We start from the raw sequence: 57,671 nt of genomic DNA, 5'->3' as shown, positions 1-57,671 counted from the left end.
TTTAGGGTATTTGCTTACCGAATACCTAAGAATGAAGGATTTCGATATTATATGGGAAAAAGAGCCAACGAAGGTTGTGGATATTATTCAATCCAATAGGTTCGATTTGGCTATTTTGGATGTGATGATGGTTCAGATGGATGGTTTTACGCTTGCCGCGGATATAGCAAAAAGGTTTCCTGACCTTCCCTTTATCTTCCTGACCGCAAGATCACTGAAAGTCGATGTTTTAAAAGGGTTTTCACTCGGAGCCTTGGACTATCTTAAAAAGCCCATTGATGAGGAGGAATTGGTAGTGCGTATTTTGGCGCTTTTGGATAGATTGAAAAGAACACCGGACCATGCCGGTGAAAATTCAATATTCAATATTGGAATGTATAGGTTGAACAGTTCAACCCAGGAATTGTTTTTCGAATCGGAGGTTATCCATCTGACCTCCCGTGAAAGTGAGCTGCTCAAATATTTGGCCTCCCATCCGAATGAACTTTGTGGGCATAAAGGGATACTGGAGACCCTTTGGGGCAACAATGACTATTTCAATAGAAAGAGTTTGAATGTATTCGTTACCCATTTACGGAAGTATTTGGCACACGATCCAACGCTGAGGATTGAAAATGTGCATGGTCGGGGTTTTATACTAAAGACCAATGTTGTTAAAAATAAGTGAATTCCATATTTATTGGTATCTTTCTTAGATTAAATCAATAGAATGGAAACCTACGCCAAGGCCCTTTTGTACGCTATTCCTTTTTTTATGGTTCTTTTGGCCATAGAAATGGTCTATGGCTATGTGGTAAAAGACCAGAAGCATAAGGTACTCGATTCTGTTTCCAGTATCAGTTCAGGACTTACGAATATTATAAAGGATTCTTTGGGCATCGGTATTATCATCGTATCCTATCCTTTTTTGTTGGAGCATTTGGCTGTGTTTTCCCTGAAATCAACTTGGGTGGTGTGGTTGGTCGCATTTTTGGCGATGGATTTTGCAGGATATTGGAATCATCGATTGAGTCATAAAATCAATTTCTTCTGGAATCAGCATGTGATACACCATAGTAGCGAGGAGTTTAATTTGGCCTGTGCCTTACGGCAATCCATTTCCAATTTGTTGGGGTATTTTCCTCTTCTGTTGATTCCTGCGGCCATAATGGGCGTTCCGAATATCGTTATTGCCATTTTGGCCCCTGTTCACTTGTTCGCCCAATTTTGGTACCACACACAGCATATCGGAAAAATGGGATGGTTGGAATACATTATCGTAACACCCTCCCAACATCGGGTGCACCATGCCATCAATCCGGAATATATTGATAAGAACCTAGGCCAGATCCTCTGCGTGTGGGATCGCTGGTTCGGTACCTTTCAAGAGGAATTGGAAGAAGTCCCACCACAATATGGGGTCTTAAAACCGGCCTCGACATGGAATCCGATCATCATTAATTTTCAACATTTATGGCGTTTGATGAAAGACGCTTGGCGAACTCGAAATGTTTTTGACAAACTTCGTATATGGTTTATGCCTACAGGTTGGCGCCCTGCGGATGTTAAGGAAAAATATCCCATCCCGATTATTGAGGATGTATATCATTTTGAAAAGTATGACACCCAGGCATCTTCCGCTTTAAAGGGATACGCTGTATTCCAAGTTCTTTGTACTACCTTTTTAATGCTGTTCATGTTCTATAATTATGAAGCCATAGGGTTTGATGGATTGTTGTCTTTCGGGGCCTTTGTTTTTATTGGTATCTATGGGTATACCGCTCTGATGGACAGGGTTCGTTATGCGGTGTGGATTGAGGTAATCCGTGGTCTTTCTGGTGTTGCCGTCATTTGGTATACTGGGGATTGGTTTGGTATAAATACGTATTCCGATTTTGGTGCCGCATGGGTAGCACTCTATTTTTTGATTACCCTAACAGCAGGCATTTATTTTACATATCTGGAAAAAGACCCTTCAAACACAAAGATTGCAATTTAATATTTTAAAGCTATGAGACCATACATTTTGGCAGAGACGAACTGGAAAGCCCTTAAGGATGACCGTTTTGATGTGGCTGTTTTGCCTTGGGGCGCAACAGAGGCCCATAATTACCATTTACCCTATGGAACGGATGTCTATGAGAGTGATCTCTTGGCTGCGGGATCGGCAAAGGTGGCTTGGGAGAAAGGGGGTAGGGCGATTGTATTGCCATCAATCCCTTTTGGCGTTAATACGGGACAATCGGATATCTATTTGGATATTAACCTGAATCCAAGTACGCAATTGTCCATTTTATGTGATGTGGTCGAAGTGCTTAACAGACAAGGAGTCAAAAAATTACTCATTTTCAATAGCCATGGGGGCAATAATTTCAAGCCATTGGTCAGGGAGTTGGGCCTGAAATATCCTGATATGTTCATTTGTTTCGCCAATTGGTTCCAATCGTTGGATAAGACCACATACTTTGAGCATGAAGGGGATCATGCCGATGAAATGGAAACCAGTCTGATGCTCTATTTAAAGCCGGATTTGGTACTGCCGAAAGAACATTGGGGTACAGGGGCGTCCAAAGGGTATAAAATAAAATCGTTTACCGAAGGTTGGGTTTGGGCAGAACGCAAATGGTCTCAAATCAGTGAGGATACCGGTGTTGGGAATCCCACGAGCTCGACCAAGGAAAAGGGTGAACGTTTTTTTAAGGATGTAACCCAGAAAGTGGGGGACTTTATTTTTGAACTATGTAAGGCCGATTTGAACGATCTTTATGAATAGCAGCTTACACGTACAAAATCATTTTTTGATTTCTTTTTCCACCAAGGCAATATAGCCCTTCATTGCATCTTCACGACCAATATTCTGCGCCTGGAATAACGCATTGGCCTTAAAGGCATTGATAAGGGGTGTCTTGCTGCCTGGATTATCATAATTCTTATTGGCTATTTTGTAGTAAGCGTAAAGCTTAAGCAAGAGGTCGGCAGGTAAAGGCTCTGTGTAAGAATTTACAAAGGCCACAGCGTCTTCAAATTTATTACGTAAAGTCTCTTTCTTCATGCTTGTCTACATAGGTGGCAATACATGTTTTTGCACCTATTACCTTTTGGTTTAATTTTACGGCTATGCCACAATCCAAAGGTAGTAATAAGTCTACCCTAGAACCAAATTTAATAAAACCGGAATCTTCGCCCTGATGTACACTTTCACCCTCCTCGGCATAATTTACAATACGCCTGGCCATGGCGCCGGCAATCTGACGATATAATATTTTACCGAACTTAGGGGTGTTTATGACCACAGTGGTTCTTTCATTGTCCGTGCTCGATTTGGGATGCCATGCCACCAAATATTTCCCGGGATGGTATTTTGAATATTTTATGGTGCCACTAATGGGGTAACGGGTGACATGCACATTGAATGGGGACATGAAAATGGATACCTGAAGTCTTTTGTCATTAAAGTATTCCGTTTCAAGGACTTCCTCGATAACGACCACCTTACCATCAACGGGGGCCAATATTTCATCAAAAAGATTATTGGCGCTTCTTTTAGGGTTTCTGAAGAATTGGAGAATCAAAATCAATATGGCAACTGCCACAATCTGTAACCCCCATCGTAACCATTCATTCGTAACGTAGAATCCGGAAAGTAAGACAACGGCTACCACGATAAAAAAGGTTGTTAGTATAATGGTTTGACCCTCTTTATGAAACATAGGTAAATATTTTTAATGTTAAATAGGCAAAAGGTGCCGCGAATACCATACTGTCCAAACGGTCTAGCATCCCCCCATGACCCGGTATAATGGCCCCACTGTCCTTGACTCCTGCAATTCTTTTGAATTTTGATTCTATCAAATCACCCAAAGTCCCAAATAATACAATTACAGATGCCAAAATTAACCATTGTATCGGATTTATCATAGTTTCATACCTACCAAGTAGGTAGGCGGCGATCAAGGTAAATACCAAGCCGCCCAAAGTGCCCTCTATGGTTTTTTTTGGGGAAACCGCAGGGAACAATTTCGTTCGCCCCAAAGTGCTTCCCACAAGATATGCGAAAGAATCATTTACCCAGATGAGAATAAAGATCCCCATTATGAGCAATTTGGCAAAATCATTGTCTTTGTACGGAATCATGGTCAGGAAAATGCAACCACCACCGATATATAGTAAACCGATAAGGAATTTATGATGAAATTGGAAAAGTCGGTCTTTTTTCGAGAAAAGAAAAAAGAGCAGGACAATATTCGTCGATATGGTCAGGAACATTAGAATGTAGATCAACCATCTATCATGTACCAAATAGATGAAGGTCCACCATAAAGCCAAATACGCAATAAAGATGTGGTATCCCTTAAGATGTACCAGCCTTTTATATTCGTATAAACAGGCCAGGCCAAAGGTCATAAACAAAAAATCGAAGGCATCCGAACTCAGGAATACGGCCGATAATAATAGAATTATATAAACTGCCCCGGAAAGTGCCCTTCTTAAAACTTCTTTCATACTATAGATCTTCCAAAAGTAAAAGATACAGATTTTTGGAACTACTACCGTATGTTAAAAAGTCATTTGAATTTTCATTGGTGGCCCGAAAGTGTTTGAGGGTAGTGATATTGGCCGGTATACTATGGCCATATTTTTTCTTGATTTTTTTTAAACCCTCCCCAATAGACTCGACTAATTGACTTGTGGTGGCAAAGACAATGATATTATCTGGAAGTTCATTGAGCTTTTTCTCCATTAATTGATTGGAGCAGACAAGTATCGACCCATTTTGGGCAATAAGATGTTCGCAGGTTGTAAAAAACACTTCGCTTTCCTTGGCCTTATTGGTGAAAGTTACTTTTTCTTTGGAAAACCTTTCTTCCAACATGGGGTTCAACACAAAGAAAGGATGGTTTTTCCAATCATTTTCCTTAACGATATTCTGAAGCGCTTCTGAGATTTCTTGAAAAGAATCACAATAGATGAATTTGCCTCCATTCGTTTTAAAATGAATGGTGAACTTTTCATCAACAGGAATATTCAAATCAGGCATATGCACCCCACGGGTTTCCGCAGTTTCTTTGGGTACCTTTTTTTTGCCACCGCCGAATAATTTGTCAAATAGCCCCATTAATTTTATTAAAGCGCGTTACTATGTCCTCATTATTAGTAAGAACAACGTAAATCTTGTTTATTTATTTTCCTTGTTGTCGTCTTCAGTATCTTTTACTTCCGCTTTTTTTGCTGCTTCTTTCTTTGCTGCCGCTTCTTCAATTATTTCTTTTGCTTCCGCTTCGGCTTCCTCTCTGGTCACTTCCTGGCCCTTGCCGTCAAAATGTTTGTCGAAAGGTCTTTTTCCAAAAATCTTTTCCAAATCCTCCTTAAAGATTACTTCCTTTTCCAAAAGGCGTTCAGCCAAGGCTATGAGTTTATCTTTGTTCTCTTCCAAAACATCGATTGCCCTTTTGTACTGCTCTTCGATAATCGCTGAGATTTCAGTATCGATTTTCTGGGCGGTTTCCTCACTATAGGGTTTGGTAAAGCCGTATTCATTCTGTCCTGAGGAATCATAATAGGTAAGATTACCTATTTTATCATTAAGGCCATATACGGTAACCATGGCGCGTGCTTGTTTGGTTACTTTTTCCAAATCGCTCAAGGCTCCTGTCGAGATCTGGTTGAATATAACCTTCTCGGCAGCCCTACCCCCTAGGGTGGCACACATTTCATCATTCATTTGTTCAGGTCGCACAATCAACCTTTCTTCAGGCAAGTACCAAGCTGCACCCAAGGATTGTCCTCTAGGTACGATGGTTACCTTGACCAACGGGGCCGCATGTTCCAACATCCAACTAACGGTGGCATGACCGGCTTCGTGGTATGCAATGGTCTTTTTCTCACCAACTGTGATGATTTTATTCTTTTTCTCTAGGCCACCGATAATACGATCTACGGCATCAAGAAAATCCTGTTTGCCAACTGCCTTTTTCTCTTTACGTGCAGCAATCAAGGCTGCCTCATTACACACATTGGCAATGTCCGCTCCCGAGAAACCGGGTGTTTGTCGGGCCAAGAAATCCAAATCAAGGGTTTCGGCGGTTTTAATCGGTCTAAGGTGTACTTCGAAAATTTCCTTACGCTCACGTATGTCCGGTAAATCCACATAGATCTGTCTGTCAAAACGACCAGCACGCATTAAAGCCTTGTCGAGTACGTCGGCACGGTTTGTGGCGGCAAGAACGATAACATTGGTGTTGGTCCCAAAACCATCCATTTCGGTCAATAACTGGTTCAATGTATTTTCACGCTCATCGTTAGATCCCGTGAAATTGTTTTTACCCCTGGCCCTACCAATGGCATCAATTTCATCTATGAAAATAATTGCGGGTGATTTATCTTTCGCCTGTTTAAATAGGTCACGTACCCTGGAGGCACCTACCCCTACGAACATCTCGACAAAATCTGAGCCTGAGAGTGAGAAAAAGGGAACCTTGGCCTCACCGGCAACGGCTTTCGCCAATAATGTCTTACCGGTACCTGGAGGGCCCACCAAAAGGGCACCTTTTGGAATCTTACCCCCTAAAGAGGTGTATTTATCCGGATTCCTTAAAAATTCAACGATTTCCTCAACTTCCTCTTTGGCGCCTTCCAAACCGGCAACGTCCTTGAAAGAGGTACGGGTGTCTGTTTTTTCGTCGAACAATTTGGCTTTTGACTTACCGATATTGAATATCTGTCCGCCGGCGCCACCGCCACCGCCACCCGACATACGTCGCATGAGATAGATCCAGATACCTATGATCAATACAAAAGGGAGGATTCCCAACAATAAATCACCGAGGTAGTTCGATTCCTTATCGAATTCCACAATGGTATCGAGGTTTTCTTCCTTTTTGATCTCTGTGATTTCATTTTGGAAAATCTGGAGATCGCCATAATCCAATATATATTGGGGAATAGCGCCTGTTGTAGGCAACAAGGGTTTCTCTGAGACGTCTTTGTGCACTTCTTTCTGCAAGGCTTCGTCGGTCAGGAAAACTTTGGCCTGATTCGTATTCGTGATGATCAGAATCTTACTGATGTCCCCATTTCTAAGGTACTCCTGTAGTTCTGAAGTTGTTGTTTTTTTGGTATTGTTGAGGTTCCCCCCACCTATAAACTGAAACCCAATAAGAAATACTGCAATGAGTCCATAGATCCACCATGAACTGAATTTCGGTTTTTTGGGAGTTGTATTGTTATCTTTAGCCATTCTTTTTTTTTACTGATTTATACTACTTTCGATGGTCGTGAACTTGGCGTCACCCCAAAGTCCTTCTATATCGTAGTATTCTCTAATTTGTTTTTGGAAGACGTGTACCACAACGTTGACATAATCCATTAAAACCCATTCGGCATTGTCTTCGCCTTCAACGTGCCAAGGTTTGTCTTTTATAGCCTTGCTTACTGTTTTTTGGATTGATCCTACTATGGCATTCACATGTGTGTTGGAAGTACCATTACATATAATAAAGTAGTCGCATACGGTGTTTTCAATTTCCCTTAGGTCGAGTAAATTTATGTTTTGCCCTTTTACTTCTTCTATTCCCTGTAAAATTAATGCAATTAACTCATCTGTACTGGCTTTCCTTTTCTGCATTCAAAAATTTTAATTTTTACAAAGTTATTATTTTTTTGTTCTTTTATCCTTAAAAATTTTAACAATAGCTGTTACTTTCTTTTATTGGATGATAGATGAGGATAATCAAACTTAATGCCACGGACTCTACAAATTTGTACTTAAAGGATTTAATGAATGAAAGTTCGTTGGAGGATTTTACGTTTGTGGTCGCCGATACCCAGACCCTTGGAAGGGGGCAAATGGGTACGGTTTGGGAATCGGAACACGGTAAGAATCTAACATTCAGCGTTTTGAAGAAAATAGAATCGGAGCAGTTCAATAATCCTTTTCTACTGAATATCTGTATATCCTTGGCGGTTTATAATGCGTTACATACATTGGGTATACCCAATTTAAAAGTCAAATGGCCTAACGACATTCTGTCAGGACACTCGAAAATATGCGGAATATTAATTGAAAATATTTTATCGGGTAGCCGAATGATTTCTTCGGTAATAGGAATTGGGTTGAATGTGAACCAGGAAAAGTTCATAGGGTTGCCAAATGTTTCGTCCTTAAAATTAATAATGGGGAAGACATTTGACTTGGAAATGTTACTCTTTTTATTTTATGGGGAACTGAAGAAGTCTTTTTTGGAAATTGAAAATAAGGGGGCGGGATATATGAAGGATACCTATGAAAGTGTCTTGTTTAGAAAAGATAAGCCTTCAACCTTCAAAGGAACCGATGGTAACCTGTTCATGGGCTTCATTCGAGGGGTTTCGGATCAAGGCAAACTGATGGTTACCCTTGAGGACGATATCCAAAAGGAATTCAATATGAAGGAAATAAGCCTGCTTTATTGAAAAGCCTAAAGGTTACCCAGGTTTTTGGAAAGGGTGCCCATAAAATTTGTTATGGGTGATTTGATCATCATGGCCATCATAGCGTTGAATTCGCCATTGAAATTCAGCACTACTTCACAAGAGTCATCATCGAGGGCTTCTATGTCCGCCGTTAAAGTAAAAGGGAGTTTGTCACTGGCTGCCCCTAATACGATTTTATCGTTCGGGGTTTGTTCCTGACGCTGCAATACGATTTGCGGCATTCCTTTTAAGGCAAAAAGAAACCTATCTTCATTGATGACTTCGAATTTATCAATGTTTTCAGGCATTAGTTTTTCGAAATTCTGAAGATCGATAAGAAATTCAAAAACTTCCTTTGCACTTTTGTTGATTTTGTTTTTAGGGGTTTCTATATGCATTGCGGGTCATTATTGTTTCCATTGGGAAGGGTTCATACGCCATTCCAATAAAGTGTTTAGTTGTTCTTCCTTGATGTATCCCGTATCCGATGCTTGTTCAATCAGGTGGGCATAATCCGATAAGGTATAAAGTTCAATTTCCTTATTTTTGAAATTCGTGGAGGCCACATCAAAGCCATAGGTGAATATGGCCAGCATTCCTTTGATGTTCGCACCTGCGGTTAGGAGGGCATCAACAGCATTAAGGCTACTTTTTCCCGTGCTGATCAAATCTTCGATGACCACAACACTTTGACCGTGTTCGATATAACCTTCAATTTGATTTTTGCGACCATGTGATTTAGGTTCAGGACGCACATAAATGAAGGGTAGTCCCAAATAATCAGCTACCAAGGCTCCAAGGCCAATAGCCCCTGTGGCCACTCCTGCGATCACATCCGGCCTTCCATAGAGGGCTTCAACCTGTTTTGCCATTTCCTCCCGAACAAAATTTCTAATGGTCGGATAAGACAGTATTATCCTGTTATCACAATAAATTGGAGATTTCCAACCAGAAGCCCATGTAAAAGGATTTTCGGGTTTCAACTTTATTGCATTAATTTGCAGTAGAAGCTCTGCAGTCTTTTTTGCCGTGTTTTTATCTAAAACCATTTCGCAAATGTATAAAGTTTTTGTTAAAGAATTACCTCTGATTTTAACAAATGAATTATCGGATATCGCAAATAGCAAATATTTCTTGTTGAATAGCGAAGCTGTGCACGAAGCGATAAATGCCTTGGCAAAGGGAAAGTTGACCCAAGCTTACATTTATCACCCGAATCATGAGGAATTACTTAAAAAATTCTGCAAGACCATTCCCAAGGTAGTGGCAGCAGGAGGGGTAGTTACCAATGAGAAGGGAAAAGTGCTGTTCATTTATAGGGATGATAAGTGGGATTTGCCCAAAGGTAAATTGGACAAGGGGGAGACCATTGAGGAATGCGCCATTAGGGAGGTCATGGAAGAAACGGGTGTAAAGAAGCTAAAAATCGAAAACTTCCTTAAAACGACCTATCATATCTTTAAACGCAATGGTAAATACAAACTAAAGGAAGTGCATTGGTTCGCCATGAAAACCTCCTATGAGGGTGAATTGACCGGCCAAGAGAATGAAGGAATCGTAAAGGTAAAATGGAAGGGTCCTAAGAAGATCAAAAAAGCACTGACCAATTCGTATATCAATATCAGGTCATTGTTTGGGGAGTAGGGGAAAGGAAACCGTATAGGTGGTTTATCCAATAGGTTGTGTGATCTCGATTATTTTCGCCCTTGTTATGGGTTTGTTGTTGAATCGGATCACGTGATGGCTTTTATTCTTGTATTTTTCACAGTTTTCATAATCAATAGGGTCGATTGAAGAGGTCACAATATTTATGATGATCTTCTCTTTAATGGGAAGGTCGGTAAAATCCTCTAAAAACTGCCATCCGTCCATAATGGGCATGTTGATATCCAAAAAAATAACTTCAGGAACAGGTTGCCCCTTGTTCAGTTTTATTTTTATGTCATCGATGGCCAATTTGCCATTGACATGGGTGCTTAATGTATTGTACTTTACAGCGGAATCCAGCATTTTCCGAATACCGAAAACGGTAATCGGATCATCGTCCACGATAAAGATCGAATTAATTATTTTCATTAAAATAGAGATTAAAAGTTGTTCCGACCCCAACCTTGCTGGAAACGGTAATCTTCCCATTCATGGCTTCAATCTGGTTTTTTGACATATACAATCCAAATCCTTTTGCATCAGGATGATCGTGGAAGGTTTTGTATAGTCCGAATAGTTTGTCCCCGTATTTTTTCAAATCAATACCCAACCCGTTATCCGTGATACTCAAAACGGTATATTTTCCTTTCTTCGCAGTACTCAGTACTATTTTAGGGTCTCGTTCAGGAGACTTGTATTTTACCGCATTGGTGATAAAATTCATTAGGATACTTTCTGCATAAGCCGGTACGGCTTTGACGAAGACATCGTCTGGTATGGTATTGATGATCTCGACATTATTGTTCTTTAGGGTAACAGAAAGATTCTGTTGGATCTTGGTGATATTCCTATTGAGGTTAATCGGTTCTTTAGAGGTATTGGGATTCGCCCCTATGGCCAAAACTTCATTTAGATTCTCCAGGGTCTCAAGCATATTATCTGAAGCACCAACCAGCATATTGGTCAATTTTAGCTTTTCGGTTTCATTTTTTTCATTGACCAAAAATTCCAAAAGCATCGAGAAATTGGCAGAATGGCTCCTGAGGTTATGGGAAACGATATGGGCAAAGTTAAGTAACTTTTTATTTTGTAGGGAAGTTATGTTGATAAGGTTTCTAAGTTCTTCCTCTTTTTGCTTCAATTCAGAAATATCCAGACTTATCCCCACGAGACCATAGGCGTTGCCGTCTTCCCCTTTTAAAGGGATCTTAGAGGTTAGGAATGTGGTGACCTTCCCATTTTTTAATTTGCTTGTTGTCTCTACCCCTAGGATCGGTTTTAATGAATTCATTACGTTCAAGTCCTCATCACGGGATACTTGGGCAACCTTTTTATCGTACAGGTCAAAGTCACTTTTCCCTAATAGTTCGGTAGCACTTTTGACATTTAGATAATCACATTCGGCCTTGTTGACCAAGATCTTTCTTGATTGCCCATCTTTAATGTACACATTCAAAGGAAGGTTGTCGATTACCGTTTTAAGTAATCTACGTTCTTCCCTGATTTGTCGTTCCTTTTTCTCGGTTTCGGACACATCCTGTATGATTGTCCAAACAAGTTTTTCGCCTTTTTTGTTGACAATGAGTGATTTGTTTACGATTACGGAGAGCTCCTGGCCATCTTTCGTAATTAAATTTTTGCCAAACGGACCAAAAGTTCCTTTGGACAATAGCTTATCCTGTACTTCGTCTTTATGCTCTAAATTAAGGAATTTCCAAAAATCAAGTTTTTCAATATCCCGTTGTTTGTATCCAAAAGTATTTTTGAAGGAGGGGTTTATATCAAGTATTTCCCCAGTTTCAAAATCAAACAGGATAAAACTGACAGGAGAGAGTTCGTAAAGTGTCCTGAATTTCAACTCGCTTTCTTTGATTTTATCCCTTGCAATGACCATATCAGTGATTATCCGGCCTTCAGCCAGTAAGGAAACCACTTGGTTGTTGTCGTTATAAATAGGTTTTATGGAAAAATCTATTGGTATTCTATTTTGTAATTGGTTTAGTACGGTAACTTCTTTTCTGATTGTAGTGCCTTTCAAAGCAATTTTAAGGTCTTTTTTCAGGCCCTTTTTAACATTGTCCTCATTTGGCCACCATGGGGTTTCCCAGAATTTTTTTCCGATAACCTTGTCAGCGGTACTTTTTATAATATCAAGGGCACTATCATTGATTTCCATAAGTGTGCCATCAACATCAAGTATAGCTGCCGTTTGGTACGATGAATTGAATATACTTTTGAAATTCCGTTCTTTTTCTTTAAGTTCCCTTTGTGTTTTACGTGTTTCGGTTATGTCCAAAGACATGCCTACAATACCTTCAATTTCATTCTTGGCATTCAGTAGGGGTAATTTATAGATTAAAATCGTCGCCATTGACCCATCTTTGGCCTTGCACGTTGTCTCTTTGCTTAGAATAGGGGTTAAGGTTTGTATGACCTCTAAATCTTCATCCCTAAAACCTTGGGCGGTTTTTTTATCATAAATCTGGAAATCGTTCTTTCCTAAAAGTTTTTTGGGATCATCTACCCCGGCAAAATCACATTCAGCTTTGTTTACCAAAACTTTACGTGATTCGATGTCCTTGATATAAACACTCATCGGAAGGTTGTCGATCAACGTTTTTAATAAATGTTCGCTTTCCTTTATTTTTATCTGTGATAATACACTGTCATTAATATCTTGTAAGGTCCCCAGGAGGCCAATCAACTTGTCGTTGTTGAAAATCGGTTTTCCTGATGCGATTACCCATTTTTCCTTTCCAGTGGCGGTGATTATTTGAAGTTTTTCATTCCATGGGGTTTTGTTTTTCAAAGCATTGTTCAGTGCCATGGAAATAGTGTTCCGACTAAAACCATTTTTGTAAAAATCAATGCCAGTGTCAACATTTGGGACAAAATCATCGGGAACTTCATGAATCTTTCTGGTGATATCGCACCAGTGTAGACTGTTTTTTTCTACATCATATTCCCAGGTGCCTATTTTTGCTATTTCCGATTTACCTGTTAAGAGCGATTCCAATTTCTCTAGTTTCAATTCGTTCAGAACCTTTTTTGTAACATCCTCGGTTTGGGCAATGACCCCTATAATATTTTCATTTTCGTCATACCAAGGTACATTGGTCCATTCAAATCTTTTCTCCTGATTGTCCTTGGTGATAAAATGTGCACAACGTGTATGGCTTTTATTACCCATAAGATTGGCCTTAAAGTCCTTAAGGCAATCTTCATTCATGGTATTTAATAACACATCAATCCGTTTACCGATAATCGTATCGTTTATCAATCCGAAATCATCTACGAATTTATCAGAAACATGTGTGACCTCTAGGTTGTTATTCAAGAAAACGGTTGCCGTGGGCAGCTGTTTTATTAAATAATTATTGATGTAAGTCTGTGTTTCCTTGACCATATTGTTGTAATTTCTTACGAAAGTAGGTGTATTATTCCAAATTGCTTAAGCTTTGTTGTGAATAAGGCAATACTCGTTGTAATACACGATTTAAACGATATAAAGTCAATTAAATGTATGTCTGAACATATTGAAACTGTCTGTTTTTACAATAGTTCAGCGCTTAGGGATTTCGATTATGGCGAATATTGAAGGTGAAAATCGAATTATTGGAACCTTACTGTATCTGGGACCAATATCGAATAATTACCTCCATTTCGAATAACATCCCTTACAATTGAGGAGCTGATGAACGATTTGCCCGAGGAAGTCAGTAAGAAAACAGTCTCTATATCGGAAAGCTTACGGTTTGTGTGGGCAATGGCCTTTTCAAACTCGAAGTCAGCGGGGTTTCTTAGGCCACGCAAAATAAAACCCGCATTTACCTTTTCGCAAAAATCCACGGTAAGGCCTTCATAGGTGAGTACTTTTATTTTGGGTTCATTTTTAAATTCCTGGGTAATGAATTCGAGCCTTTGCTCAAGGGTGAACATATATTTTTTGTCGGCATTGACCCCTACAGCGATGATAAGTTCATCAAAAAGCGTAATGCCCCTCATTATAATATCGTGGTGTCCCAATGTCAAAGGATCAAAGGAACCTGGAAAAATAGCGCGTCTCATAGGTTAAAGTTAGGGGTTTTTGGGTAATACTTCCATAATGGCATTACCAAACAACTCGGTAAGTGATATTCCTGCTATTTTGGCCTGTTGTGGTAATATGCTCTCCGTGGTCAGACCGGGGGTAGTGTTCATTTCCAACATATAGGGTTCATCATTGACAAAAATGAACTCGCTTCTCGAAAACCCATTCATTTTAAGAACCTCATAGGCATGTTTTGCAATTTCACTGACTTTTTTCGCCTGTTCCGAACTGATTCGGGCCGGAGTAATTTCTTGGGACTTTCCTTCGTATTTGGCTTCGTAATCAAAAAAATCATTATCAGTGACTATCTCGGTAATGGGTAAAACCTTGGTTTCCCCCTTGTATTTGATTACGCCTACAGAAACTTCAGTGCCTTCCAGGAAAGCTTCGATGATTATTTCGTTGTCCTCTTGGTATGCCAGGTCTATGGCAGTTTGCAAGGCCTCTTTTTCATAAACCTTGGAGATGCCAAAACTGCTGCCGGCCTTGTTGGCCTTTACAAAACAGGGTAACCCTACTTTGGCAACTATGGCATTGACGTCGATTTCATCACCCATATTCAAATAATAAGATGGGGCGGATTTTATTCCGTAGGGTTTTAAGACACTCAAGAGGTCCCGTTTGCTAAACGTCAAGGCAGCTTGATAATAGTTGCACGACGTTTGCGGAATTTTAAGCAATTCAAAATAGGCTTGCAGCAAACCATCTTCCCCGGGGGTGCCATGAATGGCGTTGAAAACACAGTCAAAGGTGATTTTCTGTCCTTTAGGGGAAATGGAGAAATCGTGTTTGTTCACTTCAAATTCCGTTTCATCCTCGTCAACATAAACCCATTTATCCTTAAAAATATGGATACGGTAACTATCAAATTGGGATTTGTCAAGATAAGAATGTACGACATTACCGCTCTTGAGTGAAATTTTATATTCACTGGAATAACCACCCATGATAATGGCGACTTTTTTCTTCATGGCCTACTTTTTTTGCATTTAAGTGTAAAGCAACTTTCAGGAATCAAAGTAAAGAAAAAGCCATGGGTTTCTTTTGAACCTAGTGGTTTTTTTTTGGAGTTTGATCAAAGTTTTCGAAATTGCCCAGTGCTTTAACCAATATTTGGGAAGGTGGTCGTTCAAAGTTATACCTCATTTCCTATATTTGTGCGATTAATATCACATGATGAGACAATTTTTAAATTTTTTACGGAGTCGTACATTTCTAGTACAATTGGTTTTGGCCGTAGTGGTTTCGGTCGTATTGGTCATTGTAACTTTACGCTGGTTGAACAGCACCACCCATCATGGTGAATTTGTAGAGGTACCCGATTTTTCAAAAATGTCGGTGATGGATATGCGTTCGACCGTAGAAAAGGTCGGTTTGCGTTATGAGGTTTTGGATTCAGCCAATTACAACCCCAATTATCCGAGGTTTTCGATTATAGAACAAGATCCAAAGGCAGGGACCAAGGTTAAGGAAGACCGTAAAATCTATTTTACGGTAAATCCATCAGGGTATAAAAAAGTAACCGTGCCCAATATCATCCAGGTTACCCAGCGCAATGCCTCGTCAATGCTAAAGGCTGTAGGTCTTGATGTGCAGCGGGTAAGTTATATTGATGAACTTGGAAAGGACATGGTTTATCAGATCAAGTACAAGGGTAAATATATTAAACCAGGGGATAAACTTCCCAAGACTTCAAAAATAGAATTGGTATGCGGTAACGGAAGTATTACTGAGCGTGCACAAATAAAGGCAGATTCAGAATAATATATGGGACCACATATTCAAGAACCCAGCGAGGAAGAACTATATGAACACCATAAGTTTGTCGCTTCAAAAGGGCAGGATCCGCTTCGTGTGGATAAATTTTTGATGAATTTCATCGAAAATGCTACCCGTAATAAAATTCAACAAGCTGCAAAGGACGGTCATATCTGGGTCAATGAAAAGATCGTAAAGCAGAATTACAAGGTTAAGGCAGGGGATGAGGTAAGGGTTCTGTTTGAACACCCTCCGCACGAGTTATTGTTGATACCGGAAGATATTCCTTTGGATATAGTCTATGAGGACGATGCCCTGTTGGTGGTCAATAAACCGGCTGGCATGGTCGTGCATCCCGGGCATGGTAATTACTCAGGTACTTTGATCAATGCCTTATTGTTCCATACAAAGGATTTGCCAACGAACGAAAACGAACGTCCCGGATTGGTACACCGTATTGATAAGGATACCTCAGGACTTTTGGTGGTGGCCAAGACCGAGGCGGCAATGACGCATCTGTCCAAACAATTTTTCGACAAAACATCTGAACGGGAGTATATTGCATTGGTTTGGGGCAATGTTGAAGATGACCATGGTACCGTTGAGGGCCATATTGCCAGAAATCCTAAAAATCGGTTGCAGATGCATGTTTTTCCTATGGGCGATGAAGGTAAGGAGGCTGTTACGCATTATAAGGTGTTGGAGCGCTTGGGGTATGTTACCCTGTTGTCCTGTAAATTGGAAACAGGCCGTACGCACCAAATACGTGTGCATATGAAATATATAGGGCACACCCTTTTTAACGATGAACGCTATGGAGGGGACAGGATATTGAAAGGCACCACATTCACAAAATACAAACAGTTTGTCGAAAATGCATTTAAGATCCTGCCACGACAGGCCTTGCATGCCAAGACCCTGGGTTTTGTACATCCTGTAACGGGTGAGTTCATGCGTTTTAATTCCGAACTTCCAGAGGACATGGCGAATTGTATTGCCAAATGGCAAGATTACGCCAAGCATAGCAAGTAAGTATAAATTCCATTTATATCGGTATTGATAACTACTTTTGGGTTAAGGTGGTTTTCTGCCCAAATCCTTTATATTTTTACCTGTAAAACAGATTTATATGAAAATTGTTGTTTCTCCGGCAAAATCACTGGATTTTGAACGCGAATTACCCACTGAAAGGTTTTCGCAGCCTCGTTTTTTAGGGCAGGCAGAAAAGTTGAACAAGGTGCTTGCGAAGAAGAAACCCAGTGCATTGGCAGAATTAATGGGTATTTCGAATAACCTTGCGGAACTTAACTGGGAGCGTAACCAGAATTTTTCCGTACCGTTTGATCCATCGAACGCAAGACCTGCCATCTATGCTTTTAATGGGGATGTTTACCAGGGGATCGATGCCTATTCGATTGGGGTGGAGCGATTTGATAAACTTCAGGATACGCTACGTATATTATCCGGTTTGTATGGCATTTTAAAACCGTTCGATTTGATTCAACCCTATCGTCTTGAAATGGGTACATCATTAAAGGTCGGTCGTAAAAAAAACCTTTACGAATTTTGGAAAAAGGAATTGACCGACCATTTGAATAGTGAATTGGATGACGATGGGTTGTTCATAAATTTGGCCAGCAAGGAATATTTTAGCGCACTGGATACCAAAAAACTTAAAGTACCTGTAATAACCCCCATTTTTAAGGATTGGAAGAACGATAAACTTAAGATCATAAGTTTCTTTGCAAAAAAAGCAAGGGGTTCTATGGTGCGTTATATTTTGGATAAGGATGTAAAAACCTTGGACGAACTTCGCGCTTTCAATGGTGATGATTACATGTTCAGTAAGGAACACACCTTAAAAGAGTACGAACCAGTTTTTGTTCGATAGAATATTTTTGCACTTACGCCGTTTTACTCATACAGAAACAATTCAAAGCGTAGTATGAAACGGTTCCTTATTTTAACTTTTAGTGTGTTTGTATTCGTTGTCGGTTGTACGGATCGTGATGATGAATTGAACGGTGTGCAGATACGTGTAAAAAACGTAAGTGCCTTACAATACGATTCCATACAAGTTGGTGGGGTGGAAATGGTACATACCAATGTAGGCCCGGATTCCTATAGCGATTATCTGGAATATGAAACAGCCTACACGTATGATTATATCAGTATTTCCGCCGAAGGGGGAACTTATGTGTTACAACCTATCGACTTTGTTGGTGAGACCCCATTGCCTTTCGGGTATTATACCTATGAAATAGGATTGGACGCAGAAGGGAATGTCACCTTGGATTTTGTGGTGGATTAGGGTTTATTTCTTTTTTTTGATATCTATTTTTTCTTCCACGGTAGGTCTTTTCTTTATTTTTCTAGGTCTTCTTGCGCCATATGAATTGTTGGCGATTTTTCCTTTTCTCGTCTTTTTGTCCCCTCTTCCCATAGTTATGATTTTTTGTTACCTTTAAAAGTACTGATTTTATAAGAGATTGTCAATAAAGTTTACAATCATTAAAAACGGTATGGCTGATTGGCGAAATCAAACTTTTTTCCGCTAAGACCTAGATAAACGATATGTTTCTTCATTCCCATCCTTATGAACCCTTTCTGTTTAAGGAAGCAACGAAATTGATTGTCGGTACCTTGCCGCCTCCGAGATTTACAACGGGGCTGTTGAAGGAGGGCGATGTCGATTTCTGCTATGGCAGTAGGGATGGACAATTGTGGACCATCCTTGATAGGATTTTTCAATTGGATTTGAAATTTGAAACAAGTGAGGAGGCCATTGCACAACGAAAAAGGTTTTTGGTACAACACAAAATCGGAATATGTGATATCGTTCAAAGTGCTGAACGTGCCAAAATAGATGCGTCGGATCTGGGAATGCAGAATATACAACTTAGAAACCTTATTGGGTATCTTAAAAAGTACGATAAGGTCGATACCCTGCTTTTCACTGGTGGAAACAGTAAAAACGGCCCGGAATATTTTTTTCGACGGCATTTGAAAGAGCATCAAATTAATTTGGAACTGGTAGATTCCCAAGTGCCAAGAATACACCGGTTTTGCCTGTCCCCGAAAGAAGGGGGGCGAAGAGTGATACAAACCGTTTCCTTGACAGCACCTTCTGGGGCTGCCAATAGGGCAGTCGGGAGCCTGTTGCACTATAAGATGTTAAAGGCGGAAAACCCGAAGTTCAACACCTTGGATTATAGGGAGTTGCAATACAGGCCCTTTTTTAAAGGGATTAAAGGGAAACCATCAGATATTTAATTGCGTTTAGTGTTGGTTTTATGGTAACAGAACCTTATTTTGTTATTTGATAAAATAAGCAAATAATGTTATGCGTAATATGCCGATATTTGTCAAGTCAAACGAGGTAAGTAAATCCGTATCCGTGTGAAATAAGGGTACATTTATTAAAGTCTATGCATCAAACAGAAAGATTAGAGGAGTTTAAAAAATCGGTACAGAATAAGTTCAATGTCTACAACAGTCTGTTTCTGAATCTTCCGTATAGGAATATTGAGAATGTGGGTATGGTCGTGCCACTTTTACACCATCAATCCAAACAAGGGCTTAAAGAAGGACTTAATCCCCAGGATATTCTTGAATCATTCTTCAAGAATTATGTGGATATCAAGGAAGAAAAGGACCAGATAGATTTTATGTTCCGAATCATTCAATATGTGGAAAGACAGGTTGTATTATACGATAGTGTTGAGGATGCTGCCTTTCCGAAGCTTCAGGAGCATAGCGATTCACTTTCGATCAAGGATTACTTCCAACTGGTCAATAGAACCAAAAGCTGGGACAAGGTTGCCGAAAAATTATCAACGTTTAGTGCGCGGATCGTTTTGACGGCGCACCCAACCCAATTCTATACGCCGGCCGTTCTTGATATCATGAATGATCTTCGATCCCTCATAGTGGATAATAAAATAGACGATATTGATGTGACCTTACAGCAATTGGGGCTTACTTCATTGATCAACAGCCAAAAACCCACCCCTTTCGACGAGGCTAAGAATATCATTTACATCCTAAGGAATGTGTATTATGACGCCATGGGCGATTTGTATGCCTATATAAAAGAGAATATCGATAATGATGATTTTGAGAATCATAATATCATGAAGCTTGGGTTCTGGCCAGGGGGCGATAGGGATGGTAATCCTTTTGTGACCGCGGAAATTACCAAGAACGTAGCCGATGATCTTCGGTTGAATCTTATGAAATGTTATTATAATGACCTGAAGTCCCTACAGAAAAAATTAACCTTTAAAAAGGTACAAGGTCCCTTAAAGGAATTGCGCAATAAATTGTACTCCGCAATGTTCAATCCTGCAAAGAGTATTTCCTTTCAGGAGATCGTAGATCCCCTAATGACCATGCGGGAGCTATTACGCAACGATTACCACGGACTCTATTTGGGAATGCTCGATCATTTTATAGATAAGGTAAAGATCTTTAAGACACATTTTGCCACTTTGGATATCCGTCAGGACCATAGCAAACATATTTTGGTCGTTGAAACTATTTTAAAGAATACCGGGTATATCAAGGAAAGTTTGGATGAACTCTCAGAGTCGGAATTGGTGAATTTGTTGGTAAAGGAAAACATCAAGGCCGATCCGGATACGTACGAGGACATAGTGCGTGATACTTTATTGAACATACAACAACTAAAAGAAATACAAGCCAAAAATGGGGAGGATGGCTGTAATCGATATATCATCAGTAATTCAGAGGATATTTTCTCTGTATTGTTTGTTTATGGCTTGTTTAGATGGAGTGGATGGCAAGATGATAGTATCACCTTTGATATAATCCCACTATTCGAAACCATGAAGGGCATGTCGGAAGCCGAGGGTGTCATGCAATATTTATTTGATCTGCCCGAATATCGCAGTCACTTGAATCAAAGAAATGACAGTCAGACCATGATGCTCGGTTTTTCCGATGGTACAAAGGATGGAGGTTATGTAAAGGCCAACTGGTCCATTCTAAAAACCAAAGAACAGCTTTCCAAGGTTTGTAAAAAGAACCATGTCAAAGCCTTGTTTTTTGACGGACGTGGAGGGCCACCAGCCCGTGGTGGTGGTAAAACACATCGTTTTTATGCCTCACAGACCAAGGATATCGCCAACCATGAAATACAACTTACCATACAAGGGCAGACCATAACGAGTACGTATGGTACCAAGGAACAGTTTAAGCACAATAGTGAGCAATTGTTGACCGCAGGATTGTCGAATAATCTATTTGGTAAGGAAAACGTGATTTCCAAGGAACACCGTAAACTCCTTGAGGAATTGTCCGAATTGAGTTTTGCCAAATACGATGCATTGAAGCAGCACGAAATGTTCATTTCGTATCTGGAAAATAGAAGTACCCTTAAGTATTACCAAAAAGCCAATATTGGTAGTAGACCCGGAAAACGGGGTAATAAGGCAAAATTGACCTTGAGTGACCTTAGGGCCATCTCCTTCGTGGGGTCTTGGAGCCAATTAAAACAGAATGTCCCAGGGTATTTTGGAATAGGCACCGCGATTAAGACAATCCGGGAAACGGGTAGACTTAGGGAATTGAAGAAAATGTACAAAGAGGTTCCTTTTTTCAAGGCATTGATGCATAATAGTATGATGTCGCTTACCAAATGTTATTTTGAACTCACCAGTTATATGAAAGAGGATGAAAAATATGGTGAATTTTGGAATATCCTGCATAAGGAGTATGAACTGTCCAAAGAGATGTTGTTGCTGATTTCCGGTTACGATGTTTTAATGGAAAATGAAGCTATTTCTAGGGAGTCTATCCAAATTAGGGAGAACATCGTTCTTCCGCTATTGGTGATCCAACAATATGCATTACAGAGAATAGGTCAAAACACGACCTATAAGGAGTTGTATGAGAAAATTGTTACAAGATCTCTTTACGGGAATATTAATGCTAGTAGAAATTCGGCTTAAGACCAATACCCGGATTGAAATAGAGGGAAGGAATTTAGGCCTAAAATCAGGATATAAGGTATAACACTATGTATTATTATTTCATTATCGCATTACAAGGGTATTGTCTTTATCATTGTTTTGTGAATAAGAATCAGTTTTATTGGTATTTCGTAATCTTGTTTTTGCCCCTTTTGGGTTCGTTGTTGTATCTGTTTTTGTATGTTTTTCAGAAGCAGGATATCGGGAAGGTTCAAGAAGGCTTAACCGCAGTGATCAATCCAACGAAGAAAATCGCGGATTTGGAGAAAAAGCTCGATTTTTCCGATACCTTCGAGAATAGGGTCGCTTTGGCGGATGCCTATCTTGGGTCCGAACAGTATGAAAAGGCCATTGAACTTTATAAGTCTTCCCTAAAGGGAACTTTTAAAAAGGATTATTATGCCATCTCGAATCTTATTGAGGCCCTTTATTACTCCGAACAATATGCAGAGGTAATTGCAAAAATCAAGGTCATTGAGGATTCTCCCAGATTTAAGAAGTCAAAGGCCATGTTCTTATATGGGTTGGCTTTGGAAAAAACGGGGGACATCGCCAAGGCGGAAACACTCCTTGAGCAATTCAATGCTCCCTATAGTAGGTATCAAGAACGTTTGGGACTGGCTAAATTTTATATCCGAAACGGACAAACTGAAAAGGCAAGAACCATCCTAAATGACATTTCCACCGAATCAGTGGGTATGTCAAAACCAAGCTATAAGTTGCATCAAGAGTATATAAAAAAGGCCAAGGAGATGTTGGCTACGGGATTATAGCCCCTATAAAATGGCTGTTTCCCAAAATGGTAAGGTTTCCTTGGTTACAACATAACCTTCACAACTGTTGTGATTGTATGAATCAATTCATTCCCGTACTTAAAATCCCATAAAAGGCTTTGATGCCATAGGCAATTTGACCGATTTTTAGATTTTCATTGGGACTGTGCTGATTGTTGTCGGCGTTTACCATGGGGACAATAAAAGCTGGAATCTTCAATTCATTGATAAAAGGTCCAATGGGGACCGTTCCTCCCATAATCCGAATCTGAACCACATCCTCCCCAAAGGATTCTTTGAGAACATCGACCAAGAAATTCCCATAGGCATTATTCAGGTCGGTTCTGAAGGCATTGGTTACAGAGCCCTCAGTGATAGTGATGATTTTGTCATGTGCCATACGATCCTCCTTGGTGGGAAGCTTATCCATGATGTAAAATCCTTGGTTTTCGATATGTTTCTTGACAAGGCCCTTCAATTTCGTTCCATCGGTTTCAGGTACCAAGCGCATATCAATTTCGGCTGTGGCACTTTCTGGAATGATGGTCCGTGCTTTTTCACCTACCCATCCAGAACTTAATCCACGAATATTCAAAGAAGGGTACTGCAATGACTCCTGATAAAAACTACCTACTTGTTCCGGTGTTTTTATCGATAGGTTATTATTGATGGTCGTGGCATCATCGGGGACATTTTTTAGAATTTCCATGGTTGTTGGATCCAACGTAATACCGTCATAATAGCCGTTGATCAATACTTTTCCATTTGCATCCTTCATACTGGCCAACAGTTGTGCCAATTGAAAACCAGGATTGGGGGCGTAATTGCCATAATGCCCACTATGTTGTGGTTTTAAGGGACCATAGGTGGTCAAAGAAAGTGTGGTGATGCCTCTACAACCGTATACAATGGTAGGTTTTCCGGATACATGTACTGGTCCATCATTAATGACCAGGAAATCAGCTTTAAACAAATCGCGGTATTCCTTTACCGCTTCGGGAAGTGGTTTACTGCTTTTTTCCTCCTCACTATCCAAGATCACCTTGACATTGAAAGGCAGGGAAACATTATTTTTTTTCAAAAGATCAATGGTGTTCAACAACATAACAATAGGACCTTTGTCATCCGACGTTGAACGACCAAAAAGCCGCCAGTCATAATTAAGGTTGTTCGTTAGGCTGTCAAAAGGTTGTGTCTTCCATTGATCACCATCTTTTGATTTCAACACGACGTGATATGGGTTGGGTTGGTCCCATTTGGCAGGGTCAACCGATTGCCCATCAAGATGCATATAAAAAAGAATGGTGGGTTTATTGTCTTCCATGGGTAAGGCCGCAAAGAACAATGATTCCCCGGTAGTGGGTAAAATACTCGAGTTAAATCCCCTTTCATTGAACTTCTTGGTCAGCCAGGTCAGGTTTCTGTTGATATCCGCATGATCCAAAGCATCATTGGGTATGGCTACGAATTCCTGTAATTCATTGATAGTATGGCTGATATATGTTTTTAAATCATCATCATTTTGGGCGATAGCATACCCTGAGGTCAAAACTAGAAATAAGGCGACAATTTTCTTCATTTTCTTTATTGGGATAAGAATTTAAAAGTAGGCATTTCTAGTTTTTCAACAAGCCGATTACCTTTAAAATAATCAGTCGGATCAAAAGGATAAATGGAAAACCATGCAAAAGCACATCAAACCAGTCCATAAAGGCCATACCGTTTGCGCCACCCGTAATCCAACGGATTTTACCCCAAATATGGGGTTCGGGAAAAAAAGGGGCCAAGCCTAAGGTTAGGCAAAGCAAAATGACAAGTTTCCAATTGTTGATGAATTCCATAGTTTAGCGAATGGTTTTAATAAAATCGGAGATTGTGTCAATCCCAAATTGGGTTATATGTTTGATAAAGGCTGAGCCGATAATGGCCCCTGCGGTGGTTTGGGTCGCTTGGTCAAATGTTTCGGCATTATTGATTCCAAACCCGACAATTTGGGGGGTGTTGAGGTTTAGTGCCGCAATACGCCCAAAATAGGTTTTTTGTTCTTCCCCAAAACCGGTTGTGGCTCCTGTTGTGCTCGCCGAGCTTACCATATAGATGAATCCGTTGGAAGCATTATCAATCTGCTTAATGCGTTTGTCACTGGTTTGGGGCGTTATAAGAAATACATTGACCAGTCCGTATTTTACAAAAATGGCTTCATAATCCTTTAGGTATACATCTAGGGGTAAATCGGGGAGAATGAGTCCGTCTATCCCAATTTCCTGACAACGTTTACAAAAGGCTTCGACCCCATACTGGAATATGGGATTAAAATAGCCCATAATGATCAAGGGTATGGATACCGTTTTACGAATATCCTTTAACTGTTCAAAAAGTAATTCGGTATGCATCCCGTTTTTTAAAGCCGCCGTTGAACTTTTTTGAATGGTAGGTCCGTCTGCCAGTGGGTCTGAAAAAGGCAATCCGATTTCGATCAGGTCAACACCATTTTTTTCCAGATCTTGAATGATTTTCACCGTGTCGTTCAGTTTTGGATATCCAGCGGTAAAATAAATGGAAAGGATTTTTTTGTCCTCTTCGAGTTTTTGGTTTATTCTGTTCATCTTGTGTAAGTTTTTCATTCCCACTTGGGTGGGAACGTCAAAAAAAAGGACTAAAGCTTAAAGTAGTTGATATACGTATCGAGGTCCTTATCTCCACGACCTGATAGGTTTATAACCACGATATCGTCCGGTTTAAATGTTTTATGTTCTAATAGGGCCAGGGCATGTGAGCTTTCGATGGCTGGGATAATACCTTCCAACTTCGATAACAATAATCCAGCCTTCATGGCATCGTCATCGGTAATTGAAACAAACTCACCGCGGCCAGACCGGTATAAATGGGCATGCATGGGACCTACACCGGGGTAATCGAGTCCGGCTGATATGGAATAGGGTTCTGTTATTTGTCCGTCTGGGGTTTGCATCAATAAGGTTTTACTACCATGAATGATACCGACCTTCCCTAAGACCGAAGTAGCGGCACTTTCGCCGGAGTCGATGCCTTTACCTGCGGCTTCTACCGCTATGATTCCAACATTGGGATTATCCAAATAATGATAAAAGGCACCAGCGGCATTACTGCCACCACCAACGCAAGCCACTACATAATCGGGGTTTTCAGTCCCTTCTTTTTCTTTTAACTGTGATTTTATCTCTTTGGAAATCACGGATTGAAATCGGGCCACCATATCAGGGTAGGGGTGTGGTCCAACCACAGAGCCAATGATGTAATGCGTATCTACCGGATTATTGATCCAATCGCGGATAGCCTCATTGGTAGCATCCTTTAATGTTCTACTTCCTGATAATGCTGGGCGCACTTCGGCACCTAACATTTTCATTCGGGCGACATTCGGCGCTTGTCGTGCAATATCGATCTCACCCATATACACTACACATTGTATTCCCATTAAAGCACAAACCGTGGCAGTGGCAACACCATGTTGGCCGGCACCAGTTTCGGCGATGATCCTGGTTTTGCCCAACTTTTTGGCCATGAGTATCTGCCCAATGGTATTGTTTACCTTATGGGCGCCTGTATGGCACAGATCTTCCCTTTTAAGATATATTTTTGTGTTGTATTTTTCAGAAAGTCTTTTTGCGTGATATAATGGGGTAGGTCGCCCAACATAATCCTTTAATAACTGGTCGAATTCCTTTTTGAACGAAGGTTCTTCCATGATCTGGATGTAATTCTGGCGTAATTCCTCAGTATTGGGATATAGCATTTCGGGTATAAAAGCCCCTCCAAACTCGCCATAGTAGCCTTTTTCGTCTGCGTTATAATTCATTTTAATTTCTTTATAAATTCTTTTAATGTACCGATGTCCTTAAGGCCCGGTTTAATTTCAAATTTGCTGTTCACATCAATGGCGTGGCAAAGGTTTGATTCGGGTTGCTTTATAAATTCCTTGATCGATTCCAAATCCCCCAAACCAATCCCGCCACTTAGGAAATATGGTTTTTTAGATGGGTAATTCCTTAAAATACGCCAATTGAACTTATAGCCGTTCCCACCGGGTAATTTACCTTTAGTGTCGAAAAGGAAGTAATCACATACCGATTCGAAAGGCTCAAGTGCTTTAAAATCAAATGTTTCTTTAACAGAAAACACTTTGATGATATCGATCCCTTTCAATTCACTTTTTAGCATACGACAGAATTCGGGGGTCTCCTTACCATGTAATTGAACTGCCAAAAGTTGATGGGTATTGACCATTTCGATGATCTCTTCGATATAGGCATCGACAAAAACACCGACCTTTTTAATACTATGGGGAAGTACCGCTGGTTTGCCAGTGAAATTCCTTTTTGAGGGTTCCCAGAAAATAAAGCCCAAATAATCTGGTTGTAAAGCCCCAACTTCAGCAGTGTTAAGATTCATACCACAGACTTTTATCCTAAGGGGTTCCCTTTTGGAAGTGTCTGTGTTTTTGTGGTATTGGCTCATTGTTTGTAATTAATTAAGGGCATTGATGAATTCAGTTGCACCTGTGCCGGGATTCCCGGTTTTCATAAAATTCTCACCAATGAGGAAACCTTGATACCCATAGGGTCTTAGTTCCTTGATGGCTTCAATACTGCTAATGCCACTTTCCGATACTTTTACAAAATCATCAGGGATGATTTCAGATAATTCCTTACTGGTTTCCAAACTGACCTCGAACGTTTTTAGGTTGCGATTGTTTACTCCCAACATGTCCAAACTGGGCATGATGGATTTGTGTAGTTCCTCCTCATTGTGTACTTCCAACAAGACATCCAAGCCCAAACTTTTGGCCAATTCGGAAAACCTTTTTATTTCGGCTTTGGATAATATGGCCGCAATCAATAATATGACATCGGCACCATAGGCCTTTGCTTCGATTATTTGATAGGTGTCAATAATGAATTCTTTCCGTAACAACGGCATTTTTACAGCTGCCCGGGCCAGCAGCAAATCATCCAAGGAACCTCCGAAATATTTGCCGTCTGTCAACACGGACATGCCGCAAACACCTGCTTGTTCATAGCCTTTTGCAACATCCTGGACATTCAAATCCTGATTTATGACCGATTTGGAAGGAGAACGCCGCTTGTGTTCCGCAATTATCCCTGTTCTACTATTCCGTAGCGCATGGGCCAAAGAAACGGAATCGCGATCAAAAAGGACAGAGGCCTCCAGTTGGGATAAGGGAATCAACCCTTTTCGCAGATTTACCTCAATCCGTTTGTCTTTAACTATTTTATCGAGAATATTCATTTTCGTATCTATTAAACGCTTAAGGCTTGCAGTTTTTTCAAGGCTTTCAATCCTTTGCCCGACAATAATGATTCCATTGCCTTCCCAAAACCTTCCTTTGGACTAATGCCATTCACTGTGGCAATGGCGATTCCGGCATTTGCACAGACAACATTGTTCTGGGCTACCGTTCCTTTTCCTTCCAGGATGTCGATAAATATTTTTGCCGATTGTTCAATGGTTTCCCCTCCTACAATCTGTTCTTGTTTTACGGCTTTGACCCCAAAATCAGAGGGTTGTAACATGCCTTCTGAATTGTTGGAAATAGTCTTTGTGGCTCCGGTCAACGAAATTTCATCATAACCATCCAAAGCATGCAATACGGTAAAGTTTTTATCGGTATTCTGGTATAGGTAACCATACATACGGGCCAACTCCAAATTAAAGACCCCGACCATCTGGTTTTTGGGGAAAGCGGGGTTGACCATGGGCCCTAGCATATTGAAAAAGGTTTTCACAGCCAATTCCCTACGGATTGGGGCCACGTTTTTCATGGCAGGGTGAAACAATGGGGCATGCAATACACAGATTCCTGCCTCATCGATGGATTTTTTTAGAAAATCGGCATCATTACTGAATTTTATACCGAGGAATTCCATGACATTACTACTGCCACATTTTGAAGAGACCCCATAATTACCATGTTTGGTAACGTGTACACCGGCTCCAGCGGTAACGAAGGAAGCCAATGTTGAGATGTTGAAGGTGTCCTTGCCGTCCCCACCCGTACCACATAAATCAATTGGGTTGTATTCGGACAGGTCAATGGCCAAGCATAAATCTAAAAGTGCATTTCGAAAACCTTCCAGTTCCTCGATGGTTATACTTCGCATCATATACACCGTTAAAAAAGCGGCGATCTGACTTGTATTATATTCTCCTTTGGCAATATTGACCAAAACTGTTTTGGCATCCTCCTTGGCGAGGATGTCGTGATTGATCAGTCTGTTTAAAATATCTTTCATATACGCTGAATTTGTTCCAGTAGCTATTTTATGCTTTTTCTGTTAACCAGTTTTGTAAAATGGTTTTTCCTTTTGGTGTCAATACGGATTCTGGGTGGAATTGTACGGCGGATACGTCGAAATGCCTATGTCGTATTGACATTATTTGTCCGTTTTCATCAATAGAGGTTACTTCCAAAACCTCAGGGATATCCGGGGATACCACCCAGGAATGATAGCGGCCTACTTCAATTTCCCTCGGTAGTCCCTTAAACAAAAGATCATCCTTTACCACCTTTATATTTGTGGCGATACCGTGGTATACCTCGTCGAGGTTTATCAAGGAGCCACCGAATACTTCGGCTATGGCCTGTTGGCCAAGGCAAACACCAAAGATACTCTTGGTCGGGGCGTATTTAGCGATAATCGCTTTAAGTAAACCTGCTTCATCCGGGATGCCCGGGCCTGGGGATAAAACGATTTTATCGTAGGCATCAACCTCCTCCAAAGTGAGTTGGTCGTTTCTTTTTACAATGACTTCACAATCCAGGTCCTCTAGATAATGGACTAGATTATAGGTGAAGCTGTCATAGTTGTCAATTACCAATATTTTTTTCATAATCATCTTGATTTTGGAAATTTTAGATGGTTTCCGCAATTTCCAAGGCCTTGGTCAATGCTCCTAGTTTGTTATATGTTTCCTGTAATTCATTTTCGGGATTCGAGGCGGCTACCAATCCTGCACCCGCCTGGTAATGTAACTGGTGGTTTTTACTTAAGAAAGTACGGATCATTATGGCGTGGTTGAAGTTTCCCTTGAAATCCATAAAACCGATGGCACCGCCATAGTATGACCTGTTCGTTCTTTCATATTTTTCTATGAGTTGCATGGCCATATGTTTTGGGGCGCCACTTAATGTCCCTGCCGGAAAGGTGTCGGCCACGACTTTCATGGTGGTGATATCCTTTTTCTTTTGTCCGGTTACTTTGGATACCAAATGGATTACATGGGAAAAGAACTGTACTTCCCTATAATTGTCAACACGTACCATATTCCCGTGTCGACTTAAATCGTTTCTGGCCAAATCGACCAACATCACATGCTCGCTGTTTTCCTTGTCATCAGTGGTCAACTCTTTGGCCAATGCTGCATCTTTTTCATCATTACCGGTTCTTTTGAAGGTGCCGGCTATGGGATGTATTTCGGCCTTGCCTTCATTTACGATCAATTGGGCCTCTGGGGAACTTCCGAATATCTTGAAATCACCATAATCAAAATAGAACAGATAGGGGGAAGGGTTTATAGAGCGAAGGGCCCTATAGACATTGAATTCATCGCCTTTGAATCCTTGTGAAAATCTTCTGGACAGCACCAGTTGGAAAACATCACCCCTTTGGCAATGTTTTTTAGCCAAGTCAACATGCGCTTTATATTCTTCATCCTTAAGGTTTGAAGTAGGTTCCCCTTCTTTGTTGAAGTTATAGGACGCAAAGTTCTTGACATTTAGGATTTGTTCAATTTCCGCAATATTACTTTCCTTTTCATAACAATGGGCAAAGATGTACGCCTCATTCTTAAAATGGTTGATTGCGATGATGTTTTGGTAAACAGCATAATATATGTCAGGGATATTCAGTGCATCTTCTTTTTTGCTGATGTTGATGTCCTCAAAATACCGTATCGCATCATAGGCCATATAGCCAAACAAACCATTGTTTATGAACTTGAACGAATTTTCATCGGCTTGGAATTTTAGACTGAAATCATGTATGGTCTGTGCCACATCGGTTTCAGGGTCGATATGCTTCGTCGTGATTTTGCCGTCGGGAAATTGCTCCACAATGGTTTCATTCTCAATCTTGATCGATGCAATGGGGTTGCAACAGATATAGGAAAAACTGTTGTGGTTGGCATGATAGTCACTACTTTCCAAAAGAATACTGTTCGGAAATCGGTCCCGTATCTTTAAATAAACACTGACAGGGGTAATGGTATCTGCTAGGATTTTTTTATGATGTGATTTAAATTGGTAGTCCATGATCAGTTTATAGAATTAAAAAAGGCTTGTCGTGATAGACAAGCCTTATATATAGTTTTACTACAATGATGCTTCGCTCACGACGTTTTCCGTAAGTTACTCCACCACCAAGTATTTGTTATGTTATTTTTCATTGCATCAAATATAGAAATGATTTTTTAAACATCAAATACGTTTTTTGTAAAAAAAACTCCGGATGTTATAAAAACAGCCGGAGTTTCACTTGTGAGGTCAAGTTTATTAAAATACCAAATCTACAACAAGATCAAATTCATCGTAAATTGTTTTATCCCCTAAATTATCGAAAAAGCTGCCTGAACCGTAACGCACATCGTATTCGGCCCTATCGATTTTCATGGTGGCAGTGGCTTTGCTACCATATATGGATACGTCAAAGGTCACTGGTTTGGTAAACCCTTTTATGGTTAGGTCCCCGGTTACTTCATAGGAATTTTTACCATTTGGCACTACTTTCGTGAATACCAATGTTGATGTGGGGTGTTTTTCGACACCAAAGAAATCGTCCGATTTCAAATGGCCTTCCAATTTACCTTTATATTCCCCCTCTAAATCGGTACTGACCAAGGAAGTCATATCAACGGTGAATTCCCCTCCAATGAGTTTGCCTTCGTCGAATACTAATGCGCCACTTTTTAAATCAACCGTTCCGTTATGTGACCCGGTTACTTTGTAGGCTTTCCAAGCGACTGAGCTTTCATCGGTTTTCACCTCTTTCTTTTCCTCGTTTTTGGGTTCGGTTGCTGATGCTGTAAAGCCAAATACTACGGCTAAGGTCAATGCTAATACATTCTTTTTCATTTGTTGTTGCTTTGAATTGTTAATAATTATGATTTAAATTGATTTAATAAAAGGTTCAATTGTTTCAGTTCATGCTCTGAAAATTGATCCAACATTTCGGTTTCTGTCTTCGAAACGACATCATCCATCTTTAAAAGTCGATCCAAGCCTTTTGATGTGATATTTATTTCCACCTTCCTTCGATTTGAAGGACAGGTGTGCCTTTCAACATATCCTTTCAAAATAAGTTTATCGACCAAACGGGTGGTATTGCTCATTTTTGAGACCATTCTTTTGTTCAAGGTGCTAAGATTGGCGGGTTTGCCATTTTGCCCCCTTAAAATCCTTAAGACATTGAATTGTTGGATAGAAATGTCAAAGGGTTTAAGGGCAATGGCCAATTTTTCGTTTATGCCGTTTGCGACCAACATAATATGAATGATCGTCCTTCGTTCCAATGGAATTTCCTCCGATGTTTTAATACGCTCCTCTACATTCATGTACTTACAATATTTGTATATACAAATGTAATTGATTTGTTTGATTTGGAATAGCGTCTATGGTATAAATTTCTGTTAAAAAGAAGAAATGAATCCGTAAGGCCAATGTATTCGGCGTATTTCTATTTCTATTTTGTTTAAATACATTATTTTTGCATCCTAAAATTTAAGAAAATGGCAGATTTATCGCAGAAAGAATGGGTAGAGCAGCTGAAAGCTGATGATAATGCATTTGTATTGGATGTTCGGACACCGGCTGAATTTCAACAAGGCTTTATTCCGGATGCCAGTAATATTGATATCTATTTAGGACAACAATTTGTTTCGGAACTGGAAAAATTGGATAAGTCCAAAAGTTATTATGTCTATTGCAGATCAGGTGCTAGGAGCGGACAAGCATGCAACATAATGAAGGGTATGGGATTTAAGAAAGCATTTAACCTTCAGGGCGGAATTATGGCCTGGGAAGGGGAGGTTGTTCGCTAAAAGACCTAAATAATTCTATAAAAAAGTCCCGCATTTTTGCGGGATTTTTTATTTTAGGGCTATGCGGGAGGATTTACTTCATTTTGTCTGGAAATACAAAAAGCTGCCATTGCAAGAGTTGGTTACGAACCAAAAGGAATCTCTGGTCATTGTGGACACGGGGTTGCATAACCATCTTTCAGGTCCCGATTTCTTTAATGCCAAAATACGTATCGGCGGACAACTTTGGGCAGGCAATGTGGAAGTGCATATCAACGCATCGGACTGGTATGCACACCACCATGAAGAGGATACCAATTATGACAATATCATTTTGCATGTTGTTTGGTATGATGATATGGAAATATACAGAAAGGATCGTACCATAATCCCTACCCTGGAGTTGAGGAAGTACGTGTCCGAAGATCTTTTGGTCAACTACCGGCGCTTGTTCGATAAACGTTCGACAAAATTCATCAACTGCGAAAATGACATTTCCAACATCGATGGATTTACATTGGGTAATTGGCTCGAGCGACTCTATATTGAGCGTTTGGAACAGAAGTCCACTTTGGTTCAGTCCCTTTTGGAAGATTCTAAAAATGACTGGGAAAAAGTGACATTCAATTTACTACTCAAGAATTTCGGATTGAATATAAACGGACAATCATTCTTGAGCATTGCCCAAGCTTTGGATTTTTCAATTGTTAGAAAGCTACGGGGTAATACACATCAATTAGAGAGTGTTCTTTTCGGTTTGGGGGGATTGTTGGATCATCAAGATTCAATGGATGGCTATTTGATTGCTTTACGGGAAGAGTATACCTATTTAAGAACAAAGTTCGGCCTTGTCCAAGAAAGCGTCCAGAGTCCGGAATACTTTAAACTTCGTCCGTCCAATTTCCCTACCCTTAGGCTTTCACAAATCGCTAATTTGTATGAAAGGCACGAGAATCTTTTTCAAAAGCTGATGACTGCCAATGACCTGGAGGAACTGTACACTATTTTTGAGGTTTCGGCGAGCCGGTATTGGGATGATCATTTTACTTTTGGGAAAGTATCAAAAAAGAGTACGAAGAAGTTGACAAGGCCATTTATCGACCTTTTGATTATGAATACGGTCCTCCCATTGAAATTTTGTTATGGGCGCCATAGGGGTAAAGATGTCATTACCGCTATTTTTAAAATAATAGCGCAGATAAAGAAAGAGGATAACGCGGTGTTGAAAAAATTCAATGTACTTGGATTGGAAATGAAAACGGCTTTCGATAGTCAAGCGGTATTACAACTCTACAAGGCTTATTGTACAAAAAATAAATGTCTTCAATGTGTAATAGGTAGTAGTTTATTGCACGGAAATATTTAATTTTAAATTATGAATGTTTTCTATCAACTTTTATATTATTTTCAAAAAAGGGGATTCGAGGTATGTAGGCGAATTGCAGAACGCATGGGGATTCGTGCCAGAGTGGTTAGAACGTCGTTCATTTACCTTACATTCGTAACTTTGGGGTTTGGGTTTGCACTCTATCTTTTTTTGGCTTTTTGGTTAAAGATCAAAGATTTGGTATATACCAAAAGAACCTCAGTTTTTGATCTTTAATATGATTCGACTTTTTCGTTCTAAAATCTATTTGGCCATCGCTTTGATTGGGTTTGTTCTGGCGACTGGGATCATAGGTTATAGGATATTGTCCAATCTATCTTGGTTGGATGCCTTTTACATGACCGTTATAACGGTAACTACGGTCGGTTTTTCCGAAGTAGGCCCATTAAGCGGGGAAGCAAAGGTTTTTACGGTATTTTTAATAATCTCAAGTGTATTCATATTTGCATTTTCCATTTCAGTGATAACGGAGTATATTTTAAGTAGGAATACCATGGATATTTTAAAAAAGAAAAAAGTGAAGAACATGATCAATGCACTATCCAACCATGTGATTATCTGTGGTTTTGGTCGAAATGGAAATCAAGCGGCCATTAGACTGAAAGCCTTTAATAGGCCTTTTGTCGTTGTCGAAAAGGATCGGGAGGTCATTGATAAATTTGAGGATAGTATCTTATTTGTCGAAGGGGATGCCAATGATGATGAGGTGTTGATGGAAGCCGGAATAGAACGGGCCGATAATATTATTACCACATTGCCCGAAGATGCAGCAAACCTGTTTGTGGTTTTATCCGCTAGACAATTGAACAAAAAATTGAATATCATAAGTAGGGCATCGCTGGTCACATCACAGAAAAAATTGATACTGGCCGGTGCCAACCAAGTGATCATGCCCGATAAAATCGGTGGTGACCATATGGCCTCGTTAGTGGTAATGCCCGATTTGATTTCGTTTATGGACGAGTTGTCGTTGGAAGGCGAACATACCACAAACCTAGAGGAAGTCGCTATTGAGGATTTTGCAGAACAGGGAGATCACAAGTCCCTTCGAGATCTTGATTTAAGGCGTAAGACGGGGTGTACCATAATAGGTTATATCGCACCGGATGGCAAATACACCATTAACCCGGAGGCCGATATGCAACTGCAGCCCAAAAGTAAGATTATTGTTTTGGGAAGGCCTGAACAGATTCGAAGATTAAACGAAATGTTTAATCTATAACAAGTTTCTTTTTGTCTATTACTCTTTGATTGAACAGTTTTTTTTTAGATATTGCTTAATTCGTTTTTTTAACCAACCTAATTAGACCTTATGAAGTATAAAATGCTTTCTTTTCTTTTCTTTTTGTTGCCTTTTGTAACTTTTTCCCAAGAAACATCAGAAATGGGAATCGACGAGCGAATAAATGCTTGGTTTGAGCCTATTACTGCAGTTTGGGAAGGAATAGTATTTTGGCAGGTTCCCGGAACCGGTATACCCCTTGTTGTGATTGTATTGGTACTAGGGGCTACTTTTTTTACTTTGTATTTTGGTTTTGTCAATATCACCAAGTTCCCATTGGCCATTAATGTGGTTAGGGGTAAGTATGACGAACTGGAGGCACCTGAAGGTCATGGTGTGGAAAAGGCAGAGGTTAATATTGTTGATGGAGATTTGCCTGATACCATTCGTGATGAGAGCAAGCATGGGGAGGTAAGCCACTTTCAAGCCCTGGCAACAGCTGTTTCAGGTACTGTAGGCTTAGGGAATATTGCTGGTGTCGCCTTGGCAATTGCCATTGGTGGTCCTGGAGCTACATTCTGGATGATTTTATGTGGCTTATTGAGTATGTCTACCAAATTCGTCGAATGTACCTTGGGGGTTAAGTACCGTGATTTTGATGCGGATGGTACCGTTCATGGGGGGCCGATGTATTATCTTTCCAGAGGTTTGAAGGAAAGGGGTTATACAGGTCTTGGTAAGGCATTGGCCGTTGTTTTCGCTATACTTTGTGTTGGGGCCTCCTTTGGTGGTGGCAACGCTGTACAGTCAAATCAGGCAGCGGAACAATTGGCGGCAATGATGGGATTACAAGGTGGATCAACAGGATTTATCATTGGAGTGCTTTTGGCCATTGTTGTCGGTATCGTTATTATCGGGGGAATCAAAAGAATTGCTTCCGTAACAGAAAAAATAGTGCCGTTCATGGCAATTATATATGCCATTGCCTGTCTTATTGTGATTTTCGCGAACTTTTCATATATCGACGATGCATTCGTGCTTATTTTTAAAGGGGCGTTTACACCCGAAGCCGGACTAGGAGGATTGTTCGGGGTGTTGATCGTAGGCTTTAGAAGAGCCGTTTTCTCCAATGAGGCCGGAGCCGGTTCAGCGGCTATTGCGCATTCTGCCGTAAAAACCAAATACCCGGCCAGTGAAGGTATTGTGGCCCTTTTAGAGCCGTTTATCGATACGGTGGTGATTTGTACCATGACGGCTTTGGTGATTATATTTTACAACAGCGGAGGCGTTTTTGAATATGGTGGTGATGGTGCCGGAAATGTTATTGTCAACGGAGTGTCTTTGGGTGGTGTTAATTTAACATCAATGGCCTTTGAATCCGTCATTCCTTGGTTCCCGTACGTATTGACCTTGGCAGTGGTGCTTTTTGCGGTTTCAACGATGATATCATGGTCTTATTATGGACTTCAATCCTGGAAATTTTTGTTCGGTAGGGGGAAAATTGCTGATTTGGTTTACAAAATTTTGTTCATCGCTTTTATCGTAATTGGGGCTTCAGCCTCTATGGGCGCTGTATTTGCTTTTTCGGATGCAATGATTTTGGCATTGGTATTTCCGAATATGATAGGTCTTCTATTGTTGTTTCCAAGAGTGAAAGAGGAAATGAACAAGTATATGAGTGCTATAAAGACAGTTAGGAAATAAGTAGTGCGGTTTGAAGAATATGAAGTCCCATTTTTCTTTTAGTAAACAAGAGAAAAGTGGGATTTTCTTTTTGCTCTTGATCATTGTTGTCTTGCAAGTGGTTTTCTACTTGGTAAAAAATGCTTCCCACACTTTGGAACCCAGTCTGACCATTGATAGGGAAACCCAAGAAAAGTTGGATTCGCTAAAACTAGTGACGCTTCAAAAAGATTCGACCCGATTGTTTCCCTTCAATCCCAATTATATTTCAGATCATAAAGGATATACTTTGGGGATGACCCCAGAGGAGATCGATCGGCTGCATGCCTACCGGAAAAAGAATTCATACGTAAATAGCGTTGAGGAATTTCAAAAGGTCACAGGAGTTCCGGATTCTTTGCTGAAACGTATGGCACCGTATTTTAAGTTTCCGGAATGGGTCAATAGAAATACCACACGAAAAACAGTATCCCGGACAGCTGATATTGTGGACAATAAAAATAATCAACATCGGATTGTTGGGGAGATTGGGGTCAAGGATCTTAATTCGGTCACCGCCAGTGAATTAAAATCGATTTATGGAATTGGGGATAAATTATCCGAAAGAATAATCAAATTCAGGAATCGGTTGGGTGGCTTTCTGGTAAATGAACAATTGTATGATGTATACGGACTGGAACCGGAGGTCGTTGAGCGGACTTTGGTGCGATTTCAGGTGCTGAAAAAGCCTGATATTGAAAAAATAAACATTAATACGGCATCGGCTAAAAAACTATCAAAATTAGTATATATTCAAAATAATGTAGCAAATAGCATAATTGATTACAGAAATGCTAAAGGAAGTATAGATTCCTTTGATGAATTGTTAAATATTGAGAATTTTCCAATTGAGAAGATTGATAGAATTAAGTTATATTTGGCGTTATAAATTTAATGGCTATGCAGAGCATGTACTTTACTGAAGAACATCAGTTATTTAGAGAGAGTCTCAGGGATTTTTTGTCGAAAGAAGTGATTCCCCATATCAATAAATGGGAGTCCGAAGGTAGCATAGAGCGTTTCATCTGGAAAAAGTTTGGTGAAATGGGTTATTTTGGTCTTGCCATCGATGAATCCTATGGGGGGTTGGGACTTGATATCTTCTATACCGTAATCTTTTTAGAAGAACTTCAGAAAGTGAATTCTGGCGGTTTCGCTGCTGCCATGTGGGCACATGCTTACCTGGCCATGGTGCACTTGAATAAAAATGCCAGTCATGGGCAAAAGGAGGCTTATTTGACCCCTAGTGTCCATGGGGAGAAGGTTGGCTGTTTAGGGGTGACCGAACCTTTTGGAGGTAGTGATGTGGCTGGTATGAGAACGACCGCCGTTAAAAATGGGGATACTTATATCATCAATGGGTCAAAGACGTTTATTACGAACGGGGTGCATGGTGATTATTGCATTCTTGCGGCAAAAACCGATCCGGACGCGGGGAACAAGGGGATAAGCTTATTTATTGTCGACTTGAACAGTAAAGGTATTTCCGCCAATAAATTGGATAAATTGGGGTGGCGTGCCTCGGATACGGCGGAACTTGCTTTTGATGATGTAAAAGTTCCCGCTTCCAATCTAATGGGGGGTGAGGGTAACGGATTTGGATTGATAATGCAGGCATTTGCCCTTGAACGACTGGTTATGGGGATCAATGCCCATGCCAGGGCAGAATATGCCCTTGATTATGCCATGCAGTATATGTCGGAAAGGGAAACTTTTGGAAAACCGATCAATCAATATCAGGTCTTAAGGCATAAGTTGGTTGATGGCCATGCTAGTATGGAACTGTGTAAGCAGTATAATTATGGTGTGGCGTATAAGATGGATAGAGGTGAATATGTTGTAAAGGAAGCCACAATTTCAAAATTGAAATCTACCGAAATGGCAGATAAGGTGGCTTACGATTGTTTGCAGTTCCTAGGGGGGTATGGCTATATGGAGGAGTATCCCATGGCACGTATGTTCAGGGATAGTCGATTGGGGCCTATTGGTGGGGGTACATCAGAGATACTAAAGGAGATTATAGCCAAAATCATCATCGATAAGAAAGAATATCGTGCCCCTAAGGCTTGATAATAGCCTGTAGATTAAGGTATGCCGATCGATACGGATAAAAATTGACGTATAATTCGCAAATAAGTAGTGCTCAATTCTAAATAAGTTTCTATATTTGCACCCTTAATCACAAAAGAGAGGAGGTTGTAGCCCATGTTAATTATACCAATAAAAGAAGGAGAGAACATAGACAGAGCTTTAAAGCGCTTCAAGCGAAAGTTCGATAAGACTGGTACCATGCGTCAATTGCGTAAACGTCAGCAATTTACTAAGCCTTCAGTTCAAAGAAGAGCACAAATACAAAAAGCACAATACATTCAAGGTTTAAGAGATCAAGAAGAAATCTAGAATCTTATTTGGTAGTGTACAATTATTGATAAAAAATCCCATCATTTGATGGGATTTTTTTATTTAAGGAAATTGCAACGGCAACTTTGCTAACTTTGTGGTATGTCGATATCCAAGTTTGTTTCTTATTTGCGTTTGGAAAAGAATTATTCGGCGCATACCGTAAATGCGTATGAAAAGGATATTTTGTCTTTTGTCGCTTTTTGTGCCGATGAGCATGGTCTTTTGGATGTTGATAATGCGGAATATCCCGTTGTAAGAAGTTGGATCGTCAGCTTGGTCAATTCGGGAATATCCAATAGGTCTGTGAATAGAAAGGTGGCCTCTCTAAAGGCGTACTATAAATTTTTACAGCAGATAGGTGTCGTGGCGGTGAATCCCTTGGCCAAACACAAAGCCCTTAAAACGGCGAAGAAAATCGAAGTCCCTTTTTCGGAGGAAGAAATGCAGGCTGTTTTGTCGCAATTGCCCTTTGCGGATGATTTTGAGGGTAGGAGGGATAAGTTGGTCATTGAGTTGTTGTATACGACCGGAATACGAAGGGCAGAGCTTGTCAATATTAAAATCAATGATGTTGATCTTGGTGGGCGATCGCTCAAAGTACTAGGGAAACGCAATAAGGAGCGTATCGTGCCTTTGTTGTTGCCGACTGTAGAATTGTTCCGCTCTTATATGCCGCTCAGGGACGGCTTGCGAACTATTGGGGATGGGCAGTTTCTTTTTCTTACCAATACGGGCAATAAAATATATGAAACCCTTGTTTATAGAATTATAAATAAGTATTTTAGAGAGGTGTCCTCCAAGGTAAAAAGGAGTCCACATATTTTGAGACATACCTTTGCGACTCATTTACTCAATAAAGGGGCGGATTTAAATTCGGTGAAAGAGTTGCTAGGCCATTCAAGTTTGGCTTCAACACAAGTATACACACATAATAGTATAGCTGAACTCAAAAAAATTCACGCATCAGCCCACCCAAGGGGTAAAAAATCGCAAGGGCGATAAAATTGTTTAACATATTAAATTTTAGCCTATGAAAGTAAATGCGCAATCAGTTAACTTCAATGCCGATGTAAAATTGTTGGATTTTGTCCAAAGTAGATTGGATAAAATAGAGACTTTCTACGATAAGGTAATAAGTGCGGATGTTTATTTGAAAGTAGAGAATACGAGTTCAAAGGAAAATAAGATTGTGGAAATTAGACTAAATGTACCCAAGGATAGGTTTATTGTCAAAAAGCAGTGCAAGTCATTCGAAGAGGCTGTAGATTCGGCATGTAGCTCCTTGGAAAGGAAAGTGAAAAAAATGAAAGAAATGCAACGTGAAAAAGTATGATGAATTTTTTTCGAATTTTATTTTGATTAAACAAATAAATATATACATTTGCAGTCCGTTAGAAATAGCGGACTTTTTTATGCTAAAAAAAGGGTTGAAAGGCCGATGTAGCTCAGCTGGCTAGAGCAGCTGATTTGTAATCAGCAGGTCGTGGGTTCGAGTCCCTCTATCGGCTCAAAAGTTCTTTAAAATATGGATTGGGGAGATACTCAAGCGGCCAACGAGGGCAGACTGTAAATCTGCTGACTACGTCTTCGCAGGTTCGAATCCTGCTCTCCCCACTATATTTTAAAAAAAAAGTTAATCTGGAAGTGTTGATTTCTGGGTTGTATTGAATAACGGGTTCGGGAAGTCCGGACTTTGGGTAAGATCGGTAAAAGGGTCTTGAAATTGAAATTTTGAAATATAAAATGCGGGAGTAGCTCAGTTGGTAGAGCGTCAGCCTTCCAAGCTGAATGTCGCCGGTTCGAACCCGGTCTCCCGCTCTAATATTTCACAGGATAATGAATGTGTGTTCATTTCGATTGTGGAATATGGGGTGAGAAGTCAGTCCTGAGCGTAGTCGAAGGTAGCCCGTTCTTCCGCCTGAATGTCAAATGAAGCTATTTTCTTTGATATGTTCTTTGGGTAGTGAAGAAAGGACGGGGTCAATTTTTGATTGATTCTGGTGCAGGTCGGTTAAGTTTTGGTCTAGGACTCGAAAACCTTGGGTTGGCGTTTGTTGTAATTTCGATGTTGTTTATCAGTAAACGTTTAGCATCAACCAAGAGAACCCAACAAGCCGACGTAGCTCAGGGGTAGAGCGTTTCCTTGGTAAGGAAGAGGTCACGAGTTCAAATCTCGTCGTTGGCTCAATTAAGGCATATAATTGTACACTAATATATAAACTAAGATTAAAATTCATTTAAAATGGCAAAGGAAACTTTCGATCGTTCCAAACCGCACTTAAATATAGGCACTATTGGACACGTGGATCACGGTAAAACTACATTAACTGCTGCTATTACTACGGTATTGGCAAATGCAGGACTTTCTGAATTGAGAAGTTTCGATTCTATCGATAACGCTCCTGAAGAAAAAGAAAGGGGTATAACCATTAATACTTCTCACGTTGAGTACCAAACAGCAAACCGTCACTACGCACACGTTGACTGTCCTGGTCACGCGGATTACGTAAAGAACATGGTAACTGGTGCTGCCCAAATGGATGGTGCTATCTTGGTTGTTGCTGCAACAGATGGTCCAATGCCACAAACTCGTGAGCACATCCTATTAGGTCGTCAGGTAGGTATTCCTAGAATCGTTGTTTTCTTGAATAAAGTTGACATGGTTGATGATGAGGAGCTTTTAGAGCTTGTTGAGATGGAAGTAAGGGAATTGCTTTCTTTCTATGAGTATGATGGTGATAATGGACCTGTTATTTCAGGATCTGCCCTTGGTGCACTTAACGGTGAGCAAAAATGGGTTGATACCGTTATGGAATTGATGGATGCTGTTGATTCATGGATCGAGTTGCCAAAAAGGGATGTTGAGAAGGATTTCTTAATGCCTGTTGAGGATGTATTCACTATTACTGGTCGTGGAACTGTTGCTACAGGTCGTATCGAAACTGGTGTTGCCAATACTGGTGATGCAGTTGATATCATTGGTATGGGTGCAGAGAAATTGTCTTCTACCATTACTGGTGTTGAAATGTTCCGTAAGATATTGGATAGAGGTGAAGCTGGTGATAACGTAGGTATCTTGTTAAGAGGTATTGAAAAAGCACAGATAAGCAGAGGTATGGTAATTTGTAAGCCAGGTTCTGTTAAGCCACATGCTAAATTTGAAGCAGAGGTTTATATCCTTAAAAAAGAAGAAGGTGGTCGTCACACACCATTCCATAATAACTATCGTCCACAATTCTACGTAAGAACTACCGATGTTACTGGTAACATTAGTCTTCCTAGTGGTGTTGAAATGGTTATGCCTGGTGATAACTTAACGATAACTGTTGATTTGATTCAGCCTATCGCTTTAAGTGAAGGATTACGTTTCGCTATCCGTGAAGGTGGTAGAACAGTTGGTGCCGGTCAGGTAACCAAGATTATAGATTAAATCTTAGAATACTAGTTTACATATAAGGTGTCCCGCTCTAGCGGGATACCTTTCAATGTAAATATAAACGGGTGTAGCTCAGTTGGTAGAGCACTGGTCTCCAAAACCAGGTGTCGGGAGTTCGAGTCTCTCCTCCCGTGCAGGAATTAGATAGAAATCTGATGGCAATTGCGTTAAGGGTTTCTTTCTGTTTAATTTAAAGAATATATCAAATGTTGACGTATATAAAGGAATCAATTGAAGAATTAAGGCACAATGTTACCTTGCCTTCAAAAGCGGAATCATCTAATCTTATGGTAGTGGTGGCAGTTTTTTCTGTGCTGTTCGCTTTGGCTACATGGGGAGTGGATTCTGTCTTCAGTAAATTGATCAAGCTTTATTTTACGAACGTTTTAAATTAAGTCTAGCCTTATGTCAGAAGTATTGGAAAAGAAATGGTATGTGGTAAGGGCGGTCAGTGGTCAGGAGAATAAAATCAAAGGCTACATTGAAAGTGAGGTTGCCAGACTTGGTTTTTCTGATTACTTGGAAGAGGTTTTGGTACCTACGGAAAAGGTAGTACAGATAAGAAATGGTAAGAAGATAAACAAAGAAAGGGTTTATTTTCCGGGTTATATTATGGTCAAAGCCAATTTAGGAGGTGAAATGATCCATATTATACGTTCGATTACCAATGTAATTGGTTTTTTGGGTGAAACGAAAGGTGGTGATCCGGTTCCTTTGAGGAAAACGGAGGTCAACCGAATGCTAGGAAAAGTAGATGAATTGGCGGTTAATACAGATAGTGTTGCCATACCATTCATCCACGGGGAAACGGTCAAGGTTATTGATGGGCCTTTTAATGGGTTCAACGGTACTGTTGAGAAAATCAATGAAGAAAAACGTAAGCTTGAGGTAATGGTTAAAATTTTCGGAAGAAAAACACCATTGGAATTAAGCTATATGCAAGTAGAGAAGATTTAAAAATTTTTGTTACATATTTAAAAGTTGTGTTGCTTCCTAAAGACACACTTTCAATTTAATTTTAAACAATGGCAAAAGAAGTAGGTAAAGTAGTTAAACTACAAGTTAGGGGAGGTGCAGCGAATCCGTCGCCACCGGTTGGACCCGCCTTAGGTGCTGCCGGTGTTAACATCATGGAATTCTGTAAGCAGTTCAACGCGCGTACACAGGATAAACCAGGTAAAGTATTACCAGTTGTTATCACGGTATATAAAGATAAGTCATTTGACTTTATCGTTAAAACACCGCCAGCGGCAGTTCAACTTTTGGAAGCGGCTAAGATTAAGAAAGGATCTGGCGAACCTAACAGAGTCAAATCAGGAAGTGTTTCCTGGGATCAAGTCAAGGTGATAGCAGAGGACAAAATGGTGGATCTAAATGCGTTTACTGTAGAATCGGCGATGAGCATGATTGCAGGAACAGCTAGGTCTATGGGTCTAAAGGTATCAGGTACAAGACCTTTTTAAATTCTTAAAAGCAATTAAATGGCAAAGTTAACAAAGAAGCAAAAAGAAGCCCACGCTAAAATTGAGAAAGATAGATTATACTCAGTTGAAGAGGGTTCGGCTTTAATAAAAGAAATTACCAATACTAAGTTCGATGCATCCATTGATCTTGCAGTTCGTTTAGGGGTAGATCCTAGAAAGGCAAATCAGATGGTTCGTGGGGTGGTTACCCTACCACATGGTACAGGAAAAGATGTCAAGGTTTTGGCTTTGGTTACACCTGATAAGGAAGCAGAGGCTAAAGAAGCCGGAGCTGATTACGTTGGGTTGGATGAATATTTGGAAAAAATAAAAAGCGGTTGGACCGATGTTGATGTTATCATCACCATGCCAAGCGTAATGGGTAAATTAGGACCTTTAGGACGTGTTTTAGGACCAAGGGGATTAATGCCTAACCCAAAGACAGGTACGGTTACTATGGATGTTGCCAAGGCGGTAACAGAGGTGAAGGCCGGTAAGATTGATTTCAAGGTTGATAAGACGGGTATTGTACATGCTGCTATTGGAAAGGCTTCCTTCTCAGTAGATAAAATCGCGGAAAACGCCCAAGAGTTATTGGATACCTTGAATAAATTGAAGCCTTCAGCATCCAAAGGGGTTTATATGAAAAGTATTTTCATGTCAAGCACCATGAGCCCAAGTGTTCAATTGGATCCAAAAACGGTTTAAGTAACTGGTAGTCTAAAATTTTAATTATGACAAGAGAAGAGAAATTAAACGTTATAGAAGATTTAACTGCCCAGTTAGCTGAAAATTCAACTATTTATTTAGCTGATATTTCGGGATTGGATGCGACCACAACTTCAAATTTAAGAAGAGCGTGTTTTAAGGCCAATATTAAACTTGCAGTAGTTAAAAACACACTTCTTGCCAAGGCAATGGAAGCTTCCGATAAAGATTTCGGTGAACTTCCTGAGGTTTTAAAGGGAAACACTTCATTGATGTTCTCCGAGGCAGGAAATGGACCGGCAAAACTTATTAAGACCTTTAGAAAAAAGTCTGATAAGCCTTTGTTGAAAGGAGCTTTCGTAGAGGAAGCCATATTTGTTGGTGATGACAAATTGGATGCTTTGGTAAGTATAAAATCAAGGGAAGAGATGATCGGGGAAATTATTGGCTTGTTGCAATCGCCAGCCAAGAATGTTATTTCTGGTCTTAAATCCGGTGGTGGAAAACTTGCTGGTATCCTAAAGACATTATCAGAAAGGGAATAGTACGCACTTAAACAATTATATTTTAAAATTTTATTAAACGATAGAAAAATGGCAGATTTGAAAGATTTCGCAGAACAATTGGTTAACTTGACCGTAAAAGAGGTTAATGAGTTGGCTGATATATTAAAAGAAGAATACGGTATCGAGCCAGCAGCTGCTGCTGTAGCTGTTGCCGCAGGTGGTGGAGCTGCTGAAGGTGGTGAAGCTGTTGAGGAAAAAACAGAATTCGATGTAATTTTGAAAGCAGCCGGTGCCTCTAAATTGGCAGTTGTAAAATTGGTTAAGGAATTGACCGGTTTAGGATTGAAAGATGCTAAGGATATTGTTGATAGCGCACCAAAAGCAGTTAAAGAAGGTGTATCTAAAGACGAAGCTGAAGGTATTAAAAAATCATTGGAAGAAGCAGGAGCAGAAGTTGAGCTTAAATAGTCGCTACTACCATAACAGTTTGGGTTTAGGTCTTACCACAGTTTGTGGTCAGACCTAAGCCTTTTTATGCATTAAGTATATGAAGTCATATACGACCCATTAGTATTCATGATCAAAATTTTGTCCATAGATGTTCACAAATCAGACTGAGAGAATAAATTTTGCATCCGCTAAGAACACGCCGGCATATCCGGATTTCTTGGACATTCAGATTAAATCATTTCAAGATTTCTTTCAACTTGAAACAAAATCTGACGAAAGGGGCAATGAAGGATTGTATAATACCTTCATGGAAAACTTTCCAATAACAGACACACGTAACCAGTTTGTGTTGGAATTTCTTGATTATTTCATAGATCCACCGCGATATTCCATCCAAGAATGTATCGAGCGTGGTCTTACCCATAGTGTGCCTTTAAAAGCTAGATTGAAATTATATTGTACTGATCCCGAACATGAGGATTTTGAGACCATCGTACAGGATGTGTACTTGGGTACGATTCCTTATATGACGCCAAGTGGTACTTTTGTTATCAACGGGGCAGAACGTGTTGTTGTATCGCAATTACACCGTTCGCCAGGTGTATTCTTTGGACAATCATTCCATGCCAATGGTACTAAATTGTACTCGGCAAGGGTTATTCCATTTAAAGGGTCCTGGATAGAATTTGCTACCGATATCAATGGTGTTATGTACGCCTATATCGATAGAAAGAAAAAATTACCTGTAACTACTTTGTTCAGAGCCATAGGGTTCGAAAGTGATAAGGATATTCTTGAGATATTCGACCTTTCGGAAGAGGTGAAAGTTTCAAAGGCAGGATTGAAAAAGGTCTTGGGGCGTAAATTGGCTGCAAGGGTTTTGAACACATGGCATGAGGATTTCGTAGACGAGGATACTGGTGAAGTGGTATCTATCGAAAGAAACGAAATCATACTAGATCGTGATACCGTCTTGGAAAAAGACCATATCGAAGAAATTTTGGAAGCGGATGTGAAGACCATTCTTTTGCATAAAGAGAATAATGCACAGTCCGATTATGCCATAATCCATAATACATTACAAAAAGATCCTACAAACTCTGAAAAAGAGGCTGTAGAACATATATACCGTCAATTACGTAATGCTGAACCGCCCGATGAGGAAACAGCTCGTGGTATCATTGACAAACTGTTCTTCTCAGATCAACGGTACAACCTAGGAGAGGTTGGTCGTTACCGAATGAACAAAAAATTACAATTGGATATTGGAATGGACAAGCAGGTCTTGACCAAGGAAGATATCATTACAATTATCAAGTATTTGATCGAGTTGATCAACTCTAAAGCAGAGATCGATGATATTGATCACCTTTCCAACCGTCGTGTACGTACTGTGGGTGAACAATTGTCTTCGCAATTTGGTGTAGGTCTTGCCCGTATGGCCAGAACTATTCGTGAACGTATGAACGTTCGTGATAACGAGGTGTTTACCCCAATAGATTTGATTAATGCAAAGACGTTGTCTTCTGTGATTAATTCCTTCTTTGGTACGAACCAGTTGTCCCAGTTTATGGATCAAACGAATCCGTTGGCAGAGATTACGCACAAACGTAGATTGTCGGCCCTAGGGCCAGGTGGTCTTTCTAGGGAGCGTGCTGGTTTTGAGGTACGTGATGTCCATTATACACACTATGGTAGGTTATGTCCTATTGAAACCCCTGAAGGTCCGAATATTGGTTTGATATCTTCACTTGCGGTTTTTGCCAAAGTGAATCCTATGGGATTCTTGGAGACACCTTACCGTAAAGTAAATGATGCCAAGGTCAATACCAATGAATACTTATATTTAAGTGCTGAGGAGGAAGAAGGAATGAAAATTGCCCAGGCGAACATTCCTTTGAAAGAAGATGGTCAGATTGATACCGATAAGGTAATTGCAAGGGAAGAAGGTGATTTCCCAGTAGTTGATCCAAAAGAGATCAACTACACCGATGTTGCCCCTAATCAAATAGCCTCTATTTCAGCTTCCTTGATTCCTTTCTTGGAACATGATGATGCGAACAGGGCATTGATGGGATCAAACATGATGCGTCAGGCTGTACCGTTATTGAAACCTCAATCCCCGATTGTAGGTACCGGTCTTGAAAGACAGGTGGCTTCCGATTCAAGGGTATTGATCAATGCCGAAGGTGATGGTGTTATTGAGTATGTCGACGCCCAAAAAATAACGATCAAATATGATAGAACCGAAAGTGAAAGGTTGATCAGTTTTGATGATGATGATAAAACGTACAACTTGGTTAAGTTTAGAAAAACCAACCAAGGTACGAGTATCAACCTTAAACCTATCGTCAAAAGGGGGGATAGGGTCAAAAAAGGACAAGTACTTTGTGAAGGTTATGCTACTGAAAAAGGTGAATTGGCATTGGGTAGAAACCTTACTGTTGCCTTTATGCCTTGGAAAGGATATAACTTTGAGGATGCGATCGTGATTTCCGAAAAAGTTGTTCGTGAGGATATTTTTACATCCATCCATGTTGATGAATATTCATTGGAAGTCCGTGACACCAAATTGGGAGCGGAAGAATTAACACATGATATTCCCAATGTTTCTGAAGAGGCCACAAAAGACCTTGATGAAAACGGTATGATCCGTATTGGGGCTGAAGTAAAGCCTGGAGATATCCTTATTGGTAAGATTACCCCAAAAGGTGAGTCCGATCCAACTCCGGAAGAAAAATTACTTCGCGCTATATTTGGTGATAAGGCAGGTGATGTAAAGGATGCTTCCTTAAAAGCCTCCCCTTCATTACGAGGTGTTGTTATCGATAAAAAATTGTTCTCAAGATCTATTAAGGATAAGCGTAAGCGTTCTGAGGATAAGGAAGCGATTTCAAACTTGGAACTGGAATACGAAGTGAAATTCCAACAGCTTAAGGATGTTTTGGTTGAGAAATTGTTCACATTGATCAATGGTAAGACATCACAAGGTGTATTGAACGATTTGGGAGAGGAAGTTCTTCCAAAAGGCAAGAAATATACCATGAAGATGTTGAACTCCGTTGATGATTTTGCGCATTTGGTAGCAGGGACTTGGACTACGGATAAGGATACCAATGAATTGGTCGCCGATCTATTGCATAACTATAAAATCAAACTTAATGACCTTCAAGGGAATCTGAGAAGGGATAAATTCACGATTTCCGTTGGTGATGAACTACCAGCCGGAATCATGAAACTGGCCAAAGTATATATCGCCAAAAAGCGTAAGCTTAAAGTAGGTGATAAAATGGCCGGTCGACATGGTAACAAAGGTATCGTTTCAAGAATTGTACGTCACGAGGACATGCCTTTCTTGGAAGATGGTACTCCAGTTGATATCGTATTGAATCCATTAGGGGTACCTTCCCGTATGAACATTGGTCAGATTTATGAAACGGTTCTTGGTTGGGCTGGACTTAAATTAGGCAAAAAGTATGCAACACCGATTTTTGATGGAGCAACTTTGGATGAGATCAATGCGTATACTGATGAGGCTGGAATACCAAGATTTGGCCATACGTATTTATATGATGGTGGTACAGGACAACGTTTTGATCAGCCCGCTACGGTTGGGGTAATCTACATGTTGAAATTGGGTCACATGGTAGATGATAAGATGCACGCACGTTCCATAGGACCATACTCCTTGATTACCCAGCAACCATTAGGTGGTAAAGCACAATTTGGTGGTCAGCGATTTGGAGAGATGGAAGTTTGGGCATTGGAAGCATACGGTGCATCAGCTACACTACGTGAAATACTCACAGTGAAGTCCGATGATGTCATTGGTAGGGCCAAAACCTACGAGTCTATCGTTAAGGGAGAGACTATGCCAGAACCTGGTTTACCAGAATCTTTCAACGTGTTAATGCACGAACTTAAGGGATTAGGTTTGGACATTAGATTGGAGGAATAGATAAATCTATGTTATAAAGGATTTTAGAACACATTTAATTAGTATCACCATTTATTATGGCTAGAATAAAAGATAATAACCCAATTAAAAGGTTTAATAAGATTTCAATCGGTTTGGCATCTCCAGAAGCTATTTTGGCAGAGTCAAGGGGTGAAGTTTTAAAGCCTGAAACCATAAACTACAGAACGCACAAACCAGAGCGTGACGGTCTTTTCTGTGAGCGTATTTTCGGCCCTGTGAAGGATTATGAATGTGCTTGTGGTAAATACAAGAGGATTCGTTACCGTGGTATCGTTTGTGATCGCTGTGGTGTAGAGGTTACCGAGAAGAAGGTTCGAAGGGATAGGGTAGGACATATCAATTTAGTTGTACCTGTTGCCCATATTTGGTACTTCCGTTCGTTACCGAATAAAATCGGTTACCTTTTAGGGTTACCTTCCAAGAAATTGGATATGATCATTTACTACGAACGTTATGTAGTAATACAGCCCGGTATTGCAAAAGGCCCTGAGGGTGAGGAGGTCAATAAGATGGATTTCCTTACGGAAGAGGAATATTTGAATATTCTTGAGACTATCCCACAGGAAAACCAATACTTGGAAGATAGCGACCCCAACAAGTTCATAGCTAAGATGGGTGCAGAATGCCTTATTGATCTATTGGCACGTATCGATCTTAAGGAATTGTCATATGAATTAAGACATAAAGCCAATACAGAGACTTCCAAACAACGTAAGACCGAAGCCCTAAAACGACTTCAAGTGGTTGAGGCCTTAAGGGAATCCCAAGAGAATAGGGAAAATAGACCTGAATGGATGATCATGAAGGTTATTCCGGTTATTCCACCGGAATTACGTCCTTTGGTACCTTTGGATGGTGGTCGTTTTGCGACTTCCGATTTGAATGATCTATATAGAAGGGTAATCATAAGAAACAATCGATTGAAGCGATTGGTCGAGATCAAAGCACCGGAAGTGATTCTTAGAAATGAGAAACGTATGCTTCAAGAAGCTGTTGATTCACTTTTTGATAATACCAGAAAAGCATCTGCAGTTAAAACGGAATCGAATAGACCTTTGAAATCCCTTTCCGATTCATTGAAAGGAAAGCAAGGTCGTTTTCGTCAGAACTTACTAGGTAAGCGTGTTGATTATTCGGCACGTTCTGTTATCGTTGTAGGTCCTGAAATGCGATTGTTCGAATGCGGTCTTCCAAAAGATATGGCTGCCGAACTGTACAAACCATTCGTAATTCGAAAGTTGATTGAAAGGGGTATAGTAAAAACCGTTAAATCAGCTAAAAAAATAATAGATAAAAAAGAACCCGTTGTTTGGGATATTCTTGAAAACGTATTGAAAGGACACCCTGTTATGTTGAACAGGGCCCCTACATTGCACAGATTGGGTATACAAGCGTTCCAGCCAAAACTTATAGAAGGTAAGGCCATACGTTTGCATCCACTGGTATGTACGGCGTTTAATGCGGATTTTGATGGGGATCAAATGGCAGTCCATTTACCATTGGGCCCAGAAGCAATTCTGGAATGCCAATTGTTGATGTTGGCTTCCCATAACATCTTGAACCCAGCAAACGGATCACCTATTACGGTACCTTCACAGGATATGGTCTTGGGTCTTTATTATATGACCAAAGAAAGGAAGTCCACACCAGAAGTACCTATTAAAGGTGAAGGGTTGACTTTCTATTCTGCAGAAGAGGTTGAAATCGCCTTCAATGAAGGAATGGTGAATCTTAATGCTGGAATTAAGGTAAGGGCTAAGGATTTTAATGAAGAAGGTGAACTGGTATATCAGATCATACCGACAACCGTTGGTAGGGTATTGTTCAATATGGAGGTTCCTGAGCAAGCTGGTTATATCAATGAAGTATTGAATAAAAAATCGTTGCGAGACATTATCGGTGGTATTCTTGCCGTAACCGATGTTCCTACAACGGCAGATTTCTTGGATAAGATCAAGACAATGGGATACGAGTTTGCCTTTAAAGGTGGACTATCCTTCAGTTTGGGTGATATTATCATCCCACCTGAAAAACATACGATGATCGGTGAGGCCAACGTACAGGTAGATGGCATTATGGCCAACTATAACATGGGACTTATCACAAATAACGAACGTTATAACCAAGTTATTGATGTTTGGACATCTACCAATGCAATGTTGACCGAGTTGGCCATGAAACGTATTCGTGAAGACCAACAAGGGTTTAACTCTGTGTATATGATGCTTGATTCAGGTGCAAGGGGTTCTAAAGAACAAATTCGCCAGTTGACAGGTATGCGTGGTTTGATGGCCAAACCTAAAAAGTCCACAGCAGGTGGTGGTGAGATTATTGAAAACCCGATTCTTTCCAACTTTAAGGAAGGGTTATCGATTTTGGAATACTTTATCTCTACCCACGGTGCCCGTAAGGGACTTGCGGATACCGCTTTGAAAACGGCAGATGCAGGTTACCTAACACGTCGTTTGGTTGATGTTTCCCAGGATGTTATCATTAACACGGAAGATTGTGGAACATTGAGAGGTATTACCGTTGAGCCATTGAAGAAAAATGAGGAGATTGTAGAGACCTTGGGAGAAAGGATACTCGGTAGGGTTTCCCTTCACGATGTCCGTAATCCATTGACTGATGAGATTGTTTTAAAAGCAGGTCAGCAAATCATGGAAGAGGATGTTAAGAAAGTCGAAGCATCCCCAATTGAAAAGATTGAGGTGCGTTCTGCCTTAACCTGTGAAGCTGAGAAAGGTATTTGTGCCAAATGTTATGGTAGAAACCTATCTACCAACAAAATGGTTCAAAGAGGAGAGGCTGTTGGTGTGGTTGCCGCACAATCTATCGGTGAACCAGGTACACAGTTGACCCTTCGAACCTTCCACGTTGGGGGTATTGCGGGTAACATCTCCGAGGATAATAAATTGACAGCCAAATTCGATGGTATTGCCGAAATTGAGGATTTAAGAACCGTAAAAGGTGAAGATTCAGAAGGTAATGATTCGGATATTGTAATATCTAGAACTTCGGAAATTAAGATTGTTGATGCCAAAACAGGTATTACATTGAGTACGAATAATATTCCTTATGGTTCGCAGTTGTTCTTAAAGAACGGTGCTAAAATCAAGAGCGGTGATGTTGTTTGTCAGTGGGATCCCTATAATGGTGTTATCGTATCTGAATTCCCAGGTAAAATTGCCTATGAAAATATTGAGCAAGGTGTTACCTATCAGGTAGAGATTGATGAACAGACTGGTTTCCAAGAGAAAGTTATTTCTGAATCTAGGAACAAGAAACTTATTCCTACCTTGTTGATCATGAACAGTAAGAATGAAGTTTTACGTTCATATAACTTGCCTGTTGGATCTCACATAATGGTTGATGATGGCGATAAGATCAAGGAAGGTAAGATTTTGGTGAAAATTCCACGTAAATCTGCAAAAGCAGGGGATATTACAGGTGGTCTTCCAAGGGTAACAGAATTGTTCGAAGCACGTAACCCATCAAATCCTGCGGTAGTTTCCGAGATAGATGGTGTAGTTTCCTTTGGTAAGATCAAACGAGGTAACAGGGAGATCATCATTGAATCCAAATTGGGTGAGGTCAAGAAATACTTGGTCAAATTGTCCAATCAAATATTGGTTCAGGAAAATGATTATGTACGTGCTGGTATGCCGCTTTCCGATGGGTCTATTACCCCAGAGGATATTTTAGCGATAAAAGGTCCTTCAGCCGTTCAACAATATTTGGTTAATGAAGTTCAGGAAGTATATCGATTACAGGGTGTGAAAATCAACGATAAGCACTTTGAGGTTGTTGTACGTCAGATGATGCGAAAAGTACGTATCCAAGATCCAGGGGATACCATTTTCTTGGAAAATCAATTGGTACATAAGTCAGACTTTATTACAGAAAACGATGAGATATTCGGTAAGAAAGTTGTGGTTGAAGCTGGTGAATCGGAAAATCTTAGGGCGGGTCAAATTATTTCGGCACGTGAGCTAAGGGATGAAAATTCAGTACTAAAAAGAGCTGATAAGAGTTTGGTTGAAGCTAGGGATGCTGTAGCAGCCACTGCAACACCAATCTTACAGGGAATCACTAGGGCTTCATTGCAGACAAAATCGTTTATCTCCGCAGCTTCATTCCAAGAGACAACAAAAGTATTGAACGAAGCCGCTGTTAGTGGTAAGGTCGATACCCTTGAAGGATTGAAAGAGAATGTAATTGTAGGTCATAAAATACCTGCAGGTACTGGAATGCGTGATTATGAGAACATCATTGTTGGTTCCAAGGAGGAATATGATGAGATTATGGCCCGTAAGGAAGCATTGAAATTTTAATCGATACCTATGAGTGGTAATGACCCTAAACAAAAACAGATAAACATCGAACTCGATGAAAAAACGGCTGAAGGAATATATTCGAATTTAGCCATCATTAATCATTCGGTTTCTGAATTTGTAGTAGATTTTATCAGTTTGATGCCAGGGGCCCCAAAGGCGAAAGTAAAAAGTAGGATTGTTTTAACACCACAGCATGCCAAGAAATTTTTAAAGGCATTGAGTGAAAATGTTAATCGTTTCGAAAAGGCCCATGGTACCATAAAGGATTATGAACAACCTCCCATTCCCATTAATTTTGGGCCTTCGGGAGAAGCTTAATAACAAAAAAACCCATGATAAAATCATGGGTTTTTTTATTTTGTGGATTTTGTTTTCTTATTTGAACTCGGAAGTGAAATGCAACTTCACCGAAGGATATTTTTGTTGGGTCATTTGTAAGGAAAATTGGGAATCGGCCAAGAAGACCATTTGACCTTGCTTATCTTTCGCCAAAAATTTTTGTTTCACCCTTTTAAATTCCTTGAATTCATCGTTTTTCCCATCTTGTGGGTCTACCCAACACGCCTTGTATACCGGGAAGTTTTCATAACTGCATTTGGCACCATACTCATGCTCGAGGCGATATTGGATCACCTCGAATTGAAGGGCCCCGACGGTACCAATGACTTTTCGTCCGTTCAATTCCAAAGTAAACAATTGGGCAACACCTTCGTCCATAAGTTGGTCAATACCTTTGCCCAATTGCTTCGATTTCATGGGGTCGGCATTGTTGATGTAGCGAAAATGTTCAGGGGAAAAGCTTGGGATTCCCTTGTAATGGAGTGATTCCCCTTCAGTTAGGGTGTCACCGATCTTAAAATTACCGGTATCATGCAACCCTACAATATCCCCAGGGTAGGATGTGTCGACGATTTCCTTTTTTTCAGCAAAGAAGGCGTTAGGACTTGAGAACTTGAGATTCTTGCCTTGTCTCACATGTAAATAGGGTTTGTTTCTTTCGAAAGTTCCCGAAACGACTTTTATAAAGGCTAAACGGTCTCGATGCTTGGGGTCCATATTGGCATGAATCTTAAAAACAAAGCCAGTAAGTTCTTTTTCATCGGGGTTAACCAATCTTTCCTCAGCCATTTTTGGACGGGGTGCCGGTGCTATCTCTATAAAGCAGTCAAGCAGTTCACGAACACCAAAATTGTTTAAGGCAGAACCAAAAAATACAGGTTGTTGTTTACCGCTTAAATAACTGTCTACATTAAACGGGGCATACACGCCATGGACCAATTCAAGATTGTCCCTTAAGTCCTGGGCGGCTTTTTCACCGATAATGGTTTCCAATTCCGGATTGTCAATATTATCGAAGGCAATAGTATCCTCAATGTTCTTTTTGCTGTCACCACTGAAAAGATTGATGTTCTTCTCATAAATATTATAAATGCCCTTAAAGTCATAGCCCATGCCAATAGGGAAACTCAAAGGGGTGACCGAAAGCCCTAATTTTTGTTCCAAATCATCCAGTAGGTCAAAAGCATCCTTACCTTCCCGGTCCAACTTGTTGATAAATACAATCATGGGGATATTCCGCATTCTACATACCTCCACGAGTTTTATGGTCTGTTCCTCAACACCTTTTGCAACATCAACAACCACGATGACACTGTCCACCGCGGTTAATGTCCTAAAAGTATCTTCAGCGAAATCCTTGTGTCCAGGGGTATCGAGTATGTTTATTTTCTTATCCTTGTATAAAAAGGCTAAAACAGACGTGGCTACCGATATACCCCTTTGCCGTTCAATCTCCATGAAGTCACTAGTGGCCGTTTTTTTTATTTTGTTGTTTTTTACGGCACCTGCCTCTTGTATGGCTCCTCCGAAAAGCAACAATTTCTCCGTCAGGGTGGTTTTCCCTGCATCCGGATGCGATATAATTCCGAAGGTACGTCTCCGCGCTATCTCACTCTTAAAGCCCATACTATTATTTTCGGCAAAAATAAAGTAAAATATAGGATTATGCTCCTTTACAATTTAATTTTCCATTTCAAAAAGGAGTGACGGTTTCCATGTCAATTTTATTGGGTGATAATAGAGTGGGATTAAATGGTTTTTACAGGGATTCTTATTCAAAAAGGTACTTTTGCGTCTAAAACCAATTAAATTATAAAATGTTGGTAATCATCGATAAACAGGTAGTCCATTTCCCTTGGGTTTGCACTTGGTCGATAATTTTCGTTGTTAAAAGAAATTTAAAATTAATGTTTTCCTTTCTATTTGTCCATCTAAAATTTAAATATATCTTGCGTTAAAATATAGAAGCCCCACTTCTTATATTTATTACTGCTTATAGCCATGGTGATTAGTAAATAATTACTGACACTTATGGAAAATTTTACTTTTGTACACTTGAAAGGAAAGGTCTTGAGAGGTATTAACCTTGTTTTAATACTTTTCCTGTGTTTTTGGATAACTTCCTTTAACAATATTGCTTCTAGTTCAGGAAAGAACATAATTGATTCCGGTATTAAGGGATTGGTTGCGACCGAAATAGGTACAGATGGGGATGTCGAGGTTACTGCATGTTGTACCCCCATGACTTCAAAAATAATCACGGCCAGTGATTTTGGTTTTCAGAATAATGTTAATGATGGTAGCCTGTCGGCCACTGATATAGATTTAAGTAGCAAATGGGGACTCCCAATAGGTAGTGTTATAGTTAGTGTAGAAGGAGCGAGTACAGATGCAAGTGGATTTTTTAGAACAATAGTTGATTTTCCAATTAATTTCAAAATTAAAGGAACGGTACCTGTAATCGTAAAGGCCCATCATTCTTCAGGAATAGCTGTGGATGCTCAAGATGGCATTGTAGCATTGGACAACGTTGAATATCAATTTATAGGGTCTTTAAGTTCAGGCTTAATACCAGCTGTAGAAGAGAATAATTATTATGTAAAGAATACAACTTCTACAAGTAATCATCCTAGTATAAGTGTTGATTGGGAATCTCAATCCCCGGTTACGGATATTGAATTTTATACGACTTCAGCTTATTCTAGTTTGATTGCTTTGTATATAACACCCTACATGTGTACCGACACCGATGGTGACGGGGTACCTGATATGACGGACCTTGATGATGACAACGATGGTATTTTGGACAGTGTGGAAGACCCCAACCTTGATGGTGACAACGATCCTTTGACCGATCCACTGGACAGTGATGGTGATGGATATCCGAACCATTTGGACATCGATTCGGATAATGACGGCATCCCTGACAATGTTGAGGCCCAGACCACGGATGG

Annotated in this window: 57 protein-coding genes, 5 tRNA genes and 1 pseudogene (1 of these 63 running past the window's edge); 38 read left to right on the top strand and 25 right to left on the bottom strand. The window is 40.2% G+C overall.

Translation table 11 applies throughout. The annotated features are described in order from the left end of the window. The 3 genes in view from LX92_RS20885 to LX92_RS20875 are tightly spaced (at most 42 nt apart) and all read left to right on the top strand, a layout consistent with a single transcriptional unit that may run on beyond the window. Positions 1–667, top strand: partial view of a response regulator transcription factor gene (locus LX92_RS20885; RefSeq protein WP_109654765.1) — the 3' portion only. It extends 44 nt beyond the left edge of the window; 667 of the gene's 711 nt are visible here — the last part of the coding sequence; the start codon falls outside the window, past its left edge; its stop codon occupies positions 665–667. Between the two features lie 42 nt (positions 668–709). Continuing rightward, positions 710–1,978 carry a sterol desaturase family protein gene (locus LX92_RS20880; protein ID WP_109654764.1) on the top strand — a complete coding sequence of 423 codons (1,269 nt, stop codon included), beginning with the start codon at positions 710–712 and terminating at the stop codon, positions 1,976–1,978. 12 nt (positions 1,979–1,990) lie between these two features. Next, entirely contained in the window at positions 1,991–2,752 is a 762-nt protein-coding gene (locus tag LX92_RS20875; protein ID WP_109654762.1) for a creatininase family protein, read from the top strand. An 18-nt stretch (positions 2,753–2,770) separates the two neighbouring features. On the opposite strand, the gene LX92_RS20870 is transcribed toward LX92_RS20875, so the two are convergent. Genes LX92_RS20870 through rsfS form a run of 6 tightly spaced genes read right to left on the bottom strand, consistent with a single transcriptional unit; the run spans position 2,771 to position 7,603 of the window. Beyond that, positions 2,771–3,031 (bottom strand): acyl-CoA-binding protein, encoded by a 261-nt coding sequence (locus LX92_RS20870; protein WP_109654760.1) that lies wholly within the window; start codon positions 3,029–3,031, stop codon positions 2,771–2,773. Further along, positions 3,009–3,689, bottom strand: a complete 681-nt coding sequence (locus LX92_RS20865) for a phosphatidylserine decarboxylase family protein (RefSeq protein ID WP_109654758.1) — start codon at positions 3,687–3,689, stop codon at positions 3,009–3,011. Before LX92_RS20865 ends, LX92_RS20870 begins: the two co-directional genes overlap by 23 nt. Continuing rightward, positions 3,679–4,482, bottom strand: coding sequence for a phosphatidate cytidylyltransferase (locus LX92_RS20860; RefSeq protein ID WP_109654756.1), 804 nt, complete (start codon positions 4,480–4,482; stop codon positions 3,679–3,681). The genes LX92_RS20865 and LX92_RS20860 overlap by 11 nt, the downstream gene beginning before the upstream one ends. Before the next feature lies 1 nt (position 4,483). Next, positions 4,484–5,095, bottom strand: coding sequence for an LUD domain-containing protein (locus LX92_RS20855; RefSeq protein WP_109654754.1), 612 nt, complete (start codon positions 5,093–5,095; stop codon positions 4,484–4,486). A 60-nt stretch (positions 5,096–5,155) separates the two neighbouring features. Beyond that, positions 5,156–7,216, bottom strand: coding sequence for an ATP-dependent zinc metalloprotease FtsH (gene ftsH / locus LX92_RS20850; protein ID WP_109654752.1), 2,061 nt, complete (start codon positions 7,214–7,216; stop codon positions 5,156–5,158). Between the two features lie 9 nt (positions 7,217–7,225). Further along, positions 7,226–7,603, bottom strand: a complete 378-nt coding sequence (gene rsfS, locus LX92_RS20845) for a ribosome silencing factor (protein WP_109654750.1) — start codon at positions 7,601–7,603, stop codon at positions 7,226–7,228. Between the two features lie 95 nt (positions 7,604–7,698). On the opposite strand from rsfS, the gene LX92_RS20840 reads away from it, so the two are divergent. Continuing rightward, positions 7,699–8,430, top strand: coding sequence for a biotin--[acetyl-CoA-carboxylase] ligase (locus tag LX92_RS20840; protein WP_109654748.1), 732 nt, complete (start codon positions 7,699–7,701; stop codon positions 8,428–8,430). Between the two features lie 5 nt (positions 8,431–8,435). On the opposite strand, the gene LX92_RS20835 is transcribed toward LX92_RS20840, so the two are convergent. Both LX92_RS20835 and pyrE read right to left on the bottom strand, forming a co-directional pair. Continuing rightward, the gene (locus LX92_RS20835) at positions 8,436–8,828 is read right to left on the bottom strand and encodes an orotate phosphoribosyltransferase (RefSeq protein ID WP_109654746.1); all 393 of its coding nucleotides are present in this window, start codon (positions 8,826–8,828) and stop codon (positions 8,436–8,438) included. 9 nt (positions 8,829–8,837) lie between these two features. Next, positions 8,838–9,479, bottom strand: a complete 642-nt coding sequence (gene pyrE, locus LX92_RS20830) for an orotate phosphoribosyltransferase (RefSeq protein ID WP_109654745.1) — start codon at positions 9,477–9,479, stop codon at positions 8,838–8,840. 7 nt (positions 9,480–9,486) lie between these two features. Between pyrE and LX92_RS20825 the strand changes: the two genes are divergently transcribed. Then, positions 9,487–10,074 (top strand): NUDIX hydrolase, encoded by a 588-nt coding sequence (locus LX92_RS20825; RefSeq protein WP_109654743.1) that lies wholly within the window; start codon positions 9,487–9,489, stop codon positions 10,072–10,074. 24 nt (positions 10,075–10,098) lie between these two features. Here the strand turns inward: LX92_RS20825 and LX92_RS20820 are convergent, their stop codons facing one another. The 4 genes from LX92_RS20820 to LX92_RS20805 all read right to left on the bottom strand — a co-directional run bounded on the left by LX92_RS20820 (position 10,099) and on the right by LX92_RS20805 (position 15,138). Beyond that, positions 10,099–10,506, bottom strand: coding sequence for a response regulator (locus tag LX92_RS20820; protein WP_109654741.1), 408 nt, complete (start codon positions 10,504–10,506; stop codon positions 10,099–10,101). Further along, positions 10,493–13,483, bottom strand: a complete 2,991-nt coding sequence (locus LX92_RS20815) for a PAS domain S-box protein (protein WP_109654739.1) — start codon at positions 13,481–13,483, stop codon at positions 10,493–10,495. Before LX92_RS20815 ends, LX92_RS20820 begins: the two co-directional genes overlap by 14 nt. A 206-nt stretch (positions 13,484–13,689) precedes the next feature. After that, a complete protein-coding gene (gene coaD, locus LX92_RS20810) occupies positions 13,690–14,145 on the bottom strand; it encodes a pantetheine-phosphate adenylyltransferase (RefSeq protein WP_109654737.1) in 456 nt (151 codons plus the stop codon). Between the two features lie 9 nt (positions 14,146–14,154). Beyond that, complete coding sequence (locus LX92_RS20805; RefSeq protein ID WP_109654735.1) at positions 14,155–15,138, bottom strand: D-alanine--D-alanine ligase; 984 nt, start codon at positions 15,136–15,138, stop codon at positions 14,155–14,157. A 205-nt stretch (positions 15,139–15,343) separates the two neighbouring features. On the opposite strand from LX92_RS20805, the gene LX92_RS20800 reads away from it, so the two are divergent. The 4 genes from LX92_RS20800 (at position 15,344) to LX92_RS20785 (ending at position 18,236) form a co-directional block, all read left to right on the top strand. Beyond that, a complete protein-coding gene (locus tag LX92_RS20800) occupies positions 15,344–15,931 on the top strand; it encodes a PASTA domain-containing protein (protein ID WP_109654733.1) in 588 nt (195 codons plus the stop codon). A gap of 3 nt (positions 15,932–15,934) precedes the next feature. Continuing rightward, positions 15,935–16,957 carry an RluA family pseudouridine synthase gene (locus LX92_RS20795; RefSeq protein ID WP_109654731.1) on the top strand — a complete coding sequence of 341 codons (1,023 nt, stop codon included), beginning with the start codon at positions 15,935–15,937 and terminating at the stop codon, positions 16,955–16,957. A gap of 97 nt (positions 16,958–17,054) precedes the next feature. Beyond that, positions 17,055–17,816 (top strand): peroxide stress protein YaaA, encoded by a 762-nt coding sequence (gene yaaA / locus LX92_RS20790; protein ID WP_109654729.1) that lies wholly within the window; start codon positions 17,055–17,057, stop codon positions 17,814–17,816. Positions 17,817–17,870: 54 nt separating this feature from the next. Next, positions 17,871–18,236, top strand: a complete 366-nt coding sequence (locus LX92_RS20785) for a hypothetical protein (protein ID WP_109654727.1) — start codon at positions 17,871–17,873, stop codon at positions 18,234–18,236. 3 nt (positions 18,237–18,239) lie between these two features. Here the strand turns inward: LX92_RS20785 and LX92_RS20780 are convergent, their stop codons facing one another. After that, positions 18,240–18,368 (bottom strand): 30S ribosomal protein THX, encoded by a 129-nt coding sequence (locus LX92_RS20780; RefSeq protein ID WP_109654725.1) that lies wholly within the window; start codon positions 18,366–18,368, stop codon positions 18,240–18,242. A 131-nt stretch (positions 18,369–18,499) separates the two neighbouring features. Here LX92_RS20780 and LX92_RS20775 point away from each other — a divergent pair, with 131 nt between their 5' ends. The 3 genes from LX92_RS20775 (at position 18,500) to LX92_RS20765 (ending at position 22,691) form a co-directional block, all read left to right on the top strand. Beyond that, positions 18,500–19,198 carry a uracil-DNA glycosylase family protein gene (locus LX92_RS20775; RefSeq protein WP_109654723.1) on the top strand — a complete coding sequence of 233 codons (699 nt, stop codon included), beginning with the start codon at positions 18,500–18,502 and terminating at the stop codon, positions 19,196–19,198. Positions 19,199–19,353: 155 nt separating this feature from the next. Continuing rightward, positions 19,354–21,897 carry a phosphoenolpyruvate carboxylase gene (locus tag LX92_RS20770; RefSeq protein ID WP_109654721.1) on the top strand — a complete coding sequence of 848 codons (2,544 nt, stop codon included), beginning with the start codon at positions 19,354–19,356 and terminating at the stop codon, positions 21,895–21,897. 122 nt (positions 21,898–22,019) lie between these two features. Beyond that, complete coding sequence (locus LX92_RS20765) at positions 22,020–22,691, top strand: tetratricopeptide repeat protein (protein ID WP_170117914.1); 672 nt, start codon at positions 22,020–22,022, stop codon at positions 22,689–22,691. Positions 22,692–22,773: 82 nt separating this feature from the next. Here the strand turns inward: LX92_RS20765 and LX92_RS20760 are convergent, their stop codons facing one another. The 11 genes from LX92_RS20760 to LX92_RS20710 all read right to left on the bottom strand — a co-directional run bounded on the left by LX92_RS20760 (position 22,774) and on the right by LX92_RS20710 (position 32,300). Further along, positions 22,774–24,270: a M20/M25/M40 family metallo-hydrolase gene (locus LX92_RS20760; RefSeq protein WP_109654717.1), complete on the bottom strand. Its 1,497-nt coding sequence runs from the start codon at positions 24,268–24,270 to the stop codon at positions 22,774–22,776. A gap of 37 nt (positions 24,271–24,307) precedes the next feature. Further along, positions 24,308–24,532 carry a hypothetical protein gene (locus LX92_RS20755; protein ID WP_109654715.1) on the bottom strand — a complete coding sequence of 75 codons (225 nt, stop codon included), beginning with the start codon at positions 24,530–24,532 and terminating at the stop codon, positions 24,308–24,310. Positions 24,533–24,535: 3 nt separating this feature from the next. After that, complete coding sequence (gene trpA, locus LX92_RS20750) at positions 24,536–25,297, bottom strand: tryptophan synthase subunit alpha (protein ID WP_109654833.1); 762 nt, start codon at positions 25,295–25,297, stop codon at positions 24,536–24,538. 50 nt (positions 25,298–25,347) lie between these two features. After that, positions 25,348–26,529, bottom strand: a complete 1,182-nt coding sequence (gene trpB, locus LX92_RS20745) for a tryptophan synthase subunit beta (RefSeq protein ID WP_109654713.1) — start codon at positions 26,527–26,529, stop codon at positions 25,348–25,350. Then, complete coding sequence (locus tag LX92_RS20740) at positions 26,526–27,188, bottom strand: phosphoribosylanthranilate isomerase (RefSeq protein ID WP_109654711.1); 663 nt, start codon at positions 27,186–27,188, stop codon at positions 26,526–26,528. The genes trpB and LX92_RS20740 overlap by 4 nt, the downstream gene beginning before the upstream one ends. Before the next feature lie 9 nt (positions 27,189–27,197). Continuing rightward, the gene (gene trpC / locus LX92_RS20735; protein WP_109654709.1) at positions 27,198–27,980 is read right to left on the bottom strand and encodes an indole-3-glycerol phosphate synthase TrpC; all 783 of its coding nucleotides are present in this window, start codon (positions 27,978–27,980) and stop codon (positions 27,198–27,200) included. Positions 27,981–27,991: 11 nt separating this feature from the next. Then, positions 27,992–28,984 (bottom strand): anthranilate phosphoribosyltransferase, encoded by a 993-nt coding sequence (gene trpD, locus LX92_RS20730; protein ID WP_109654707.1) that lies wholly within the window; start codon positions 28,982–28,984, stop codon positions 27,992–27,994. 28 nt (positions 28,985–29,012) lie between these two features. Further along, complete coding sequence (locus tag LX92_RS20725) at positions 29,013–29,582, bottom strand: anthranilate synthase component II (RefSeq protein ID WP_109654705.1); 570 nt, start codon at positions 29,580–29,582, stop codon at positions 29,013–29,015. 22 nt (positions 29,583–29,604) lie between these two features. After that, complete coding sequence (locus LX92_RS20720) at positions 29,605–31,002, bottom strand: anthranilate synthase component I family protein (RefSeq protein ID WP_109654703.1); 1,398 nt, start codon at positions 31,000–31,002, stop codon at positions 29,605–29,607. A 240-nt stretch (positions 31,003–31,242) separates the two neighbouring features. Next, positions 31,243–31,821 (bottom strand): YceI family protein, encoded by a 579-nt coding sequence (locus LX92_RS20715; RefSeq protein WP_109654701.1) that lies wholly within the window; start codon positions 31,819–31,821, stop codon positions 31,243–31,245. A 26-nt stretch (positions 31,822–31,847) separates the two neighbouring features. Continuing rightward, complete coding sequence (locus LX92_RS20710; RefSeq protein ID WP_109654699.1) at positions 31,848–32,300, bottom strand: MarR family winged helix-turn-helix transcriptional regulator; 453 nt, start codon at positions 32,298–32,300, stop codon at positions 31,848–31,850. A 174-nt stretch (positions 32,301–32,474) separates the two neighbouring features. Here LX92_RS20710 and LX92_RS20705 point away from each other — a divergent pair, with 174 nt between their 5' ends. The 25 genes from LX92_RS20705 to LX92_RS20585 all read left to right on the top strand — a co-directional run bounded on the left by LX92_RS20705 (position 32,475) and on the right by LX92_RS20585 (position 54,696). Beyond that, the gene (locus tag LX92_RS20705; RefSeq protein ID WP_109654696.1) at positions 32,475–32,786 is read left to right on the top strand and encodes a rhodanese-like domain-containing protein; all 312 of its coding nucleotides are present in this window, start codon (positions 32,475–32,477) and stop codon (positions 32,784–32,786) included. A 61-nt stretch (positions 32,787–32,847) separates the two neighbouring features. Continuing rightward, on the top strand, positions 32,848–34,131 hold the full coding sequence (locus LX92_RS20700) for a DUF2851 family protein (protein WP_109654694.1): 1,284 nt from the start codon (positions 32,848–32,850) through the stop codon (positions 34,129–34,131). 9 nt (positions 34,132–34,140) lie between these two features. After that, on the top strand, positions 34,141–34,368 hold the full coding sequence (locus LX92_RS22835) for a PspC domain-containing protein (RefSeq protein ID WP_109654692.1): 228 nt from the start codon (positions 34,141–34,143) through the stop codon (positions 34,366–34,368). A 1-nt stretch (position 34,369) separates the two neighbouring features. Further along, positions 34,370–35,374 (top strand): potassium channel family protein, encoded by a 1,005-nt coding sequence (locus LX92_RS20690; protein WP_109654690.1) that lies wholly within the window; start codon positions 34,370–34,372, stop codon positions 35,372–35,374. Between the two features lie 90 nt (positions 35,375–35,464). Further along, positions 35,465–37,078, top strand: coding sequence for an alanine/glycine:cation symporter family protein (locus LX92_RS20685; protein WP_109654688.1), 1,614 nt, complete (start codon positions 35,465–35,467; stop codon positions 37,076–37,078). Positions 37,079–37,097: 19 nt separating this feature from the next. Next, on the top strand, positions 37,098–37,985 hold the full coding sequence (locus LX92_RS20680; protein ID WP_223308442.1) for a helix-hairpin-helix domain-containing protein: 888 nt from the start codon (positions 37,098–37,100) through the stop codon (positions 37,983–37,985). A gap of 11 nt (positions 37,986–37,996) precedes the next feature. Next, the gene (locus LX92_RS20675; protein WP_109654684.1) at positions 37,997–39,166 is read left to right on the top strand and encodes an acyl-CoA dehydrogenase family protein; all 1,170 of its coding nucleotides are present in this window, start codon (positions 37,997–37,999) and stop codon (positions 39,164–39,166) included. A 135-nt stretch (positions 39,167–39,301) separates the two neighbouring features. Continuing rightward, on the top strand, positions 39,302–39,496 hold the full coding sequence (rpsU, locus tag LX92_RS20670; RefSeq protein WP_109654682.1) for a 30S ribosomal protein S21: 195 nt from the start codon (positions 39,302–39,304) through the stop codon (positions 39,494–39,496). A 102-nt stretch (positions 39,497–39,598) separates the two neighbouring features. After that, on the top strand, positions 39,599–40,501 hold the full coding sequence (locus LX92_RS20665) for a tyrosine-type recombinase/integrase (RefSeq protein ID WP_109654680.1): 903 nt from the start codon (positions 39,599–39,601) through the stop codon (positions 40,499–40,501). A 28-nt stretch (positions 40,502–40,529) separates the two neighbouring features. Then, the gene (hpf, locus tag LX92_RS20660; protein WP_109654678.1) at positions 40,530–40,832 is read left to right on the top strand and encodes a ribosome hibernation-promoting factor, HPF/YfiA family; all 303 of its coding nucleotides are present in this window, start codon (positions 40,530–40,532) and stop codon (positions 40,830–40,832) included. Positions 40,833–40,933: 101 nt separating this feature from the next. Beyond that, positions 40,934–41,007, top strand: a tRNA-Thr gene (locus tag LX92_RS20655). Between the two features lie 24 nt (positions 41,008–41,031). Beyond that, positions 41,032–41,113 (top strand) — tRNA-Tyr (locus tag LX92_RS20650). A 131-nt stretch (positions 41,114–41,244) separates the two neighbouring features. After that, positions 41,245–41,317: transfer RNA gene (locus LX92_RS20645), tRNA-Gly, on the top strand. Between the two features lie 295 nt (positions 41,318–41,612). After that, positions 41,613–41,684 (top strand) — tRNA-Thr (locus LX92_RS20640). Positions 41,685–41,741: 57 nt separating this feature from the next. Continuing rightward, positions 41,742–42,929: an elongation factor Tu gene (gene tuf, locus LX92_RS20635; RefSeq protein WP_109654676.1), complete on the top strand. Its 1,188-nt coding sequence runs from the start codon at positions 41,742–41,744 to the stop codon at positions 42,927–42,929. 67 nt (positions 42,930–42,996) lie between these two features. Continuing rightward, a tRNA-Trp gene (locus tag LX92_RS20630) sits at positions 42,997–43,069 on the top strand. A 72-nt stretch (positions 43,070–43,141) separates the two neighbouring features. Beyond that, positions 43,142–43,330 carry a preprotein translocase subunit SecE gene (gene secE, locus LX92_RS20625; RefSeq protein WP_109654674.1) on the top strand — a complete coding sequence of 63 codons (189 nt, stop codon included), beginning with the start codon at positions 43,142–43,144 and terminating at the stop codon, positions 43,328–43,330. A gap of 10 nt (positions 43,331–43,340) precedes the next feature. Beyond that, on the top strand, positions 43,341–43,892 hold the full coding sequence (nusG, locus tag LX92_RS20620; protein WP_109654672.1) for a transcription termination/antitermination protein NusG: 552 nt from the start codon (positions 43,341–43,343) through the stop codon (positions 43,890–43,892). 68 nt (positions 43,893–43,960) lie between these two features. Then, positions 43,961–44,398: a 50S ribosomal protein L11 gene (gene rplK / locus LX92_RS20615; RefSeq protein ID WP_109654670.1), complete on the top strand. Its 438-nt coding sequence runs from the start codon at positions 43,961–43,963 to the stop codon at positions 44,396–44,398. An 18-nt stretch (positions 44,399–44,416) separates the two neighbouring features. After that, complete coding sequence (gene rplA, locus LX92_RS20610; RefSeq protein WP_109654668.1) at positions 44,417–45,106, top strand: 50S ribosomal protein L1; 690 nt, start codon at positions 44,417–44,419, stop codon at positions 45,104–45,106. Positions 45,107–45,132: 26 nt separating this feature from the next. After that, positions 45,133–45,651: a 50S ribosomal protein L10 gene (gene rplJ / locus LX92_RS20605; RefSeq protein ID WP_109654666.1), complete on the top strand. Its 519-nt coding sequence runs from the start codon at positions 45,133–45,135 to the stop codon at positions 45,649–45,651. Between the two features lie 48 nt (positions 45,652–45,699). Beyond that, entirely contained in the window at positions 45,700–46,080 is a 381-nt protein-coding gene (rplL, locus tag LX92_RS20600) for a 50S ribosomal protein L7/L12 (protein WP_109654664.1), read from the top strand. A 130-nt stretch (positions 46,081–46,210) separates the two neighbouring features. Further along, on the top strand, positions 46,211–50,020 hold the full coding sequence (rpoB, locus tag LX92_RS20595; RefSeq protein ID WP_109654662.1) for a DNA-directed RNA polymerase subunit beta: 3,810 nt from the start codon (positions 46,211–46,213) through the stop codon (positions 50,018–50,020). A gap of 56 nt (positions 50,021–50,076) precedes the next feature. Then, positions 50,077–54,375 carry a DNA-directed RNA polymerase subunit beta' gene (rpoC, locus tag LX92_RS20590; RefSeq protein ID WP_109654660.1) on the top strand — a complete coding sequence of 1,433 codons (4,299 nt, stop codon included), beginning with the start codon at positions 50,077–50,079 and terminating at the stop codon, positions 54,373–54,375. 9 nt (positions 54,376–54,384) lie between these two features. Continuing rightward, complete coding sequence (locus LX92_RS20585; RefSeq protein ID WP_109654658.1) at positions 54,385–54,696, top strand: DUF3467 domain-containing protein; 312 nt, start codon at positions 54,385–54,387, stop codon at positions 54,694–54,696. A 57-nt stretch (positions 54,697–54,753) separates the two neighbouring features. Here LX92_RS20585 and LX92_RS20580 read toward each other — a convergent pair whose 3' ends face one another. Beyond that, positions 54,754–56,343 carry a peptide chain release factor 3 gene (locus LX92_RS20580; RefSeq protein ID WP_109654656.1) on the bottom strand — a complete coding sequence of 530 codons (1,590 nt, stop codon included), beginning with the start codon at positions 56,341–56,343 and terminating at the stop codon, positions 54,754–54,756. A 405-nt stretch (positions 56,344–56,748) separates the two neighbouring features. On the opposite strand from LX92_RS20580, the pseudogene LX92_RS22545 reads away from it, so the two are divergent. Next, positions 56,749–57,671 (top strand): annotated as a pseudogene (locus LX92_RS22545) (hypothetical protein); the annotation flags it as partial.

Source organism: Maribacter polysiphoniae, assembly GCF_003148665.1.
GTDB lineage: Bacteria > Bacteroidota > Bacteroidia > Flavobacteriales > Flavobacteriaceae > Maribacter_A > Maribacter_A polysiphoniae.
Note: the sequence above shows the minus strand (reverse complement) of the source record. Positions and strands in the feature narration are given on the sequence as shown.

Bases quoted from the DNA above. Each gene is read 5' to 3' on its own strand.
- yaaA (WP_109654729.1), top strand. From the start codon at position 17,055: ATGAAAATTGTTGTTTCTCCGGCAAAATCACTGGATTTTGAACGCGAA.
- trpA (WP_109654833.1), bottom strand. From the start codon at position 25,297: ATGAACAGAATAAACCAAAAACTCGAAGAGGACAAAAAAATCCTTTCC.
- LX92_RS20740 (WP_109654711.1), bottom strand. From the start codon at position 27,188: ATGAGCCAATACCACAAAAACACAGACACTTCCAAAAGGGAACCCCTT.
- coaD (WP_109654737.1), bottom strand. From the start codon at position 14,145: ATGAGACGCGCTATTTTTCCAGGTTCCTTTGATCCTTTGACATTGGGA.
- trpD (WP_109654707.1), bottom strand. From the start codon at position 28,984: ATGAAAGATATTTTAAACAGACTGATCAATCACGACATCCTCGCCAAG.
- LX92_RS20770 (WP_109654721.1), top strand. From the start codon at position 19,354: ATGCATCAAACAGAAAGATTAGAGGAGTTTAAAAAATCGGTACAGAAT.
- LX92_RS20720 (WP_109654703.1), bottom strand. From the start codon at position 31,002: ATGGACTACCAATTTAAATCACATCATAAAAAAATCCTAGCAGATACC.
- LX92_RS22835 (WP_109654692.1), top strand. From the start codon at position 34,141: ATGAATGTTTTCTATCAACTTTTATATTATTTTCAAAAAAGGGGATTC.
- LX92_RS20585 (WP_109654658.1), top strand. From the start codon at position 54,385: ATGAGTGGTAATGACCCTAAACAAAAACAGATAAACATCGAACTCGAT.
- rplL (WP_109654664.1), top strand. From the start codon at position 45,700: ATGGCAGATTTGAAAGATTTCGCAGAACAATTGGTTAACTTGACCGTA.
- LX92_RS20785 (WP_109654727.1), top strand. From the start codon at position 17,871: ATGAAACGGTTCCTTATTTTAACTTTTAGTGTGTTTGTATTCGTTGTC.
- secE (WP_109654674.1), top strand. From the start codon at position 43,142: ATGTTGACGTATATAAAGGAATCAATTGAAGAATTAAGGCACAATGTT.
- LX92_RS20680 (WP_223308442.1), top strand. From the start codon at position 37,098: ATGAAGTCCCATTTTTCTTTTAGTAAACAAGAGAAAAGTGGGATTTTC.
- LX92_RS20775 (WP_109654723.1), top strand. From the start codon at position 18,500: ATGTTTCTTCATTCCCATCCTTATGAACCCTTTCTGTTTAAGGAAGCA.
- LX92_RS20715 (WP_109654701.1), bottom strand. From the start codon at position 31,821: ATGAAAAAGAATGTATTAGCATTGACCTTAGCCGTAGTATTTGGCTTT.
- trpC (WP_109654709.1), bottom strand. From the start codon at position 27,980: ATGAATATTCTCGATAAAATAGTTAAAGACAAACGGATTGAGGTAAAT.
- LX92_RS20705 (WP_109654696.1), top strand. From the start codon at position 32,475: ATGGCAGATTTATCGCAGAAAGAATGGGTAGAGCAGCTGAAAGCTGAT.
- LX92_RS20690 (WP_109654690.1), top strand. From the start codon at position 34,370: ATGATTCGACTTTTTCGTTCTAAAATCTATTTGGCCATCGCTTTGATT.
- LX92_RS20860 (WP_109654756.1), bottom strand. From the start codon at position 4,482: ATGAAAGAAGTTTTAAGAAGGGCACTTTCCGGGGCAGTTTATATAATT.
- LX92_RS20870 (WP_109654760.1), bottom strand. From the start codon at position 3,031: ATGAAGAAAGAGACTTTACGTAATAAATTTGAAGACGCTGTGGCCTTT.
- LX92_RS20840 (WP_109654748.1), top strand. From the start codon at position 7,699: ATGAGGATAATCAAACTTAATGCCACGGACTCTACAAATTTGTACTTA.
- LX92_RS20880 (WP_109654764.1), top strand. From the start codon at position 710: ATGGAAACCTACGCCAAGGCCCTTTTGTACGCTATTCCTTTTTTTATG.
- hpf (WP_109654678.1), top strand. From the start codon at position 40,530: ATGAAAGTAAATGCGCAATCAGTTAACTTCAATGCCGATGTAAAATTG.
- LX92_RS20825 (WP_109654743.1), top strand. From the start codon at position 9,487: ATGTATAAAGTTTTTGTTAAAGAATTACCTCTGATTTTAACAAATGAA.
- LX92_RS20580 (WP_109654656.1), bottom strand. From the start codon at position 56,343: ATGGGCTTTAAGAGTGAGATAGCGCGGAGACGTACCTTCGGAATTATA.
- LX92_RS20780 (WP_109654725.1), bottom strand. From the start codon at position 18,368: ATGGGAAGAGGGGACAAAAAGACGAGAAAAGGAAAAATCGCCAACAAT.
- LX92_RS20800 (WP_109654733.1), top strand. From the start codon at position 15,344: ATGAGACAATTTTTAAATTTTTTACGGAGTCGTACATTTCTAGTACAA.
- LX92_RS20865 (WP_109654758.1), bottom strand. From the start codon at position 3,689: ATGTTTCATAAAGAGGGTCAAACCATTATACTAACAACCTTTTTTATC.
- LX92_RS20725 (WP_109654705.1), bottom strand. From the start codon at position 29,582: ATGAAAAAAATATTGGTAATTGACAACTATGACAGCTTCACCTATAAT.
- LX92_RS20875 (WP_109654762.1), top strand. From the start codon at position 1,991: ATGAGACCATACATTTTGGCAGAGACGAACTGGAAAGCCCTTAAGGAT.
- nusG (WP_109654672.1), top strand. From the start codon at position 43,341: ATGTCAGAAGTATTGGAAAAGAAATGGTATGTGGTAAGGGCGGTCAGT.
- rplA (WP_109654668.1), top strand. From the start codon at position 44,417: ATGGCAAAGTTAACAAAGAAGCAAAAAGAAGCCCACGCTAAAATTGAG.
- tuf (WP_109654676.1), top strand. From the start codon at position 41,742: ATGGCAAAGGAAACTTTCGATCGTTCCAAACCGCACTTAAATATAGGC.
- rplJ (WP_109654666.1), top strand. From the start codon at position 45,133: ATGACAAGAGAAGAGAAATTAAACGTTATAGAAGATTTAACTGCCCAG.
- LX92_RS20710 (WP_109654699.1), bottom strand. From the start codon at position 32,300: ATGAATGTAGAGGAGCGTATTAAAACATCGGAGGAAATTCCATTGGAA.
- LX92_RS20760 (WP_109654717.1), bottom strand. From the start codon at position 24,270: ATGAAGAAAATTGTCGCCTTATTTCTAGTTTTGACCTCAGGGTATGCT.
- LX92_RS20835 (WP_109654746.1), bottom strand. From the start codon at position 8,828: ATGCATATAGAAACCCCTAAAAACAAAATCAACAAAAGTGCAAAGGAA.
- pyrE (WP_109654745.1), bottom strand. From the start codon at position 9,479: ATGGTTTTAGATAAAAACACGGCAAAAAAGACTGCAGAGCTTCTACTG.
- LX92_RS20795 (WP_109654731.1), top strand. From the start codon at position 15,935: ATGGGACCACATATTCAAGAACCCAGCGAGGAAGAACTATATGAACAC.
- LX92_RS20755 (WP_109654715.1), bottom strand. From the start codon at position 24,532: ATGGAATTCATCAACAATTGGAAACTTGTCATTTTGCTTTGCCTAACC.
- LX92_RS20855 (WP_109654754.1), bottom strand. From the start codon at position 5,095: ATGGGGCTATTTGACAAATTATTCGGCGGTGGCAAAAAAAAGGTACCC.
- LX92_RS20820 (WP_109654741.1), bottom strand. From the start codon at position 10,506: ATGAAAATAATTAATTCGATCTTTATCGTGGACGATGATCCGATTACC.
- rpoC (WP_109654660.1), top strand. From the start codon at position 50,077: ATGGCTAGAATAAAAGATAATAACCCAATTAAAAGGTTTAATAAGATT.
- LX92_RS20675 (WP_109654684.1), top strand. From the start codon at position 37,997: ATGCAGAGCATGTACTTTACTGAAGAACATCAGTTATTTAGAGAGAGT.
- trpB (WP_109654713.1), bottom strand. From the start codon at position 26,529: ATGAATTATAACGCAGACGAAAAAGGCTACTATGGCGAGTTTGGAGGG.
- rplK (WP_109654670.1), top strand. From the start codon at position 43,961: ATGGCAAAAGAAGTAGGTAAAGTAGTTAAACTACAAGTTAGGGGAGGT.
- rpsU (WP_109654682.1), top strand. From the start codon at position 39,302: ATGTTAATTATACCAATAAAAGAAGGAGAGAACATAGACAGAGCTTTA.
- ftsH (WP_109654752.1), bottom strand. From the start codon at position 7,216: ATGGCTAAAGATAACAATACAACTCCCAAAAAACCGAAATTCAGTTCA.
- LX92_RS20805 (WP_109654735.1), bottom strand. From the start codon at position 15,138: ATGAAGAAAAAAGTCGCCATTATCATGGGTGGTTATTCCAGTGAATAT.
- rsfS (WP_109654750.1), bottom strand. From the start codon at position 7,603: ATGCAGAAAAGGAAAGCCAGTACAGATGAGTTAATTGCATTAATTTTA.
- rpoB (WP_109654662.1), top strand. From the start codon at position 46,211: ATGTTCACAAATCAGACTGAGAGAATAAATTTTGCATCCGCTAAGAAC.
- LX92_RS20665 (WP_109654680.1), top strand. From the start codon at position 39,599: ATGTCGATATCCAAGTTTGTTTCTTATTTGCGTTTGGAAAAGAATTAT.
- LX92_RS20700 (WP_109654694.1), top strand. From the start codon at position 32,848: ATGCGGGAGGATTTACTTCATTTTGTCTGGAAATACAAAAAGCTGCCA.
- LX92_RS20815 (WP_109654739.1), bottom strand. From the start codon at position 13,483: ATGGTCAAGGAAACACAGACTTACATCAATAATTATTTAATAAAACAG.
- LX92_RS20685 (WP_109654688.1), top strand. From the start codon at position 35,465: ATGAAGTATAAAATGCTTTCTTTTCTTTTCTTTTTGTTGCCTTTTGTA.